This window comes from Legionella sp. W10-070, assembly GCF_900640175.1.
Taxonomy (GTDB): domain Bacteria; phylum Pseudomonadota; class Gammaproteobacteria; order Legionellales; family Legionellaceae; genus Tatlockia.
In genome coordinates, this window is record NZ_CAAAJC010000013.1 from 1 (window position 1) to 57,671 (window position 57,671).

Here is a 57,671-nt window from a genome sequence, read left to right on the forward strand (position 1 = left end):
AGATGACACACATAACCCTTATAGTAGATAATGTATGCATTTGATCATAATTTTAAACAAATGTCGATCTGTTTAAATTTTAATCGATCGCTGCTCTAGCAGAAGTTATTATACAAATTGCCCGTATGGGTGGATATAAAGTACAAAAAAAATCCCTACCACCTGGCATCAAATCAATGTGGTTGGGATTTCAAGCTCTAGGAATTGCTGCAGAAATGTTCAAAAATGTTTTGTCAATAAAAACTTAGGGCCAATTGGAAGGATAAACCGCGGAACGTAGAAGTCAAGAATTTTTTCATGCGTAGGCCTTGCTTCTATTTGTTTATCTAATTGACAGATTCGCCCATTCACTGTAGTTTGATGAGTTTTTAACCTGAGAGGATGTGTTAATGAGTTTGCTATTTGCTGATAAAGTAGCCCTGATTACCGGAGGAGCGCGTGGAATAGGTAAAGCCACAGCACTGAAATTAGCAGAAGCCGGTGCTGATATCGCCATCGTGTATTATAACAGTTCAGATGAAGCGCAAGCGTTGGTAGAAGAAATCCAGCAAAAAGGGCGCAAGGCGATAGCAATTCAGGCAAACGTTGCCGATCAGCAATCGGTTAAAGAAATGTTCGCGCAATTTCGCCAACATTTCACCCAATTGAATTTTCTCATCAGCAATGCTGCAAGTGGTGTCTTAAAGTCCGCACTGAAAATGTCAACCAAACATTGGCGCTGGTGCATGGAAACAAATGCCCTGGCCTTGAACCATTTGGTATGCGAAGGACGGGATCTGATGCCGGTAAATAGCCGGGTAGTGGCCTTATCGAGCCTGGGTGCCCATCGAGCTATCCCTAATTATGCGTTTATTGGTGCCTCCAAGGCCGCTTTAGAAGCACTGGTGCGCTCTTTAAGCCTTGAATTGGCCGAATATGGCATTACCGTAAATACGGTGTCAGCCGGAGTAGTGGATACCGATGCCCTCAAGCATTTCCCCAACCGCCAGCAACTGCTGGATGAATACCATGCCCATGCCTTATCCGCAGAACCATTGAACCCCGAACATGTTGCTGATGCCATCTATCTGCTTTGTCTGCCGGAAGCAAAAATGATCAATGCGCATACTTTATTTGTGGATGCCGGTTATAGCCGGGTGGGATAAATTCACGCGAGATGTCCTGCGTGAATTTATCGATAATTAGGCTATATTTTTTGTTTTGCAATTGTAACTTGTTCAGAGGGTATTACCTGTCCGCATAATATTTCCATACGCGTTGTCATCTTCGTTCTGGGCATTTGTGCAGGCATAAAAATCTTTAATAGCTTGCATATTGTCAATAACCCCCGTTGCTTTTAACCCATGAAAATCAGAAGCGGTTTTACGACCAAGAAACCTGGATTTCCCTTTCTCATTCCAGGCTTCCTCAATCCCTAAAAGACGCTGAATGGCAAGCAGGCGGCTGGTGCCGATATAGCTGCCGCCTGCAGTAATTGCATGGCGGTTTGATGAACTCTCGCGGGCGTTATTATGAGCATTGCTAATAATATCTGTTAAGCTATCAGTTGTTTGCTCAAGATTTACTTTCTTAAGGTCTTCTATCAACGCGTCACAATAAGCAATTTTGGCATCCTTACGGGATCTATGGAAAAATTTAAGGGCATAGCCAACCCCTTTTTGCTCCTGCAAAAGCGAATCGCGGTAGCGCTCTACCAATGAAATGGCTGTTTGTAAACGTGTTGTTTTAATCTCATTCAAATTATCTTCGCCAACAGGGCTAGCCTCAGTGTTTTGTTCCTTCGGGCTTTCTATCGTTTCTGCTGCAGCCGGTGGCATCGCATGTTCTTTAACTGCGTCCAGGAGGTTTTCTGCTTGAGTACTCATTGAACCGATTGTTTCAGCCTCCTTAAGCATATCCTGTGAACCTTCAATATCAAGTGTGCTTAATTTATCAATGGTTTCTTGTTGCGCTTTAATCTGCGAAATTTGCATCTCCATTGCCCGGATGTCATCGGCAACCTCATCATATCTTTTGCCCAGTGCTGCCTTGTGGATATCAACGACAAGGTTAAAGGCGGCAGTTGCTTGTTTTTTGGCATCATTTAATGATTCTGCTGCCTGATGGAGTTGCTCTGCCTTGGTATACAGTGCTTTAATTTCTTCAATGAGGAGATTGAGTGTTTTTATAATTGCAGAAAATTGTTTTGCAACGGTACTGTCCTTGTAAGTTTGCAGGTACTGTGCTGTTTGTTGGGATAATGTTGCAACTTGTTTTTGCTGTTCTTTTAGAGAAGAGATCAACATCGCTATTTTTTCTATGTTTTGTTTTGCCGCTTCAGGATCCTGGGGAATCGCCTGCTTAAAAAGCGTCTCCACCTGATTGAAGGTGCTTCGGGCTTCTTTAGCTTTTTTAATTGCTTCTGCTTTGAGTGCTTCGGCTTTATGTGCCAACTGCTGGTCACGCAGCTTGATCAGCTCATTGCGGAATGCATTAATGCGTGTACGGATGTTCTCATAGAGGGTGGCATCTTTTGATATCGCTGGCAGTGTACTGTAACCCTTTACTTCCTTGCGAGCATAGTCTTGATGCAGTGCATGAGCCTTGCGGATTTCAACTGTCTGTAATGATTCGCTATCAGAGGGAAAGCTTGCAAGTAACTTGTCTAAAAGACGAAGGTAGTCCTCATTAAAGCGGTTGCCGTCAAAATCACTCAATTCTTTGATGTCGTTTGCATTCTCATCGACACAGGATTTAAATGCTTTACTAAAGCCAATGGCTGCAAAATTTTGTATCTGCTCCAAAAGTGGTTCTTTGGTGGTGATTGCTTCTGGCTTGTCACTATAGAGAAAATGAAATTGAGGTGTACCCACAGCCTTTCCTATTAAATAAAAGTCAAAGTGTTCTTATTATATCCTTAATGTATTAAGGAAGTCTTAATAAAAATTTCAATCGGCAATTAAAAATTAAATCCAAAAATTATTTATTTAAATCAACAAGATTTATAAGCTATCAACAGTAGCATAATGAGTTCAGATTGTACTGATTTCTATGATTGACTTGATGCAGGTGCTTGCATATTATTGCTCTGGCCTTGGAATGGCTAAAGGAATAATGGAGTTTTACAATGAATATAGCAAGTTTGGTCGCGATGGAAATCAGCTCAATTTTTTCAGTTGAGGATGTCTCGTTTTAAGTTAGCAATAATTGATTAGAGTATTCTCAATGAAAAATGGATCTTTATTTTTAGCAGGATTTATCCTATTCCTGTTTTATTCATCTATCCTCTGTTCTTCACCGGCGGCTAATGCTGAAGTTGGGGCGATGCTTAACCCTACTGTTCCCTTTATGCGGTTTATAGAAGCTCCTATAGGAAGGAAAGTGGTTAAAGGAGAGCGGTTGCAACTGACATTGGCAATGACAATCAATTCGCATGATACCAAGATATACAGTTACGACTGGCAAATGCCCCCGGGAGTTACCTTAAGTTACCTCAGCGGAACCTGTCCTTATTTAACCGGCGCCCTGGGAATCGCCTTACTGCCTGGCACTTGTTATCTTGCCGTTAACTTTAGTGGTACCACAGTCAACCAGATGCTTTATGGTAACGTGATATTTAATAGCCACTACCTGTATGGTGACCACGGCGCCCATTTTCAAGCCGCATCCCCGCTGTTCGCGGTACAGGTCGTGCCTCATCCCCTCTCCATGGCTGCCATGCCGCAGCAGAAGGCAACTGCCAATCTGCCGTTTAATTTAAACCTTGCTAACTATATTAATTATTTTAATGAAAATCTGCAGGCAGGTCCGGTGACGGTGACAGTCGTACCTGAGGAGCAAAATGGTTTGCGTTTTAATAAAGCGGCGAATGCGATTGCCGGAAAGCCAGCAAAGCCAGGAACCTACCTGTTCCGAATAGGGGCGAGCAATGGTTTTGGTTCTGCCTCACCGGTAACGTTAACCATTAATGTGGCGACCAACCTCAGGGATAAACCTGTTTTTAAGGAGCATCCTGTCATTGCATCGGCGATAACAGAGAAAACCTATCGTATTAATTTACTGGATTTGATTGAATCCTCAACAGGTTTGACAGTAGATAATCAAATCACTTTTCGTATTGATAAAAACGAAGCGCATCCTGATTGGTTAAGACTTACAAAGGATGCGAACTACCTGCAGGGTATCCCTCCGGTCTATGAAGCAGGACAGGAAAAGACAATCAGTCTAATAGCGTCTACAAATAGTGGCGGTGATTCAGCGCCTCATACTATCAACGTTAAGGTGGTAACTGATCCAGAGAAGAAACCGGAAATCAGATTTTTTGAACTCAATGGTGTGGCTGGAGTGGAATTAAAAGAAGAAGATCTGAGCAATTATATTATCGACCCTGCCCATGATGCCAATTTGCAACTTATTATTGTTAAGGTCGAGCCTGAGGCCCCCTGGCTGCGAGTATCTTACTTTAATCCACTGGCCTTGGATGGGATGGTTCCTGAGGATTCAGTAGGGCAAATATACAAGGTCAGCCTGAGAGTAAATAGCGCAGTTGGTGGTTATTCTGATGTTGTAGTAATTCCTTTAAAAATAGCCCCTGATGAAAGGCTTAACCCTCATTTTAAAGATCCCGCTCTACAGTTACCAGTGATTTATCCCGGACAACAGTTTTTTTATGATTTTGTTGCGAATAGGGATGTTTATCCAGAATATGAAGAAATCCCCTATACCGTTGAATTTGCCGAGGGTCATCAATATCCATCCTGGCTCCGTCTGGAGAATAATCAGTTAATTGCGGAGATGGTACCAGAGAAGATTGGCGAAGAGGTTATTTATCTACGCCTCAAGAATCGGCCTGGCGGCGAGTCGCCAGTATATTGCATTCAGTTAGCTGTGATGCAGGTTGGTTGAAAAAGGAAGAAGGAAGAGGATGACACAGATAATTACTGGCGGGGGTTTGGGCGTTCATGGTTCTTCACTGGGGCAATTAGGCGGCTATGGCCTTCAAGGGATTGCTGCATTAGGCCAGGGTGGGGAGTCTGTTTACGTCAATGTGGCGAACGGAAACCTGGTTTTGCGCCAGTCAGATGGTTTTTTAGCGACCGCCGGGTCAGGAATTAACCTTGTCCAAACCTATAATTCGCTTGGCGATAGTGCAAGTCAGTGGTGTTTTAATGTGCAGACCAGGCTTATTTTCTCAGGGACGGCGAATCAGGCGGGATCTTCTGTTATTCGTGTGGATGAGGACGGTCACCAAAGCGAGTTTCGTTTTGACGCAAACCGGCAATGCTATTTACCGAGCGATGGTTCAACCGCAAGTTTGCGTTATGATGCACGGGGTTGGCATTACCGTGAGGGAAGCAGCGAGCGCTGTTATGAATATAATGCTGAGGGGCAGTTAACTGCGCTGACGGATAGTGACGGCCATGCGGTGGTTTTTGAATACCGGGACGGGAAATTAGCCAGCCTGCGTGATAACAGCGGGAAGCAAACGGTTTGCTGGACATTTGAAGACGGATTATTACGTGATATTAAAGCGGTCAGTGAAGGACAGCTCATTCACCACCTACATTATGAATACGATGCGCATCAACGACTGCAGAAAGTAAGTCGGGACTTAGGCGATAATCAATCCTATTGGATTGCTTATGATTATTTGGACGACTCTGGCCTGGTGACAGGGATTCGCCAATCTGACGGTACCAGCTTACGTATCGAGTACGATAGTGAGGGCCGGGTTAAACTGCTTTGCGATGGTGAAGGACGGGTTAGCCGCTATGATTATCTGGGGGATGGCACACGGGTGACCAATGGTTCAGGGGAATCCTGGCTTTACCGTTACGATGAGCAGTCTCGCTTGATTGGCATTGACGGGCCGCAGGGGGTGCGCAGTCGTTACTATTATGAAGGCCAGCATCTTGTGGGAGTCGACCAGGGTAATTTGCATTGGCGGTTTCGCTATAATGAAACGGGGGATTGTATCGAGACGGAGGAGCCATCAGGGCAGCTTGTTCGTCGCACCTTTGACTCGGAGCATCGCCTCTTGACAGAAACCCGCTATCAGGTGTTTGATGGAATGCATCATCCCGCCAAGCCCCAGACACGTTATTGGCTTTATGATGAACGCGGGCATCTGCGCTTCCAGATCGCCGCAGATGGCAGCGTCAGCGAATACCGTTACAATCAGGAAGGCCAAAAGATAAGTTGCCGTTATTATTTGCGTGCTGGTTTCGAGCACAATGCGCTGGATACCCAACGCATCACGCTGCAGGATTTAACAAGCTGGGTTAGCCGGCAAAACGCGCAGGCTATTAGTCTGGTGGCTTATCATTATGATTGGCGGGGCCAATTGACAGAAGAAATCCATTACACTCATATTAATGCTGCGGGGGAAGGAGTATCTGAGGGTGCCGTTGTGAGCCGAAGCTGCTATGATGCAGCCGGCCGATTGATAGTCAGGGAGGTACCGGTTGATGGTCGGATAAGCCGTACCTGTTATGCTTACGATGGATTGGGACGGTTAATCCAAACGACTGACAATCAGGAGCATAAACAGTCGATTGCCTATGATGCGGCACATCAACGCATCATCCAGACGGATGCCAATGGATTAATCACCGTTCACACCTATGACCATAGCGGCCTGTTACTGGCTACCCAATATGCTGACAGCACCCATGTCTACGGCCAAACCCTCTACCGTTATGATAAGGCCGGACGCCTGCAATCAGAAACCAGTCCCACGGGGCAGCAGAGCTATTTCTTCTATGATCAGGCAGGCCGACTGCAGGCAAAGGTTGCACCAGGAGGGTTGGTAAGTGAATACCGCTATGATGAAGAAGGGCGTTTGCTGCAAACGATTGACTATGCTCAAGTGCTTGATACCCGTCAGTGGCAAAGTGGCGTACCAGAGTTTGCAACTATCAGGCCGAAAAGCAGCGATAAGGATCGTATCAGTCAGACTATTTACAATGCATTTAACCAGGTTGCTTACCGCATTGATGCCCAAGGGGCGGTGGTAGCCTATGATTACGATGCTGACGGGCGGGTGATTAAAAAGACAGCCTTTGCGAATCGGCTGAGCGGCTATTGGCCGCATGAGCCTCTTGCATTTGATGCCATTTTGCCACAAACATCGAGTAATGACCGTACCCAATCCTATATTTACGATAGCCAGGGACGCCTGCAGGCGGAAGTAGACGGGGAAGGGGCAGTGACTGCCTACCGTTATGACAGACAAGGGCATTTGCTGGAGAGTTGCCGCTATTTTAACCGGGTCAATTGCCCGATTACCGGCGATTGGGAGGAACCTTCCCCCACTGGCAACGACATCCATACATACCATTTGTACAATGCGGCAGGCCTTGAAGTGGCGACAATTGATGCGGAGGGTTATGTCACTGAATTTTGTTATGATGAACGTGGCCTGTTAGTTGAAAAACGTCAGTTCGCAAGGGCGCTTCGCAATCCGGTCATTGGTCCTGACAGCACCCTCGACGATATCAGACCGCAACAGTCGGTTAGCGATCAGGTAACCTGTTACTGTTACAATGACTTGAACCAACTGATTGAAGAACAATCGCCTACGGGGCTGCTGACCAGCTATCGCTATGATGCAGCCGGTTTAATGATTGAAAAAACTGCCATGGATCTCAAAACCCACGAGGCGCGGCAGCAATGCTATCGTTATGATGCCATGGGACGCTTGGTTCAAAGTCTGGATGCTGCAGGAGCGGCCTTGATTCAGGCTAAAGCGGGCTTGAATGAAGCGGAGATCGACGCCATTTGGCAGCAGCATGGTTTGCACTATACTTATGATCCAGCCGGGCGGTTGATTGCCAAAACCAATGCTTTGAAGCAAACAACCCGCTATGTGTATGATGAGGCGGGCTACCTGGTTTATACGATTAGTGCCGAAGGTGAAGTCACGGAAAACCAGTACAATGCTTTTCACCAGGTCACGACAACGGTTCGTTATAGCCAGCGACTGCAACCCTCTTACGATACATTTACCTGTGAGGCACTTGCGGCTTCCCTTGCGTCATTAGCGGATACGCACCACGACGAAGTCAGTCAGTTTGAATATGATACCCTGGGCCGGATGATAAAAAAGACCATTGGCCATCAGGGGGAAACCACACTGATTTATAATGCCTTTGGTGAGCTTGATGAGCAGCGCCAACGGCTTGATGCTTCGCATGAGAGCATCAACCGCTATCATTATGACCACCGCGGGTTGCTCTACCATACTCTCGAAGATGCAACGGGCATCGCCCGCACTGTGGAGGCCCGCTATGATGTATTTGGCCGTCTTGAACAAGTGATTGGCGGCCCGCAGAGCCAGCATTACCGCTTTAATAAGCGGGGGGAGGTACTGGCTATTTTTAGTGGCGATAATGAGCGGCAGGGACTGCGTATAGAATACGATGCCTTTGGCCGGATGGTGAGTGAATCGGGCACAGACAGGGTTCTGGGCAGGCACTACCAGTATGATACAAAGAATAACAGCATCACCATTATGACCAGCGGACGAGGGCAGGTCATCAATAGACTGAATGCCTTTGGCGATATCCTGACTACCCTGGATGGCAATAAGCAGGAAACCCGTTATACCTATGATGCTGATGGGCAGCTGGTGAAGGTGGAAGGGCCGGAAGGCAAGGTGCTTGATTATCGATATGATGCCGCAGGCCATTTAACCTGGCAGCAGGAGGCTGGAGGAGAAACGCTTGCGTTTACTTACGATGCTCAAGGTCGCCTGTTGACCAAAACCATTGACCCTGAAGGGTTAAATCTGACAACGACTTATCGATATGATGGTATTGGGCGGCAGCTGGAAGTGATTGAGGCCAATGGGCTTTGCAAGCAATTTTCCTATGATGCGGCAGGCCGTCTGGTGCAGACTTGCATCGATCCTGATGGCCTTCAGCTTGTCACCAGCTTTAGCTATGATGAACGCGGGCTGCTGCTCAATCAAACGGAACATAATCCGGGTGGCAAGGATAAAGTTACTGCCTATGAATGGGATGCCTTGGGACGGCGTACGGCCACTATTCTTGATCCGGAAGGACTTAAGTTGACCAGCCGTTATGATTATGATGAATACGATAATTTAATTGCTACAACCGATGCGAATAATCAAAGTAGCCATTTTGTGTATGATGCCAATCATCGCTGCCGTTATCAGATCGATCCCCGCGGTGTGGTGACTGAGCATCGCTATGATGCACTTGGTAATGAATATCGTACTATCCGCTACGCCAACCGTATTGACTCCCTAAGTGACTACAGTGAAGGGGCCTTGGCTTCTGTGCTCCAACCGGATGGAGCCGATCAGTATGAGTTTCGTGATTTTGACGGTGCAGGGCGGCTGCGCTTCCATTATGATGCCTTAGGGTTTGCCACAGGATATGTTTATGATGGAAATGATAATGTCATTCGAATCTCGCACTATGCGCATGCAATCTCACTGGATTTGTTAAAAGCAGGTCGCTTTCCCTTTCCTGAATCAGAAGGATCTAGAGAGGAGTATTTAGCGTATGATGGCTTGAATCGGCTGTGTTACCAGATGGATTCGGTAGGCTCTGTGACTGCTTTTCATTACGATGAGGCAGGCCATCTGACCGCTTCGACCCGTTATGCCAAAACAATTAGCCCTGCATATTGCGATCGGGAGAGTATCGAAGCCCATTTAATTGCCGATGAACAGGATCAGACAACCCATTATGCCTATGACAAGGCTGGCCGCTTAATCGCCAGTTTAAGCCCCGGCGGCATTGCTACAGGGTTTTGCTATGATAAGCTGGGCCATCAGCAAGCGACCATCCGCTACGCGGTTTTGTTCCGTGGTGCCGAGGTGAATGAGGAATGGCAAACCCGGTTGACTGCTTCAAATGAAGATAGGATAACCCGCTTTATTTATGATTCTGCCGGGCGGGAAATTTACCGTATCAGCCCCGAAGGACGGGTGATGAAGCGCCGTTATGATGCGGTGGGGAATGTGGTTGCTGAAGTGGCGCATCAACAGCGAATCCAGCTGGGTTATAATGACTGGCAGGGTGTGGCAGATAATCCCCTGGATCGCGTTAGCCGTTACACCTATGATGCCTTGGGTCGCTTGTTGGCCAAAATCGAGGCGGGAACAAAGACCACTAGCTATGCTTATGATGGCAATGATAATCTTATCAGCAAGACTGAGGCGAATCAGGCCGTGTGGCGTTATGAATATGAACAGGCAAACCAACTGGTTGCGGTTCATTCCCCGGTAACAACTATTACCAGCCATCAGGGAGCTGGCTGGCAATCGGCAAGCCGCTCGGTTACTCGTCGTAATGTGTATGATAGTTTTGGCAACCTGATTACTTGCATTGAGGATGCGGAGGGGCTGAAACAAACTACGCACTATAGCTATGATGCCAACAACCGCAAGATTAAAACCAGTTATCCTGGGGTAATGGTCAGCCAGGCAGGAAACCAGGCCTCCAGCTCACGCCAGGAGCTGGCGCAAATGTTAACGGAAGAAATCCGTTATAATGCCTTTGGTGAGATGATTGCCTGTTCCGATCGCGCCGGTAACTGGCGCCACTGGGTATATGACTTTAAAGGCCAGGTTCTATTCAGTATCAACGCGGAGGGCGAATTAACCGGATTTAAGTACGATAACCTGGGGAATTTGAGTTGCGAAACCCACTATGCCAATCGCCTTCTCCTGGCAAATCAGGCGGGGTATACCGAGGAGTATATTGCCAAAGTGATGCAGCCATGCAGCCGGGACCGTGAGGAAAGCTGCTATTATGACAAAGACAACCGCCTGATTGAACGCAGCCGCAAGGCGGTGCTCAGTTACGATGCCAAAACCAACCGCTATGAAACGTTAACTCCTCTGACACGTTTGCATTACAACGCCTTTGGCGAGGTCATCCGTACCTCGGTGCGGCGTCATGAAGCGGACTGGATGGAAACCTATTGCTACTATGACCGCGATGGACAAAAAACCGCCGTTGTCGATGCCGAGGGGTACTTGACAGCCTATGGCTACGATTCATTCGGCGAGCTAGCGTCTGAAACCCAGTTTGCCAATCGCTTAAGCCAGTGGAATAAGGCGAATTATCAGGCGGCGTCTACCAGCTCAGGCGATCGCACCGTATGCTTTGAATACGATGCCTTGGGGCAGCTGACGAGCAAGACGTTAAAGCAGGTCAGTTATCAACGGTTAACCAGCGCTGGCAATCGCTATGAAACGCTGACCCGCGATTTAACCACGCGCTTTACCTATAATGCCATGGGGCAGTTGACTTCCACCACCGATGCTCAAGGCAATACGGCCTATTGTTACTATAACTCGCTGGGTCAATTGACAGCCAAGGTGGGGCCGGCTGTTACTGCTGGCCGGTCAGCAATTACTTATGGCTATGATGCATTAGGACGGTTGGTGGAAACCAAGCGTTGGGCGAATGGTGCGAGCCTGGCTACTCCGGCGCAATTTAAGCTCAAGGGTGCCTCCAATGCCGATATTACCACGCATACCCTCTATGACAGTCAGGGTCAGGTAATTAGTGAGATAGATGGCTTAAACCATGCGGTGAATTACAGTTATGATGCCAACGGCAAAGTCGCCCGAAGCTGGCAGGTTTCCCATCAAATAGATGGCGGTACGGTGATTGAAGACAAGCGTTACCGCTATGACCGGGAAGGGCGTCTGTTAAGTACGGCTACCTTCCAATCGAACGGTCGGTCATTGGCTGAGGAAGCGGTTTATAATGCCTTTGGCGAGGTGACAGCCAAGGGAATTAATGGCCAGCTCACCACCCATGTTGATTATGATACCGCAGGCCGTGTCTGGCGCTCCAACGCCCAGGGGCATTATGAAATCTATGTCTATGATTTGCTGGGGCAGCTAACCCAGCTACTGACATCAACCAATGCTTTTCGCCCAGACTATGAGGAAAATGGCATTGAACTGTCAGCTGAACGCTTTGAGCGGGCTATTCGTTACGATGCAGACACCCTATATTATGATTTGACCCGTCAGAACTATGTCTACGACAAGTTAGGACATTTACTGTCACAAACCCAATACTTTACCGAGAACTCATCGACCCGAAGCAATGTGGTCAGCTTAAAAGAAGTCACTCAGTCGCAAACAGTCGACCGCTGGGGCAATCTGCTGAGCCATCGTTCGGCACGGGGTTATGAAACGCGCTATGAATACAATGCCTTCAATCAAGTCGTCAAGCAGATTTTGCCGCAAGTGAATGCTTATGATGAACAGGGGGTTGCTCATGTAATCAATCCGGTACAGTACTTTGCCTATGATGCCTTAGGCCAGGCTATTGCAATGCAAGATGCCAATGGGCATACGGTAGCCAAGGTTCTGGATGCCGAGGGACATGTGATCAGTGAAATTGACGCCCGGGGCATTCATCGGGATAAAGATTATGATTTGCTGGGACGCCTGATCAGCGTCCGTAATGAAAGCAGCGATCCCAATTCCAGGAGAGCGACGAATTATGTCTACGATAGTGCAAATCGCTTGGTGGAAATTATCAACACGCTGGATCCCGCGAAACAAAAACAGCGTTTTAAGTATGACGAGGCGGGTCATTTAATCCAACAGACCAAGGCGGATGAGTCGGTGCTTTATTGGTATGACAGTTTAGGCCGACAGGTCAAGCGGCGTGATGCCAACGGCAAGGTGACGTCGATGACCTATGATGAGGCTGGCCATAAAATCCTGGAAGAAGATGCTTTGGGCAACCAACAAACCTGGATGTACGATACAAACGGCCGGCTTAAGCAGCATACCGATTTAGGAGGGCATACGAGCCAGTATAGCTATAACCAGAATGGCTTGTTGCTCAGCGAACGCTCCAGTGCGGGTAAATCGATGAGCTTTCATTACAATGGCAATGGCGAGCTGCTGCAGTTTGTTGATAATGCCCAGGGCGAGGTGGTCGATTTTGCTTATGATGAAGAAGGGCATGTCGTTCACAAATCCTCATCCAGTCTCATCAAAGGGGATGATGGCTGGTTGCGTGAAAATGATGTCTATACTTACGATGCCTTGGGTCGTTTGACTACGGTAGAGCGACATCGTCCAGAGGATAGCGACAACCGTTTTCCGCCTAAGGATAACACCTTACTCACGGTAGCTTATCAATACGATGCGATAGGGAATATCCGCCATACCCAAATGACTGCCAATTACAGTGGTTATCAGCCGCTCGTCAATGACGAGTATTACCGTTATGATGAAAATGATCGTCTGTTGGTTAATAAAGGGCAGCTTATCCAGGGTAAGATTCAGATAACTGCCAGCCAGGGAAGCCAGTTAGAATATGATGATTTGGGCAATATCGTTACCGCCACTGCTTATGAAAATGGCTATCAGCAAACCTATACTTATCACTACAACCGTAGTAACCAGTTAATCTGGCTTGATAAAAACGGTAAGAAGCTAAGAACCATCGACTATGATAATGCGGGTCGGGTAACGATAGAACAGTTATTTAATACGGCTGGGAAAGCACAATCCATCAACCGAATGACCTATGAGAAAGGGGTTTTAACCTTTCAACAGCAAACAATTATGTCGAAATATACTGAGGTGATGGCCGGTACCAGTGCCTATCTCTATGATGAGGTGGGGAATTTAAAGCAGCTTACCCAGGTCAACTACCTCAATGGCCCTTCCACCCAGGTTCATTACTACTGTTATGATCGATGGGATTCTTATCAGCAATCCACAGATACGGTGTTATATTCAGATCCTAACGGCAGCAGCAGCGGCCTGAGTGCCCGCCGCTATGATGTCAATGGCCATTTAAAGGAGGTGGTTGATACGCAGGTCAATCAGCAAGGCCAATCCAACAGCAGTTATTACTGGACCAGTGCGCTGGATGGGATTCGTGCCAAGCGGGATAAACGAGGCCAAACCAGTTACCTGACGGTTGCGGGCAAAACGATTGCAGATTTGCAATTAGAAAATAATGGCAAGCAGCAGCTGACTATTTATGGCGGATTTACCCCTGAAGGCTCGCAGCAGAAGAATTTTAGTGAATCGCCGTTGATGACCCTTGCCGGCTTTTTGCAGCGCGCAAAAGATCCTGCTGACGGGACATTGCCGAATGCACCGCAGGAGTTTGCCGGGGATTACATCCTGCAGGCAGGCGATACGCTGCGAGACATTGCACTGACCGTCTATGGCGACTCCAGTTTATGGTATCTGATTGCCGATGCCAACGGCATTACCGATGCCCAGGCCAGTGTGAGCGGGGGGCAGTTGCATGCCGGGCAGCGCTTGATGATACCGCCTGCGGTGTCTGCGCATCAAACCAGTAACACCCATGCAGTGTTGCATGGCAGCGATCTCTTCAGCGATAGCAGTGCGACAGCGCCAATCCCGCCAGCGCCTCCACCGCCGCCCAGCACTCAGAAGAAAAAGCAGGATCTGTTGGCGAAAGTGGTGGTGGCAGTAGTGGCTACGGTCGCCACCGTGCTGACGGCGGGTGCCATTGCTTCGGTACTGGGAGCAGGCCTCGGAGGGTTGGGAGGCGGTTTGAGCAGCATCCTGGACTTGGGTCTGGGTACCTTGGCCGGTGGAACCAATGCGGCCGCTGGCCTGACGTCGTCTGGCCTGCTTGCTGCGGCCTTTGGCGGCGGTTTTGTCGGCAGTCTTGCAGGGCAGGGGGCGGCTAATGCCACCGGTTTGCAATCCGGCATTGACTGGAAAGGGGCATTAATTTCGGGGCTGACGACGGCAGCTTCTGCAGGATTGCTCCGCGGAGTTGCTTCCAGCGTCAGTGCTCAAAACCTGCAACAGGGTTTGCAAGCCTGGTCAACCGATACCTTTTCTGTCAGCAGTGCCGCGCAGATGATGGCACAGGATGCCCTGAGTCAGGGAATTGGCCTTAGCCTGCGCAAGCACCAGCATTTTGATTGGCTGGAACTGGGAACCCGCGGCCTGGTAGGCGGGTTGATGGGCAGCCAACAGGTAGGCAACATAAGCCGCGAGGCAGGGCAACCCCTGGCAAGTTTTATCCGCTCGCAAGCCAGCAGCTTACTCTCAGGCAGCGTGCAGGCCGCCGCCAGCGGCAGCCACTTTGATGCAGGGCAAGTGCTGGCCGATAACCTGGGCGATGCGCTGGGAGATACGCTTGTACAAACTGCGGTAGCCGCTGAGACGGAATCGCCGACCGGGGGAGAAAATCAACAGCTGCAGACACAAGCGATTGAGGAGGATTCCGCCCCGATCGAGGCCGGTAGTTATTGTCCAATTCCGACCGAGGGCGATATGGTAGTTGACCCGGAACCTGCCTTGAATGCAGTGTACAATAACTATTTAGCCAAGCAGCTTGAGGAAGAAAGTTATCAGTCGTTGCAATCCTCCGTGCCATCATTGACAGAAGATATCGATACACTGATGAACTCAAAACACTTGCTGGAAGGATGGCAAGCGTATTTAGCCAATAGCCGACGGCAAGAATATATACAAGCGAACCAGCAAGAAAAGGAGGGCTGGAATATTGGCTCTCGCTTAATGGGAGGCTTAAGAGTGGTAGAGGGCTTGGTTGAAATGACCGGGGCTGCTCTCATGGAGGAGGTATCGGTTGGTACCGCCACGGTGCCTGCCTTGGCGATTGGGTTGCACGGTAGCGATAATGTCCTCGCCGGTGCAAGGCAGATCTGGTCTGGCTATTATACTAAGGACTTCACCGCGTCAACCCTGACCTGGCTGGGGCTATCAGAACACAAAGCGGCAATTATCGATGAAGGATTGTCCCTTTTCTCTGGTGCAAGTATAGCCCATGCTGCTCGTTATGCAACGGCTACTACAAAGAGCTCAATCCTCAATAGTCTTAGCTACACCAGCTCATTCTTGTCAGGAAAATGGGCTATCGGGAAACATTCATTAAATACCGTACTAGGAGGAACTTCAGCTTATTTGAGTGCCAAATCAACAGCGGATGAGCATCCTTGGCGGAGTGCAATTATAGGGGCTTTTGTCGGATTCGTCGCAGGGGTAAAGTCTTCTTTAACATTTAAAGGGAATATAAGAAGGAGTTTTGTGGCGGGTAGTGGCAGTAATTTTCTATATCAGGCTACAGACAGGTTAGGTGAAGAGAAAAAACCCATCAGTTTAGTTAAGGTAGGCATAGCAGGTTTCTCAACTGCAATAGCTGGTGCACCTGGCGGTCTTGAGGGCATGAACGTTGTCGCTGGCAGTATTATAGGGTTTGGTCCTGGAACAGTAATTAATAAGTTAGGGGATGAAATATATGAGCATTGGCACAGAAGAAAATAATCAAAATTATGAAGACATCTCACTTGGAGGGTACGGGCTTTGGCTTTGGCTTGCACCGGCCGGTGCTTTACTTTTTTGTTTTGGTGGATGTCTTTATTTTCTGTTGCTGCTGACTAATCCGCCTTCGCTCACCGAGGATTATCTGGCGATGTGGATTGGCTTTTTTGTCATGTTGCTATTTGTCCTATGGTTTTTGTCTGGTATCTACTATGGGTTGCAGACCGTTCAGTTTTTTTCATTTACTGAAAAGAAGGGGATTATTCGTTTGTATTTTTTTCGGAAAATGGAAATTAAATTAAGCGATTTATTAAAAGTAGAGGATTTTAAGATAACCAAACTGATGTCTCTAACGGATGCTTATCCTGCCGGGAAGACGGGTTTTTTCATCTACCTGAGAAATGGTAAGCGATATCGGGTGAGCCCCAATATGGAAGGTTTTGCTGAGTTAAGGGAGAGGCTGAGCCGTATTGCAGAAGGACGGGGCGATATTGCTGTCAAGTTAAGGAGTTCGGCTCCTCGTGGTATCCGCAAAGGTGCTTGAAGCATGGATGCCGTGGTCAAGCTACGGTAATTCGGGGCAGTGAAAGTCCCTGGCTAAAGGCAATGAGCCTCGCTAACTTGGGGATTTGGTATGGTGATTAATAAAATAAGGAGAAGAGTGGTATGTCTGTTGGAGTAAAGCATCAGCAACGTTATAAAGACCTGTTGCATGGGCCTCTTGGGGTCGGGACTGGTATTGTGGCCGGGTTGAGTTATCTTTTGATAGCATGTTATTTCCTTCAGCCGCTGTGGGCTGCCTCCTCTCCATTCAGCGAAGAGCATCAGAGGGAGTGGTTTTTTGTTGTTGCTGCCTGCCTGTGTATCTTATTCATTGCTGTCAGGATTTATTATTCCTTGCAAACTGCCCGCTTTTTTTCGTTTAGTGGAAACACGATATATATCCAGTTGTATTTTTTGCGCAAGCGCAAGACTTCATCGAGTGAACTGTTAAAGATAGAAGATATTAAATTTACTAACAAGATAGCTGAACTGATGATGCGGTTGATAATCAGCTCCAATGGAAAAAAGGGGTTTTACGTTTACCTGAGAAATGGAGAACGCTACCGGGTGAGCCCCCTTATGGAAGGGCATGATGAATTAAGGGAAAAACTGAGCCATATGGTGAAGGACATGGTATGATCCGCTGATAACAACCCCTGGCTCAGAGGTTTTGTAATGTCTTCCATTTGTGTTTATCTTGGTGCCAATCAGGGCAATGACCCCATTTTTACCGCGGCGGTGAAATTAACCGGCCAGGAAATTGCAAAGCGTGGGCTTCCCTTGGTATATGGGGGTTCCAGTTTAGGATTAATGGGGACATTGGCCAATACGGTAAAGGAGCATGGCGGGAGAGTCATCGGCATTATTACCAGCCAGTTAATTGATAAGGAAAAGCCTCTGACGACGCTGGATGAATTGCATATCGTTGCTTCGATGCAAGAAAGGAAACAACTGATGCAGCAGAAATCGGCGATGTTTCTGGTGATGCCTGGCGGACTGGGAACCATGGAAGAGGCCTTTGATACCTGGAATGCAATAAGAATTGGCTTATTCACCAAACCGATAGGGTTTTTAAACATAGCCGGTTATTTTGATGGCTTGTTTTCATTTATGAGAACTTGTGAAGACAGGGGGTTTATCTCTACAACCCAACGTGCAATTCCTATAGTCAATGCTAATGCCAGCCAATTGCTGGCAGCGATGCAAGGCGAAACCCGCAATGAGATGCTGAGCGTTTAACCCCCCTACAAAAACCCTTTGCCTGCACTTAATGAGGGCAGGATCTCGGCAAAGGGCCTTTCAGGAACGGTCAATAAAATTGTATTGTTATTGCCAACAATGGTTAACAGGTTAATCAGGCTGTTGAGTCCATGACAGACGGCGTCGGTACGTACTGTTTTATTGGCGAAGAAAGAAATAAAGCCGCCGATGGCCTGGGATGGGTTTTTAACGTCATAACTATTAGCCTGTGAATAGCTGTTTTGTATCAGCCAGCGGGAAGATAACAATATTGGCTTATAATATTGCTGGCAATTGCCCAGACGGCTGTTTTGGCAAAACTCATAAAGGTCACTCATGACTTCATTGAGCCAGCCGTTTCCGCTGGCTTTGCGGGTGTCCCGATAGCGGCCGTAAGTGTAGACATCGGATTCATTGGTTATCTGCAAGGATAATATTTTTGCCGCAACCTGGCGGATAAGGTCAAGATAACGCTTTTCTTTGTTGATTTTGGCGTAATCTATCAGGGAGCGGAGAACCCAACTCGTTGAGATGGTGTTTTTAGGGCGGTAATCATCGCCGACCAGCAATCCCTGCTTGCTGATTTCCTCTTCAAAGCGCTTGGCAATAAGGGTAGCGCCATGATGGTAGCGTTGATCCTGGGTAAGCGCATAAAGGCGTGACAATGCTGAAAGAACCTGCCCTGAATAAAGGAAAGACTGCTTCTGATCATATTCCCAAACGTCATCGCGGCATGTGGCTATGGCGGTAACCTCACCATTTGGTTTTATCATCCCAAGCAGCCAGTCACCTGCTTTTTTGGCTGCATTTAAATAGGTTTCACTATGATAAAAACGATAGAGTTCAAGGAGAGTAAAAATGGTTTTTGAACTGGTACCGACTACAAGTTGACAGGTTTTTTGCTCGCTATTGGGATCATAGGCATAATAAAAGGCACCGGCATTGGCTCCGGTCTTTACTTGCATTGATAAGAGAAAGTCAGCAATAGGCTTAAGCTGTTTTTTAACATCCGGATCATGGTTCAGTTGATAAAGTTTCAGCAAGGTATATAAACTGGATGCGCTATAGATGGTGCGCAATTTCCCTTCCCGCTTGTCTTTCCCTGCATCATAAGATTTGGAAAAGCCATGAATGGAAGGGTGCATGGCGCTTAAGAGATAGTGCTGGCTGTCGCTAATTTGCTGTTGAAGCAAGGGAACATCCAGGCGGCGGATGGCGACCCGGTTCCCTGATAATTCAAGCCCCTTGCCACGGTATTCAATAAAGGCATAATATTGGTTGGGGTAATAATCAAAAGTTACTTTAAAACGAAATTGTTCCAATTCATGGGCACTGATACCGGGTAAAGCGGTCTGGTTCAAAGCAGCTTCGGTGGCCAATGCGATGCTTTTGCTCAGACGAGTATTATGAGCACTGCCCTGTGCCAATTTATTGCCCTGATAATAAATGGCTATCTGGACACTCCAGTCTGCATGGGCATAACGGTTCCAACGCGAGTCGAGTCGGGATTCAGGCAGCGAAGAATGCATGATCACATGATTGGCTATCGTACGGACATAATCAACGACCATGTCACGAAACAGCTGATTTTCATTGACTGGCAGGGCCGGACTGGTATTTGGCAAGGTGGCGGCTTGCAGTTGAAAAGATAAGTAGCAAAAAAGCAGGAAAGTTATTTTTACAATTTTATACATCATTTCCTTAATACTCAGGGTGTAAAATTCTGAGGATTTAATCTCTGACAACGTGAGGGTAGTTTATCCTGTTAATCCCTGTGAAGATAGTTTCTGTTAAGTCTGATTTAAATTGCATGAAAAGGTTGTTTTGCTCCTCTCCTGGTTTCTGTAGCTGTATGTCGAAAATTTGTGATATACTCCCCGATTTTGAGAAACCCGGTGAGCTCTAAGGAAAAAACATGAATATAGATAGCGTATACCCTAAGGTCAGGGAGATTATCGCTGATGTCTTGGTTATTGATGAAGAAGAAATTGCTTTAAACAGTCGTTTAATCGCTGACTTGGGTGCTGAGTCAATTGATTTTCTTGATTTGGTTTTCCAGCTTGAGAAAGAATTCAGCATTAAAATTCCTCGCGGCCAATTAGAAAAAAATGCCCGCGGCGACCTGGCGGAAGATGAGTTTGAAAAAGGCGGGGTAATCACGGCCAAGGGGATGCAGGCGCTTAAAAATTATTTAAGCGAAGTGCCGGCAGAAAATTTCAAGGCTAATATGAAAGTCAATGAAATCCCTATGCTGTTCACCGTCGAAACGTTCTGTAAGCTGATCATTGCGGCAGTTAACGAACAGAAAGCTTGTGAAACGCTGGCCTGATGCGGTTTTTATTTGTTGATAGAATTTTGCAGTCTTCTCCCGGGGAGTATATCCGGGGGATAAAGCATATTACTCTGGATGATTATTACCTTTGTCCTGATGAGGAAGGTAAGTTGTGTTTTATCCCTTCCCTGATAGGTGAAACGCTGGGGCAGCTGGCAGCCTGGAATGTAATGGCATTTAACCAGTTCCGTTCGCGCCCTGTGGCCGGGGTGGTTGCCAGTGCCAGGCTCCATCGCCCTGCTTATGCAGGGGAGACATTGGAGCTTGAATCATTCATTGACCAGCTTGATGAGGCTGCTGTGCAATACCATAGTGTGGCTCGAGTCGGTGCAGAAGTTATATTTACTGTCGAGGGTGCATTGGGTCCATTATTGCCTATGGCTGATTTCATTGATCAGCAAACGGTGGAAAGGCAGTATGCTGAAGTCAATCGGCCTGGAGAGTGGCCTTGCCAATATGGGGTTAATTCAGCGGTTAGCTTAATTTCACAGCCGGAGCCGCTTACTGGCAGATGCCCGCTTCTTTCCTTTGATCGAATCCTGACCAGTGAACCGGGAATTGGCTTGACTGCCGAGAAACGGATTTCACGCGCAGCCCCTTATTTTCCCGACCATTTCCCTAGAAAGCCCGTTTTGCCGATGACGGTGCTGCTTGAGTGCAAGCTTAATTTAGCCCGTGAATTTATAGCACGCGCCTCTTTTGATACCGAGTATCAACTGAGTGAGTTACGCAAGATTAAAATGAATGAATTTATCTATCCTGGTGATACAGTAATATCCAAGGTCAAACTAAAAGAGCAAAATACACAGCAGCTGGTATTAAGTTATCGCAGTGAAGTGGATGGTAAGCGGGTCTGTGTATTAGACGTGGTAATGACTGCGAAAGGTGGTTAATATGAAAAATAGACGGGTGGCGATTACGGGGTTGGGCGTGGTATCGCCATTGGGTAATGATGCCCAATCAACCTGGCATAACCTGATAGCCGGACAATCGGGAATCGCTGAAATAAGCCATTTTGATGCCAGCGGTTTCCCTACCCATATCGCTGCCGAAGTACACAATTTTACCCTGAATCCTGCGGTTAAAGGGAAGCATAACCGCTTCCTGATGCCATTTACAGCGTATGCCCTGGATGCGGCCTATCAGGCCTTTGAGGATGCGGGGATTAAGCCTGGCAAGCAGACAGCAAACCGTTGGGGCGTTGTGACTGGCAGTGGCATGATGACCGCTGAATTTGATTATCTCCAGCGCTTTCAACAAACCTGTGCCACAGATGGTTGCATTGATTGGGAAAAGTTACAGCAAAACGCACAGGATTTTTATCGTTTGGTTGATTTTGGCAAGACGACTTCCAATTCTGGCTTGTCATTGCTGATTCAGCAATTTGGCATTGAAGGCTATGCTTCTTCTGTCCATACGGCCTGCGCCTCCGGAGGGCAGGCTTTGGGTTTGGCAATGCAGGTTATTCGCCGCGGCGAGGCGGACTTTATGCTGGCGGGCGGTTTTGATTCAATGATTAGCCCTCTGGGATTATCCAGTTTTTGCTTGCTGGGTGCCTTATCAACCTATAATGAAACACCAGCAACGGCAAGCAGACCCTTCGATGGTACCCGCAATGGTTTTGTATTGGGGGAAGGGGCGGCATTTTTAATTCTTGAGGAGTGGGACAAGGCAAAGGCGCGGGGGGCAAAAATTTATGCCGAGCTTGCCGGTGAAGGTAACTCCTTAAGTTCCTACCGTATTACCGATTCGCATCCTAATGGAGATGGTGCGATTCAGGCCATTGAACGCGCATTAAAGGATGCTGGCGTAAGTGCTGCCGAAGTAGATTACGTTAATGCCCATGGCACATCGACTAAAATGAATGACTTGAGTGAGACCAATGCGATTAAGGCGGTATTTAAAGAGCAAGTCGGGCAATTGCCTGTAAGCTCTACTAAAAGCCAGACTGGCCACTTGATTGCTGCTGCTGGCGCCCTGGAAGCAGTGTTATCCGTTCTTGCAATTCAACAGGCACAAATCCCCAAAACCGCTAATTTGACAACACCAGATCCCGATTGTGATTTGGATTATGTGGTGGATGGTCCACGAGAGAAAGCATTAGGCGTGGTGCTGTCAAATTCGTTTGGTTTTGGCGGATCGAATAGTTGTTTGCTGTTCAAACATCCTGAGTTTGAAGGAGTTGTCAAATGAGCAACCGTGTTTTTATCACAGGTCTAAGCGCCCTGAGTGCCTGTGGCAATAGTGCTGACAGTACCTGGGAAGCTGTCATGTCGGGACGTAGCGGCATTGAAGCCATCAAACAATGGGATTTATCCTCCTGGAGCCATCGGTTGGGGGGGGAGCTTAAGAATTTTCAGCCGGCTAAAATGCTGCCTGATCGAAAATTAATGAAAGTGATTTCCCGGCAGGATGCAATGGGGATTAATGCGGCCATGCAGGCTGTCAATCACAGCCAACTCCTCAACTACAGGGACACACTCGATTCAGCGGATCCCTTTAATGACGAAACGGCTGTTTATGTAGGTTCGCCGGGTAATAAATATTTTCAACAGGATGATTTCCTGCCGTTGCTCGCCAAGACCGCCGATATGCAGCAGTTTGCCAGCCAGTTGTTTACTGAGGTCCACCCGATGTGGCTGCTTCGCATCCTGCCTAATAATGTTTTGGCTTATACCGGAATTACTTACGGGTTTAAAGGGCCAAATCACAATATTACCAATCATGCTGTCAGTGGAACACAAGCCATAATAGAAGCGTATCAGGCAATCAAACAGGGGCAGGTGCAGCGTGCTGTTGTCGTGGCTTATGATGTGATTGAGCCCCAGGCTCTTTTTTACTATGAGAAATTAGGTGTTTTAAGTTCACAGCACCTTAAGCCATTCGATAAGGCCCATGACGGTACTCTCCTCGCCGAGGGAGCGGCTGCTTTGATTTTAGAATCTGAAGCCAGTGCCAAGGAACGTTCGGCAACCTGCTATGGTGAAATTGCTGGCGGCCTTTGCGCTACGGAAGCAGCCGGATTGTTTTCAATAGAAGCTGAAGGAGAACACTTGGCTGCATTGATTCAGCGCACATTAGAGGCTCAGCAAATTAATCCTTCGGAGATTGATTTGCTGGTGGCTCATGGCAATGGGAACAGTAAATCCGATGATAGTGAAGCACAGGCAATCAGTCAGGTTTTCGGTTCAAAAAGCGTTCCTGTGACAGCTTTTAAATGGGCCATGGGGCATACACTTTGCGCCTCGGGCATTTTAGATGCGGTGTTGACTGCTTATGCGTTGAAAGAGAAGTGCGCTCCTGCCATCACTAATTTTGATAGTGCAGCGCCAGCCTGTGAGCCATTAAATCTCAGTGCCCAGCACCGTCATTTAGAACAGGCAACTACGGCACTAATGATTAACCGCGGATTTGCCAGCATGAATGCCTGTTTGGTGATTAAAGCCAGTGAATAAGCTACATACCCAGATAGACAATTTGCGCATTTCTCTTGCTGGACGGTTCCTTTATCGTTTTGTTCCTTACCGCCGTCGCGTCATTAAAGCCAATATCAGCCAGGTTTTCGGCGAGCAATTAAATTCAGGGCAACAGAAACGCCTTGCCCAGGCTTTTTATTCTCATTTGGCCACCTCGATTAAAGAAATTATCCAATTGCGCTTTATGGCTGAGGGAAAGCTTCGCCAGCGAGTGGAAATCCGCGGGCATGAGCGCCTATTGGAAATTGCCGCCCAACAGCGAGGGGTATTGGTTTTAACTGGCCATTTTGGTAATTGGGAATTTGCTCCAATTGGCGGTATTCTAAACTTTAAAGAATTTCAGGGACAGTTTCATTTTATTCGCCGCACCTTAGGGAATAAAATCATTGAGCGTCTTTTATTTCGCCGTTATTATCAGGCCGGACTCAATGTTATCCCTAAGAAGAACTCCCTGGAGCAAGTATGTAATGCTCTCGATCAGAATCATGCGGTGGTTTTTGTATTAGACCAGCATGCTTCGTTGGTGAATCGCGATGGCGTTGCGGTTGAGTTTTTTGGTAAGAAAGCGGGAACATACCGCAGCCTTGCCAGTTTTTCGCGCCATACCGGCGTTCCGGTGGTGCCTGCGGCCGGATATCGTTTGCCTGACGGGCGGCATGTCCTTGAATTTCATGAGCCAATCTACTGGCAAGATTACGGTAATACCCAAGAGTCTATTTATCGCAATACCCTGGCATACAACCAGGCTCTGGAAAAAATCATCCTGGCTCATCCGGAGCAATGGCATTGGCTGCACAAGCGGTGGAAATTGAATGTTCACAGAGCCTAGTACAACGTTTCATTGAATCTGTCTTACACTGTCATTCCTGCGCAGGCGGGAGTCCATTTTTAAGGCGCTCCGTGCTATATCCTGCATGGATCCCCGCCTTCGCGGGGATGACAAGAAACAGAACAATTTGCACAAGACAACCTGTCAAAACTAAATGAAAACGGTACTAGTTTTTACCCTGCTGTTGGCGGGTGAAAAATGCAAAATGGTAATTATACAGGCCAACATAAGTGCCATCCGATTGAAATTGAAGCAAGACATGATTAACTTGATCCATTAGTGCCTTATTTCCCGGCAAGCTTACAATACCCAGTCCGTCCCCCACCTCAAAATGCTCTTTCAGCAGCTTCACCTGCTCAGGATATTCATGTTCTACGTATAAGGCAGAGAAGTAGTTAATGAAAGCGGCATCTATTTTGCCATCATGGAGGTCAGCCACTAAATCTGCCTGTATGGGGTAAGGAACGACGGTGAACTGCCCGATAAAATTCTGCGAAAGATAATCAATATATCCTCTGCCAATTAAGGCACCGACTCGTTTTCCTTGCAGGTCAATGACTTTAGCGGCAGGATTTTTTTTCGGCAAAATAAACGAGCCCTGACAAACAAGATAAGGCAGGCTAAAGAGAAAGGCTTGCTGTTTATCCGGAATGACGATGCCGCCAATGGCAAAATCAATTTTCTTTTCCTCAAGAGCAGAGAACAGGCTGGTATATTTCATGGGGAGGTATTCACACTGCCATTGTAAACGGATGCAAATCGCATTCATTAAATCAATGTCAAATCCCTCTGCCATATAGGTTTTATCAGCCGATACAAATGGTGGGGCGAATAAAGGGACACCAATTCTGATTTTTGTATTGGCAAAAGTGTAAAAACAGCAAAAGGTTAATAGGATAAGGCATATTTTTTTCATTTTTTAGCTTATCTTGCTGATTTTATCTAATTATAGAACGTTTTTTGCGGATAAATGCAAGCAGGATGAGTGGTTGAAATTTGGTCGTAGATTGAGGATTATGGCTCAACATAAGTAACAATTTTTTACAATTAGGTAATATTTAATGATTTTAATCCTCACCTGGAGTCATTATAATGAAAAATTATTCATGGGTAAAAGCAGGGCAAGCCCATACCGTTTGAGTGGAGTAGAAACTGAGACGGGAATAGTTTGACTGTACTTTTGTCATTCCCCGGCAGGCGGGAATCTATTTTTTACAAAATGAGGGAAACCAACTTGAGAAATGGATTCCCGCCGGCGCGGGAATGACTATTACTTAAATGTTCAGAGGATAATTTTGCCTGGGGTAGAAAGAATATGTCATTTACTAAAGCTTCATTTGATGGGATAGGCTCAGGCGCTGGGGTTGCCTGGCCTTTTTTTGGCATTTTTTCTTCAACCTTGGGTCTTGCTGCCGGCAGTACTATTGCTTTAATCAGCGGAGGGATTGCAGGACTATTATTTTGTGCTGTCAGTGGGGCCATTGTTTACCTTTCTTATCAAAACGCATTAAAGGAAGAAAAGGCATTAAAACAAAAATTAGAACGCAAACAGGATACGGTAATCGCATTCCTTCACAGTTATCTGGAAATCCTCTATAGCGATTGTTTGTTGGAACGAGGAAAATCGACCGATACGTTTACTCCCGATGAGATAGTTCAAAAAATGATGGCTAAAGTTGCAAAAGATCGGGTAGATAATCTGCTGGTTAAAGAGATCCTCAGTCAAGAAATTATCAAGCAATTTATACAGACTAAAACTAGTTCAGAGGAAGAAAACCAATGGTTTTCAGAAGTTAACAAGCTTGTAGCCAGGTTAACTTCTGAAAAAGCAAAGCAGGTGCCTAAAGGCGAGCAGATAAAGGCTGCATTTCTGGGGGCTGTGGGTACATTTGGCGCCATTGCCGGTTGCACGGCAGGTTTCTTTGGTTTGTTGTCAGGGGTTGGCTTGTTAGCGGGATTCAGTGCTGTGCCTGTGGTAGGCTGGCTGACATTGGCTGTAGCGTTTAGTTTTGCCGTCTTTGTAGCAATCAATACTGCTCAGCAAGTGGCGGATAAGCACAAGCTGAAGCAAATGTCTCAAAATGCCAAGCAGATGTCGAAAGAGGTAAAGGTATTGTACGATACCAAGGATAATCAACGATTGGTTAACGAGGTTGTTACTGAAAGATTGGCGGAAATTAATTCCACCACTAAACCGACTATAGCGCTTTCTTCTGACAAATCAGAATCCCCATGGAATTATTGCGGTGTTGATTTTGGTCAAAAACCAGGTAATTAGTGAAAAATAATAGTGCACCTGTTATATAGACTTGTCTTTCTGGTTATAATTGCATTTAATTGTTTTTTAACCGGCAATAGCCAAGGGTTGTCATGTTTTATAGAAAAATGCTGAAGTCAAAAATTCACCGTGCCCAGGTTACCCATGCCGATTTAAGTTATGAGGGAAGTATTACCCTTTCACCAGAACTGCTTACCGCAGCCGATATTCTTGCCAATGAAGCAGTGAATGTATGGAATGTCACCGCAGGAACACGCTTTGAGACTTATGCGATAGCCGGCCGGAAGGGCTCATCAGATGTTTGTGTCAATGGCGCCGCTGCACATCTGGTTACCCCTGGAGATATTGTTATTATTGCCTCCTTTATTCAGTTGGCAGGCGACGTTTGCCATCATCATCAGCCTAAAGTAGTCTTTGTCGATGAGCATAATCAGATAAAAGAGATGAGGCCTGAAAAATTGGCGGTCAGTTTGTCAGGTTAAGTCCCTGGTTCACGCCGGGGTGGATGGAGCGCCAGCGAAATCCGGGATCGGAGCTTGATAATGCCCCTGGATTTCGCTGGCGCTCCATCCAGGCTACCATTTTCAAGGAAAAACCGCACTCTCACGTCCGTTTATTTTTGCAATTAATCCCGCTTGAATTTGCGGGATTAATTGCAAGTTTGAAGTAATTAGCTTAGTCCGGTTTCAGTTTCCTAAGCTTGTCTGCAGGGTCTGTGGAAAATGGCGATGGGCTTTTAGCTTCCTCTTCTTCCTTTTTCTCTCCCACTAAAGAGGGTGAACTCTCTTGCTTTATATCACGTAGGCCTTGACGATATTTATCGGTGGCTGCAAGTGGCATGCGCTTTTGAATTAATGTAAGGCCATTTTGCAGCTTGGCATTTTGAGGATCTTTCTCCAGCGCACTTTTAACCTGATCATGGATTTGTTGCAAACTGCCATTAAAAAGCTTGCCACTGCCGCAGGAGAACATATGCGAATCAATGGGCTTACCATCGGCGCCGATTACCGTACCAAAAAACTCAAGGCCTTTTTTCGCCTGTTTGTCAAAGAAATCTTCGGCTGCCTGCATGCTTTCAAATTTTAACAGCCCGTTTGCTTCCGGTTTCTTGCCAAATTCCAGTTCATAGGCATCAGAGATCCGTTCCCAATTAGAGCCAGGCTGTGCTGGTTTGAAGGTGATTTCTTCCTCTTCTTTTTTGAGAGAAGGCTTTTCACCAAGACTTGCAGACAGGGCATTTTGAGCCTTTTTCTGTTCAAGAAGTTCAAAGTCTTCTTTTTCTTTGGCAAGTCTTGCCTCTTCTTCTGCTCTCTTTTTAGACTCCTCTTTCTCTTTCGTCATGTTAACTCTCCAGCTGAGGTATTAGTAAAACCCTCTAATCTTTAATAGTTAAATTATTGTATACATTTTTAACAAAGACAAAAAGTTGGTAAAAGGTAAATTTAGTGTAAAAATTCCTTTAAGCTAACATTTTGTTTTTCAATTATTAATTGACCTGTAAGTAAGATCACTTTTGCCTATACTTATTAGTAGAGGAATTGTTTAGGGGAAGATCATGGAACTTACAATTTTTTTAGCAAAAGTCATTGGCTGGTATTTTGTGATAGTCAGCCTTTTTATGCTTACCCGCCAGGAGGCCACAAAATCCTTGATTGCTGATGTGTTGGCACAAAGGGCATTACTGTTTTTCATGGGTATCGTAACGCTCATTATTGGTTTGTTACTCGTGTTAAGCCATAATGTCTGGGTTATGGGATGGCCAGTGATCATCACTTTAATTGGATGGCTTGTACTGATTTCAGGTATTTTACGATTAACGTCTTCCAAACTAACTACAAAAATAGGCAACTGGTGGTTAAAAAATCCTGCCTACCTTGTTGTAGCCGCGGTAATTTACCTGTTAATTGGCCTTTATTTGCTGTACATGGCTTATTTTTAAGTCCTGCTCTTCCGGCTTGTCAAAGAGGTTAAATCGATGATAAGCCGGAAGAAACCAAGCCAAATAGTGGATTATTCCTGTCTGAAGGCACATCCAGGGTTGCTCTTTACTTGGCAAATAATCTTCCTGATATTTAACTTTCCCTTAACTATTTATTGGTAAGCTGGATAAAAAATAGTTTATGGGATAACGATGAATAAATTTTGCCCGAAAGAGTATTATATTCGCCAAAATGAGGAAATCCTGGGAAAAACAATAGGTGAGCGAGTGGAGCTCAAGCCTCAGGGGATGCTACTGGTTGAGAGCTATTACGCGGATAAGTACCAGGCGGCAATCAGCCCGGCTTATCTAGCAGAATGTGAAAGGATCACCTCCAGGCTATCTAAGATAAGAGAAAATGCAAAGAATTATAGCAATTATCGAGATGCTTTAATTGTCGATCAAGGGTTTGGCTATCATTCTTTTCCTTACATTTACCTTAAAGAAGATAACCAGGAAATTGTATTAATTGTTGATTCGCAAGGCGGTAAAGCTTTACATAGAAAAGTTGCTGAAGCGATGTTTAAGCAAACCGGAATAACCACCTACGCTGTTGAAGATAGTTACCAGAGTGATAATTATTCTTGCCATACAGGGGCTCTTGCTATTGCCAAAGACTGTGTCGCCAAGGAAACCTCTGGCAAGTACCGTCTGAAAAATCTCCTGCCAACGATAAAAGAAAGGGCAAAAGTAGCCCTTGATAGTCCAGGATTTTACTGGGCAAAGTTACCCAATGAGCTGTTAAAAGTTCCTCATCTCTCTCAATTTGTCGAGGAGCATGAGCAAGCCTCTGAAAGGCCAATAAACAAAAAGGGAGCGTCGTTGAGGATGTTTCGTGACCGCTTCAAGCTTAACTGTGGAGGTATAACCATCAATGATTACTTACGCCAAAAAGGACTTCACTTTGCCAATATTATTGAAATTCAGTTTTATGCCGAGCAATTAAAAGAAAAGTTAAAAGGGAAGCTAAAAGAGAAATGGCTGGAAGAATTCATTAGCGACGCCAAGACTATTTTAAGGAACAACACGAGTCCTGATTCACACGAGCTCCTGTTTAAGTATGTCTCCGAATGGGCGCAAAAGAATGGTTTGCCACAAGAAATTGATATAGAGAGTGAGCAGATGAAAGCGCAGGCGACCAGCAAAAACCTCACTCTAGCCCCCGATCCTATCAATTGGCCTGATTATTCTAATGTTAGCTTGCCTGAGGATACTTTACTGACTAAACAGCGATACAATGCTATCCATCAAGTCGCAAGCCAACTGCAATCAGAAGTTGATTCCAGCTGGCCTTATCCGAATAAAAGCAGGAAAAAAGAGAAGGTCAAGGCATTAGCCTCTTTTGCCGAGCTTCTTGCTGGTGCACCTTGCTCGGGTAAGACTTTGGTTCAATGTATTGATGAAATTAAGCAAACGTATCCTGACCTGACCAAGGGCGCGAGAAGCCGCGTTGGCAATTTGCTGGAAGGCTTTATTGAAGAAGCTAATTTAAACATAGGCTGCAGCTTTAGATAGGATGGTTTGATTCTATTTGCCGGGCATCAGGTTGCTTATAACAGGGTTGAAGGAGTGGTGTTTTTGGGCGCAGAATCATTAATCCTGCTTCCAGGTATTTGAAAAAAAGATGCCAGGTATGAAAATTTACCGCTTATCTCTTCTAAGAAGGGAAATCTTGCTTGTTGAGAGCCAAGCGATTGATTATCGTTTTCAATCAGCGCAGGAAGGCTGGATTCATTGAGCAAGGAAGCCAGTTCATGAAAACTTCCCGGTCCCTGGGTTGCGCGGCTTAACAATGATGCCAGTTTATCTTTTTGATTAAATTGACAATAAAGAGCAATTAACTGTTTACGATTGGTTATCAATGGTTCCAGGTTAGCAACCAGCCAGTTATCAAGGTTACGATCATGGCGGGCTCGATTCAATAGCTTTTCAAATAATAGATCGACTGCCTCTCTTGTTTGTAATTCGCTGCTGTCATGTCGCTGCCACTCATAAATAACCAATGCTTCAACCAGATTGCTTAAGGAGCGCAAATCTGCTTCTGCGTTGATACGCGAGAGAAGGACTGGCAGGTTTTCTCTTCTTGGTAAAACGGGTTTCAGTTCTTGTGAATCGGGCAAACTGTCTTCTTCTGACGTTGCTTTAACTGCCTCGGTTATCTCGACAAAAAGTGGCTTTCGAGGTTGAAACCAGGTTTCCCAGCCGTAAAAAATACTGCGCTTAAGCCAGATACGAAACCTGGCTAAAAAACCGCTGATTTTGGCAATTGATGTTTCAAATTGTGCTTCTTTCAGAGCCTGTTTTGCCATGTTGCGTTCTTCAGATTCTTTGGGCAACAAGGGCAATCCGAGAGAGCATAGGGTTATTAAGTTTTGATAATCAGCACCTTGGCCAAAGTATTCGATTGCCTTGCTGCAATTAAAACTTAACAGCTTGGCACAGATTTCCTGATCAAATAATAGGGGGTGATTGAGGAAACATTCAAAGAGGGCTTTGCGGGTGTCAGCAGCTATTTCCGATCTTCCCATAATCCAGGCGCTGGTATGCAGTTGCTTGCGTCCTGAAATCGTGCTGCTGTTACCTTCAAAAGCCTTCAGATAACTGTTCATACAACGTTTTAACGGCTCAGTCTGGCCATGATAATGAATTAGAAAATAATCAATCGCAGTTATCTTGCTGGCATGTTTACCGAGTGTCTGTATTAAAGGATTAACAGGAAATTCTGTTACTGGGCTTTCTTTAATTGGCTGTTGTTTCCCCCATCCTTTGGTTAACCGGTGTAAGAAATTTCTCCTATTTTCGTTGTCGGTTGTATTCTGCAAAAGAGGGATAAATTTTTGCATGCGGTTAATGTTAATTCGTCCATCATCATAGAAAACAGAGCAGTCAGCAAATACAGCACTGCTTCGTAGATAATCACTGGTCGACCGGGCCATTTTTTCCTGTAATAAACAAAACGTTTCTCTTTCGCTTAATCGAATGAGTAATTGAATATTTTCTGAGGTAAACAGAGGGTCATCTGCAAAAATATTTTCCAGTAACTGATTAATAAAGGTGACAGCATAACCCTGTTCTTGTCCTCCGTAGAGATAAAGTCGGCAGAGTTCGCCAAGATGTGATTCATCACATAAGCCAATTAAATTTTTGCGGCTTGAGGCTGATAATTGGTCGAGGTTTTTGATCAGGGTCGCGACAATCGTCTGACGTTTTTTTTCTGTTATCCGGGTTAACTGGTTTGTCATTTTACGGGTAGAAATATTCATCAGGGTCGCTAATACCTTGTCGCTGCCAGGCATACCAGCATAGTAATGTAGCCAATAACCCAGGATTAAATCCTGCTCAGCTATTGTTTTTAAAATCAATCTTAGCGATGGTTCGTTCAACTGGCGAAAATGTTTTATTGAACACAGCAGGCAGAATGCGGCTTCGGGAGAGAATTGGGCAATCGCTTCCAGGGGGAGGCTGTCAAGATTAAGTTGGGCTGTTAATGGTTGTAATCGCTGAGGCAAGCGTTGACTGGCGCCGACAAGGTGGTTAAAGGGGGAAGTTCCAGGCAGCTTCTCCAGATAATCCTTACGGCTTAACAGATAAGCTGCGATTAATGATTGAATGTTGCTATCCGGGGTTGAATTCAGGAGGTGAATTAACTCATTAAGGGAAAATGGACATTGCTTTAACACGCTAAGAAAATCGAGCCTGCTTGTTGAGGTTTCAAGGATAACGTCTACATGAGGCTTATGCTTCAAAATAGACTGTAATAATTGCAGACGATTAAAAGAAGATGCTTTTACCTGGGTTTGTAGCCATGGCCAGGAAAATCCCTGGACAATATTTTCAACCAATGCGGAATCAATGGGGCTGACTTGAATGATACGCTCGAAAAGCCAGCTTGTTTTGGCTTTGGTTAATGTTGTTATGGTTGGTATCCTCTGGCATAGGTCAGGAAGCAGGTTGTGGTTGAGCATATGGAACAAGAGTTTCTCAAGGAACGGCTGATTGGCTATTTCTGTCTCATCAGTTTCTTTAAGCCAGGCGAGGAAATGGGGAGTTAAGCGCCTCTTATCCTTGGTTAGAAAGGAAGATAGGCAAAGCCAATGATAATAAACTGCAGGTTGCTGGCTATTGATTTCTTTCTCGAATTTTTCCATTGATTGGTAATAAACGACTCCTTTGGATTGACAGAGTAAAAAATCAAAGCAGCAGGCTAAATTTTTTGTTGCTTTAATTATCGTTTTATCTTCAGGCGAGTACTGTATTAGTTCTTGCTGTAAGCGAAGTAGATTGGCATAAATGCTGGCGTCCCCACAAAAGCAGGCCCAGGTTTCTTTATCATCCAAAGCACACCAGCCTGACAATTCTGGTTGAGGTTCAATAAAAAAAAGCAATCGTTGCACAAGCAACATTTTTTCACAATCTGCTGGTTTCAGGCTGGCAAGCCTGGGAATGGAAAGGTGCTGTAGGAATAGGTCAATGTGTTCCTTATCCTCTTCTCCTGTGAAATGTTGCAGATAGTCACTAATCAGATTGCGGTATTTTCCACCTAATCCGGCATAAATGATTTGTTGAAGTAGCTGTTGATACTGTTTTGGTGTTTGCAGGGCAAAGTTAACAACCCGGGTTAACAGCGAGTGACTTAAATTAGCAAGTAGTTCCTGAGTCTTTTCTGGTTCGCTAAAGAGGTGTTCCAGGGTATATAACAATTGATGACAAAGGGTTTCATTTGCCGGAGAAGAAAAGGCAGGCAGGTAGGAATTTAAAAGGACTGCCAGATCATAAGGCTGCTTGTTTTTGATAGAAGAATAGCTGAGATTTCCAAGCCGTTCAAAATCCTGTGCATCCCGGTTATAGCCAAGACCTAAACTGCTAAGCTGCTTCCAGCGGGCGGTTAACCGCTGGCCAATTTCATCAAGGGTGGCCAGTTCCATTCGAATCCAGTCAATTTCCAAACCCCGGGTATAACTCTCAGGTAGAAAAAGGGTTGCTAATTGTGGCCAGGACAGGCGGTTTTCCTTAGCCTGTATAACCAGTCTTAAGAGATTTGTCAGATGGGGCTTTTGGGCAAACTTGGAAGCTTGGTATTGCAATCTTAAATGAGTTAAAGGTTGTAACATCAACTGTCCAACGAACGTCTGGATTGATGATGCTGTTGCCTGTTTTAATCCATGGTATGCACGAGTAAAGGTTATTAATTGTTGGTGAACGGATTCCAGCTGGGCTATCAGATCCTGGTTTGGGTAGTAAGCAAGTAGCCGCTGTAATAGTTGGCTGTCCATATTTTCTGTAATGGGAGAAAAGAACTGCAATAGCAGCCATTCCCTGAACTGTGGGACTGCTAACAAGCCTGGAATGTTTAAGGCAGAGGTCAAGAGGGTTTCCAGTCTGGCAGTAATTGAATAGCAGCAGGATTCTAACCAATGTTGATGCTGTGCCGCAGCAGTGGTAAGCAGGTCAATTTCTATTTTATCCAGTGGTTGAATTTTATTATTCCTGATCCGGCTAAAATAGGAATCAGTTCTGAAGAGCTGGATTAATTTGGCTGGGGAGAAATGCTCGATTGTCTTTAGCTGCCGTTGAAAGTGGTTAACGATGGCGGAAACCCTTTGATAGTGCGAAAAATTAACTTCTTTTATTACCTGCAGGTACTCAATCAGTAAATTGAATAAGCAATTTAGCTGGATTTCAGCAATCGATTCATTATGTTTACTATAAATAGGCAAAATTATCTGCTGATAAAGTGGCGTTTGGCTGATACAGGCTTTAATCTGTTCATCAGCGTTCTGGTATTGGTTCATTATTTCCATCACCGCTGTTAGTAACGGCAGACGCTGGATCCAGCGTGATGAGGTAAGTGCCTGGGATGCGACTTCATCACAGGAAGAAAAGGGTTCATAAAATGCACTTAGTTGATTAATTTGGGTCAATAATTGTATCTGAGCTTGTAGCATCTGGCTGAACATGCCTTTGTTTAATCGTTGTAATAAACCAGGATGACAGGATAAGCCCCTCCAGGGGTCAATAGCAGTTTGTTCAAGGACAGAGTATAAAAAACCTGCTGGTTCGGGGGGGATGTCGAGTGAAGGGTTTTGCAGATAGTCGCTGAGGCAGCGGCGATAATATTGGTTTTCTCCAACCAGTTGTTGGAGTTGTAGCTTATTCTCTTCGCTAACGGCATAATTGCTGAATGCGGCAAACGTTTGCCAATCTACATTCATCGATTTAAGCCAGGTTGCTAAGGGAATAGACTCTGTTTTCAGGTAATCAAAAATAGCCTCTGTGAATGCTGTTTTAGTGCTGATTGGGCTAAAGCTGTCGAGGATACGTAATATTTGTTTGCCGGAAGTGATTTCTGCCAGCAGCATATTGCGTTCTGATTGTCCAAGTGCGGCGATGCTTGCCGGGTGTCTGGCTAATAAATCGACAAAGATAAAACGTGTTTTGCTTTGTTGATAAATCTTAAATAAGGTATCAACGGGTAATGCACGTGCCAAAGTCATTAGCGAGGACCATTGGAGATCGCCTAATATTGGCTGCTGCAGCAAATCTAAGCCCAACTCCTTGCGGTTTTTTTCGTTTAAGGTATCAAAAAATATTGCGAACTGATCTTCGTTCATTATCGCCGGTGGGGCACTTAAAAGCTGCTTGATAAATTCCTGGTAATGTGGATGACGGGTCAGGTCAGGATGTAGGCGGGTACAGTTGCTTGCAAGTAACAGGGTGGTTAGTGGATGAGTTGCTGTTGATTTGCGGTCAATGTTCTCAAGCCAGGTTAAAGCAGATTGAGCAAAGGCTTTACTCCCAAGGATGAGGTTTGACCAACGACGATCATAACTTTCCAGGAAAGCGATGGTATTAAGTACTATCTGTTGTACTTCACGAGAAAAATGAGCAAATTGGCTTGAATCTATTGTCTTGTTCTGGATTAAGCTGGCCAGTAATTTAAGATGGCCAAGAACCAGCTTGATGTCATCGTATTGGTTTGCGTTCAGATCAGGGATCTGCAGTAAAATCAAGTTGATTACCAGTAAGATTGAAGGTGCTATATTTTGAGAGGAAATGGACTGCTGTACTTCAGTAAGGAACTGCCGTTTTATTTTAACCGGCTGGTTATTTAATTGTTGGCAAATGGCAATACAATGAGCGGTACAGTTATTATTGGCTGCCAGACGAATAAATAGCCGGGTCAGGTAAGGGAGTAATGCTTTTTTCTCATAAAGCGAATCCAGGAAAGCACGGTCTTGTGGCAGCAGGGAAAATAAGCTGCCATAATCCAGCTTGTCAAACCTGCCTTCAACCAGCAGCTTATCCAGCCAATGGGGAAACTTTATAATAAGATCAGCGGGGTTACTCTCCCTGATTAGCCATTGTAGATGCCTGTCGCTTAATAGTGGCAGCAGAGATTCAAAATCTTGCATACTGCTAATAAAAGCAAGGCTTTTTTCAATCAAAGGATGGTTGCTGCAGTGTTCAACCTGGGCGATTAATGTCGTGATTAGTTGTAGCTTTTGCTCCCTGGATTTATTTTGGAAAAAATTGGCTGCTTTTTGCCAGTTGGCCAAGGTTAATTCCTGCATCGATTTAGTCAAAATAGCAGCGATGCAGGGGATTTCTACAGCGTTGAGACTTGATGATGCAATTTGTGCCAGGTATTGTGCACCCAGGGATGCATCTCCGTTTTGACAGATATCGGCTGCAAGCCGAGCCAGGATGGGATCAAAGCGATCAGGACTGTTGAGTTGTGTTGTTAACAAGGTATTGCAAGGCGCTTCCTCATAATCGATATCTGGTTTTAGCAAGCGCCAACAGGCCTGCTTCAAATAAAGATAGTTCTTTTTTCCCTGTTCATTCAGTGTCTGTTGCACTGCTCCAAGGTTGATGAATAAATGTTGTAATTTCTGCGGTGTCAGGCGAAAATGAGTAAGCAATTCAAGGGCGATAGTTCGACATTCTTCATGTTCAAGCGTTACCCTATTTAAAATACGGCTGGCTCTCAGCCTGAGATCCGTTTGGACACTATTGACCAGATAACCATGCAACAAACTGGGGGTGATTTCTTGAAGTGGAGATGAGCGGGAGGCCAGGGAAATGAGGCAACCTGGCGTTTTAAGCAGGTATTTGGCCAAATCCTTTGCTTGTGGATCAGCAATCCATTGATGGATAGGAGCTTTCTCTTCATAAGAGGATTGCAAACGGCGGCAAAAGTGATGTAAAAGTTGTTCCAGGGTAGGACAGTAATCTTTATCAGTCTGTACCTTCTCAAGCAATTGAAAAATGACCGTTATCAAATTTTTATCGTCAATTGACGGGACTAATTTATTTAGGAGTCCTTCACTGATAATGGGGGTATTGAGGAGTAAAAAAAGCAAAAGCGGCTGTCGGTCATCGTTGGTTAATAATTCGACAAAGCCATGATGTGTGCGGTAACCATGACGGATCCCATATAAATAAAGATCTAAAAATTCAGTACTGGTATACCGTTTAAGTAAGGCTAATTGGCTTGAAGGTTTCAGAATAGTAAGCAGGGAATGGCAATAAGGTAATAAACGGTGCTTATTAAAATCTTCAGTGAATAGAACATGGAGCCATTGAAAACTAATTTTGCTGTTTTCATTGAAATTTAAAAAAATGGCTTTGATTGCCTCATTGGCCGCGCTTTCCGGAAGTAGTTTAATCGTTCTTGCTAAATCAACTAAATGCGAGGAAGGAGAAGATGAGCAGGCTATTTTCTCGCACAAAACCTGGTAATAAAGTGAGGACAACGTCGCAGTGTCATGCTGTAAGGCATGGCATAAGGCTGCGATATGGCCGCAAAGTTTAATAAGTTGGCTTTCATCTAATCTTTTCAGACAGACTTCAATTAAACCCTGATGGCGAATATTACTGCCAGTTATAAAATTAATGGTAAAGGTTTTATCTTCATCATCAATCGCATCCATGCAAGCCAGTAGCTGTTCTTGGTCATAGGTTTTTTCAATAAAGGTGTCCAGAAAGCGAATGAAATCTGCCAGATTGTTCTGTACATGGGAATAGTATTGTTTAAGGAAGGTTGGAAGTTCTTTCAACGGTAAATCTGCAAAAACGGCTAATAAAGCTTTATTGACCACCTCCTTAAATGAGGGATCCTGTAAATTATATTTTCCTAGCGTGTTGAGGAGTTCAGATACTAATTCTTTTTGTTGCCGGGCGCTGGTTTGCGACAGAAGCCTTTTTGTCATCAGGATATTTGCCAACTCACTATTGTTGTGAATTAGGGACTGGTAGTCTGAAGGGGAGGCAGTTGCCCGTACTGCCAAGGCAGAAGCAAGGGCTTCATATTTTTGTAAATAGGTTTTCCTGCATTCAGCAAAATGGTTGTTTGGCTGTTTTCTGTATCCTGATACATAGGTGGCTGCCTGCGCTCTTAACTGAAAGGTAATTGTTACTAATTGTTCAGTAGGAAGGACCAGGCTTAGGTAATTAAGATTAGTATGGCCGCATAGGGCGGGGGAGAGTAGCAGACTGGCTGCAAGCTTCCCTAAATGTTGATGCAATTCGCTATTTAAGGCATTCTTTGCATGATTAGACAGGACAAAATTGATTAATCCTTCCAGCCAGGGAGAATGGGCATTGGCAGTCTCTGATAAGCGTTCATAAAGGCGCTCGCGTTGTATTGCTGGTAAGCAGGTAAGCAAACAAGTTATCGCCTCTTTTTGAGGCGCGTTTTCAATCCATAAGAGAAGATTGGAAAGCAAATCTTGCCAGTGATCTTGCTTATCGAGGATAAAGAGCGCATTTAGTTGGGTGAGCACCTGCCTGATTTGCTTTTTATCCGAATGATTTAGAGCGTTTATTAATAATGAGGTGTTAATTTTATTTTTTAGCTGGAAATAGTTTTCTGCGCTACTCTCTTCGTTGAGTAACGTGAGCAGGAGAAGGAGGTTCTCAAAGGATTTTTTTTCTGCAAGCCTATCAATAAGATCATTTAGCAGAATAACTGAAGGGGACTCTTGTTTAAAGAGCTTACGAGCCAGGGTAATATCAATTTTAGATAGGAAGGCCGCAACAAAATTCTCGCCCATAGCCAACTCCTTGTCTGATTAAGGCTTAAACGAATTGAGGTAATAATTGCAATCCTTTGAATAGATCCAGAATAACGGTTTGAAAAATAAATTCAATATCTGTTTTATTTTTGCCAAAAATGAGGGGAAAAGAGAATAAGTAAAGAAAATATTTCCAATCTGCCCGCAAGCATGGAAAAGATTAATAACCATTTACTGCCTTGGCTAAGTTCAGCAAAATTGCCACTGATTTCTCCAAGCCCCGCGCCTGCATTGGCTAAGGAAGCAGTAATTGCTGAGAAGGAAGTAACAAAATCATTGCCAAGCGCCATAAATACAACCATCAGCAACAAAAAAAGAGCAATAAAAACGGAAATAAATCCCCACATGGATTCAAGGATCGGTTCTGCCAAGGTATGCTTTCCAAATTTAATGGGGATAAGTGCATGAGGATGAAGCAGCCTTATCATTTCCCGTTTGCTTTGCTTATAGATCAATAGTGCGCGAATGGTTTTTATTCCGCCGCAAGTTGAGCCGGAGCAACCGCCAATGATGGCTAATAACATGATCAGGATAGGGACATAGGAAGGCCAGGTACTAAAAGGAGCGGAGTTAAACCCTGTGGTTGTAGCCAAAGAAATCACATTAAACAGACTTTTTATAAAGGCATGGCCGATGCCAAAAAAGCTATGATGAATTAAACTTAGGGTGACAAGGAGGCTGGCACTAAGAAGCAGGCCAATATAGAAACGAAATTCTTCATCCTGCCAGTAGTGATTTAAGCTTCTTTTTTTAAAGGCGACAAAATGCAGGGCAAAGTTAGTGCCTCCAAGCAGCATGAAAAGACAGCCAATCAGCTCAATGGTTTCGCTTTTATAATAAGCAAAACTCTCATCATGCATCGAAAATCCGCCAGTTGATACCGTAGCAAAACTTTCACCCAGGGCATCAAACCAGTCCATCCCTGCGGCCCAATAGCATAGGGTGCATAATAAAGTTAGGAATAAATAAAGAAACCATAATGCCTTGGCTGTCTGGGCGATACGGGGTGTCAATTTACTGTCTTTCATTGGTCCTGGGGTTTCTGCCCTGAAAAGTTGCATGCCCCCTACACCAAGCATTGGCAGGATAGCGACCGCTAAAACGATAATCCCCATGCCGCCTAAAAATTGTAATTGCTGGCGATAAAATAATATGGCATGAGGCAAGCCTTCCAGGTGCCGAATAATACTGGCTCCGGTAGTAGTAAAGCCTGAAACTGACTCAAACAAGGCATCCGTCATACTATGGTTATGATGGTCGATGGCAAAAATAAAAGGCAATGATGCAAAAAAACAAAGAACAAACCAAAACAGGGCAACAATAAGGAAACCGTCACGAATCTTCAGTTCATTATGTTGCTTTCTGCAGCTGAACCAGAGTGTTGCGCCAGTTGCAAAGGTACAGCCAAAGGCTGCCAGGAAGGGCAACCAGAATTTTTCGCTGAAGATGAAGTTGATAAGCAGCGGAGTAAGCATACTCACACTAAACATCATTAAAAGCAGCCCCAGGATACGTAGGATGGTTTTAATTTGCATGACTTAGCTCATAAAGGTCAGACTAACTTGGAAGAGGGATTCCACCTGGCGCACATAGCGCCTTTTCAGCAGTAATAACAGGACATGATCTCCTGACTCTAAAAGGAGCTGTGGATCGGCCATCAGCAGCTTTTTATCCCTCATCACACCTGCAATAAAACTGCTGGGAGGTAATTCAATCTCCGCAAGACGACGGCCAACTACCTGAGAAGTATATCTGTCTCCATGGGTAATTAATTCTATCGCCTCCGCTTCCTCATTCTGCAGTCGATGAACCTTTACCATATTTCCCCGCCTTAATTTGGTGAGAATACTGCCAATGGTAATCAGTTGAGGGGAAATCGCATGGTCAATATTGCTATCCTGAATGAGTTCTACATAGGCATTGCGATTGACAAGGGCAATGACATATCGTGCTCCCAGGCGTTTTGCTTGCAGGCAGGACATAATATTGGTCTCATCATCATTGGTGACTGCACAAAAAACGTCGGTAAATTCGATATTTTCATTAAGCAGCAGATCGCGATCTGCAATATCTCCTTGCAGAACCGTACTCTTATGAAGTTGGGAAGCAAGGTTGCTGGCATGAGACAAATTACGGTCAATGACCTTAATGCGGTATTTATTTTCCAGGGTTTGTGCCAGCCTGGAGCCGATATGGCCGCCGCCGGCAATCATAATCCGGCGATTAGGATGAGTATAGCGGCCTAAAGCAATGAGTACCTGCTGGATGGCCTGAGGGGAAGCTATAAACAAAACATCATCACCCGGTTTAATTTCATAATCATTGTCTGGTTCAAAGGAAATGTTGTTGTGAAAGATGGCAACCACCCGCGTTTCAATGGGATTGATATGGTTATAAAGCTGTTGAATGGTTTTGCCAACCATCATGCCGCCAGGTTGTGGTTTAATCGTAACCAGCAGGGCTTCTCCCTCGGCAAATTCCAACACATGGGTGGTGCCAGGGTAATCAATCAGATTCTTAATATGTTCGGTGACCAATTTTTCAGGGCTGATGCAGACATCTACTGGCACATGGCTATTACAGAATAACTGCGGATAATCATAGTAGTACCTTGAACGAATGCGTGCTATTTTGGTAGGGGTACGGAAGAGGCTGTAGGCAATTTGACAGCCCATCATGTTAATTTCATCACTGTTGGTAACGGCAATCAACATATCGGCCTGTTCAATGCCTGCTTCAATTAAAATATTGGGATGGGCTGCTGAACCTGAAACAGTCTGGATATCCAGACGATGTTGTAATTCACGCAGGCGATCTTCATTTAGATCAACTAAGGTTATGTCATTGTCTTCACGGGCTAAATTTTGGGCCAGCGTACCGCCTACCTGACCTGCCCCCAGGATGACTATACGCATTAAAGGAGCACTCCTTCATAAACAAAGGTAGCAGGCCCTCGCAAATAAATAGCATCCTTCGTATCAGGCCAATCGACAATCAACTCACCTCCTGGTAAATGGACGTGGATGGATGGCTCCAACTCATAGAAAAGCCTTCCAATTGCAGCGGCAGCTACAGCACCACTGCCGCAAGCCTGAGTCTCCCCACAACCACGCTCATAAACACGCAGGGCAATATGATTTTTATCGATAACTTGCATAAAACCAGCATTGGCTTGCTCAGGAAAAAAAGGATGCTCACTAATCTGTTTGCCCAATTTCTTCACCGGAGCTGCCTCCAGGTTTTCTACCACGCTCACTGCATGGGGATTGCCAACACTAAGGGCATGCACTGGATAAGTGAGACCGCCATGGAGGACCAGGTTATATACCGGGGCGCGATGTGCAGCCTGCAGGGGGATATTCACTGGGTCAAGCTGGGGCCGTCCCATATTGACCGTTACTGTGTTGTCACTATTAATATGTAGCTGCATTCTCGTCGTCTGTGTAGCTACTGTGATAATTTTTTTATCCGTCAAGCCATAATGAGATGCAAAAAGGGCAAGACAACGAGCGCCATTACCGCATTGGCCTACTTCCTGTCCATTGGCATTAAAGATACGGTAAAAAAAATCAATGCCTTCCTCTCTGCTCTTTTCAATAAAAAGGCATTGGTCAAACCCTATTCCGGTATCTCGCCGGGCAAGCTCTGCAATGGTTTCAGGTGGCCAATCTATTGTTTGTCGCACAGCATCAATGATTACAAAATCATTACCCAAGCCATGCATTTTAGTAAATCGAACGGTCATTTATACACCTGATGGCTATTGGAAGTTGAAGGTTGAGGCCTGTCAGGCAGATAAAGAGGCCCTTTTTGCCCGCAAGCAGTTAAAGAGACTGCAATCAGAGTAACTGTTAATAACAAGCGCATGAGCTTTACCACCAGACACTTCGCATTGATACAGAAAGAGCCCTTTCTTAATGTCAATGCATTAAATAAGCAAGTATAAGGAATTCCAATCCAAACTGCCATGTCTGAAAAATAAAATGAACAGTATGGTAACAAAAGATCGTGAATAATGGACATCGACAAATTTTAAACGAAGTTATGAACTGATTTAAAAATAGCTTCCGATCTAGGTGAGGTTAAAACGGCGGTTTTTCCTTGAAGCCTGGATGAAGCGCTAGCGGAAATCGCATAATCAAATATGATTTTGCCTCGAGATCTTTAAACTAACCTTGCTATAGCGTAGCGCATTAGTGATAATTTAGGGCGATTAAAAATGCGGTTTTCCAGGGCGTGTATTCATTAACTCCCGATGCTCCGTGATTGGACTGCAGGAGCTGGCGGTTAGAGGATTCATGAACCGCAGGCGTTGGCCAGGAAAGTCGCACTTTTAATCGCATCTGACGATAATATAAGTTTTTTGGAGAGAAGGTGTTAAACGTTTATACTAAAGAACCAGAGCAGCAGGCACAGGTTTGTTTAATTTGGATGCATGGTTTAGGTGCTGATGCTTCTGATATGGCAGGGCTTTCTGAGCAATTGTTACTGGAAGGAACTGCGATTCGTCATGTTTTCCTGGATGCTCCGGTGCGGCCTGTGACAATTAACAACAAAATGCCAATGCCTGCCTGGTACGATATTCTTGATCTGAAGTTTATTGCCAATGAAGATCGAGAGGGCATCCTGGCAGCAGAAGCTCAGATTCATCAGGTGATTGATACTCAAATTGAACAGGGCATTCCTCCCGCGAGAATTTTTCTTGCCGGTTTTTCTCAGGGTGGGGCAATGGCTCTACGTACCGCCTTACACAGGGAAAAGGTTGCAGGGGTGATTTGCTTGTCAGGTTATCTGCCGCTGGCGGCTGAATGTCGACCAGCCCTTGTCAAGACGGCACCTATGTTTATTGCCTATGGGCGTCACGACCCGCTTGTTTTACCCGCCTGGAGTAAGTTGACTGTTGATTGGTTGGCAGCAGCGGGTTATTCCAATGTGCTCTGGAAAGGCTATCCAATGGAGCATGCGGTCTGCGCGGAAGAAATCAACGATCTCTCTCAGTGGCTTGGTACTCAAATAAAGGGAGAGGCTTGATGACTATTGTCAAAAAGACGCGCGTGGTTTCTTTTTCTTGCGAGCAAATGTATCAATTGGTAAACGATGTAGAGCATTATGCCGAATTCCTGCCTTATTGTTCCCAAAGTTTGGTACATCACCGTGATGAAGACGAAGTGCAGGCTACGCTGTTGATTGCTGCGGCTGGGGTCAGCAAATCATTTACCACCCGCAATCTATTGCAAGCGAATAAAATGATAGAAATTCGTTTGGTTGATGGTCCCTTTAAGCATTTAGAAGGATTTTGGCGTTTTGATGAAGTGCCTGAAGGTTGTCAAATTTCCTTTGATTTGGAATTTGAATTCGCAGGCTGGATGTTTTCAATGCTTTTGGGTTCTGTTTTTGAACAGGTTACGGAAAAGATGGTTGATGCCTTTTGTGAGCGCGCAGAGGCTCTTTATGGTAAAAGTTGAATTAGTCTACATTAAAGAGGACGGATCAACCGTTCATTTAAAGCTCTCATTAAAACCGGGTTCTACTGTTGCGGAGGCGCTAAAAGAGTCTGGCCTCTTAACAGCCCATCCGGAAGTTAAGACACTTCCGGTGGGGATTTTTGCAAAACAGGCTTCTTTGGATACGGTGTTAAAAGCTGGCGATCGGATTGAAATTTACCGCCCGCTTGCCTTCGACCCTAAGGAAAAAAGAAGGCAGCGAGCCAAAACGAATAAGGATTAAGGTTTATGCTCTATACGGGCAAGCCTGTTGTTGGAAAAATATAAACTTAAATTACGTACTTTAAGCGGGCCTGTGCCTTTTCGCCAAGTGTACGCATAATCCCAGCGGTCGTTGTTAAATGTCGGGCTTAATAAGCTGGTGCCCATCAGAATGGCCACATCATTTTTACTCATGCCTGTTTTTAAACGCTCAATTTTTGATTGGGGTAACAGATTGCCTTGTTGCACAATTCGCCTTGAGGAGTCATAGGAAATACAATGAGTCAAGGTTAATGTTAGCGCTATACTAATGAGAATGGTTCTAATTCGCATTTTTTTGCCTGCTATGAAAAATTTCGCCATAATACCATGTCATCGGGTGCGATTAAACTGCGGTTAGTAGTAATTAATGGTAGCCTGGATGGTGCGCCAGCGAAATTCGGGAGCGAGCTTGAGAATAAAGGCATGCCTCTGGATTTCGCTGGCGCGCCATTCGGGCTAACTTTCAGGGAAAACGTAGTTTTAATTGCCCCTGTCGTCCAGAGTAAAGTCACCTGGAACAATGAATTGTGAGGAGTGTTTGTGGAAGAAAGTCAACAGCTGAAAGATGCAGGGTTAAAAATTACCATGCCTCGCTTGAAAGTATTGCAGATCCTGGAACAATCCCGTGATCATCACTTAAGTGCCGAAGGTGTCTATAAAGCACTCCTGGAAATGGGAGAAGATGTTGGCTTGGCAACGGTTTACCGTGTTTTAACTCAGTTTGAAGCAGCCGGGCTGGTTGCGCGTCATAATTTTGAAGGCGGACATTCTGTATTTGAGCTTAGCCAGGGCGAGCATCATGATCATCTGGTTTGTGTGAAATGTGGTAAAGTCGAAGAATTTATTGATGAAATCATCGAGCAGCGCCAGCAAAAAATTGCTCAGCGCGCCAATTTCAAGATGACCGATCATGCATTGAATATCTATGGCATATGCCCGGATTGTCAGTTAGTGGGGATGAGATGATGGTAATAATCGCTATTTCCGTGCTTGCCATTGCAGGATTTAAGTTATAATTAATTATTATATTTAAACAGGGATGTATCATGTACGATGATTTATCTGCTCCTTACCAGGCTGGCGAACTGCCTGCTTTGCAATTAGGCGGAATTTTGCTAAATGACCATTTGTTGCCTGACGCCCCGGTCAATCTGGTGCTTAAATCCTTAAATCGACATGGCTTGATTGCCGGTGCGACAGGTAGCGGCAAAACAAAGACCATGCAGGTGCTTAGCGAACAGCTCTCCCTTCAAGGGGTACCCAGCCTTGTTATGGATATCAAAGGCGATATTTCCGGTTTAGCGATGCCGGGTGAAGCTAATGATGCCATTATTGCACGCAGCCAATCATTGGGTTTGAATTATACACCGCGGGCTTTCCCCGTGGAGATGTTAACCTTGAATGAAGCTTCTCATGAAGGTGTTCCCTTACGCTCAACGGTCAGTGATTTTGGTTCCCTTCTTTTTGCGCGGATGCTGGATGTCAATGAAACACAGGCAGGGGTAATCACTGTTTTGTTTGAGTATGCCAAAGAGAAAAAGTTGCCATTAATTGATCTGGCTGATGTGAAAGCGCTGTTACAGTTTGGACAAAGTGATCAGGGAAAAGCAGAAATAGAAGCACGTTTCGGTGGAATAGCGACTGCCTCAGTAGGGGCGATTGTCAGAAAGATTATTGAGCTTGAAGCCCAGGGGGGAGGCAGTTTTTTTGGCGAACCTTCTTTTAATGTGATGGATCTGCTAAGAACCAATGCCCAAGGTCTGGGTGTTATCTCTATTTTGCGTCTTGTGGACATGCAGGATAAGCCGAAGTTGTTTTCAACGTTTATGTTAAAGTTACTTTCTGATGTTTATCGGTTGCTGCCAGAATTAGGTGATCCTCCCAAACCCAAGTTAGTATTATTCATTGATGAAGCGCATTTGATTTTTAACAATGCCAGCAAGGCGTTACTGAACTTGTTGGAAACTATAGTTAAACTAATTCGCTCAAAAGGGGTCGGCCTGGTTTTCTGTACGCAAATCCCCAATGACATTCCTGATGCCGTGCTGAGTCAGTTAGGGCTAAAAGTGCAGCATGCTTTACGTGCTTTCACTGCGAAGGATAGGAAAGCAATGAAGCTGGTTGCACAAAATTTCCCCCCTTCAGAGTATTATCAAACTGAAAACTTGCTTACTTCACTAAGTATTGGCGAGGCGTTAGTTAGCGCGCTTGACGCGAAAGGCCAGCCAACACCCCTTGTACAATGCATGATCCGAGCACCTGAATCCCGTATGGGGGTACTTAATTCCCAGGAAATGAACAACGTTGTGGCAACATCAACCTTGCTACCAAAGTATGGGCAGCGCCTGGAAGAGAGGTCAGCCAAAGAAATTCTGGCTGCGGCAGCCAAAGGTGATGAAAAAGAGCTGCCATCAGCAACAAAAAAACAGTCAAACCCGAAAGAGCCGTCAATGATTGAAGAAATCAGCAAAAACACCCTGTTTCGCCAGGTTATCAGGCAAATTATGCGAGATCTTACCAAAGCCATGTTGTCCGCTTTGGGTATAAAACGGAAGCGCTAGGTTCTGTGCCCTTATCTACTATCTAGGCCCAAAAGCCTTGATTTTCTGCGCTCCGATGCTCACATACTTCTATGTATGCTCCGCTTCGGTGCTCGCCAATCAAGGCTTTTTGACTCAAGCTAGCGATAAGTGCACAGAACCTAATACGCTAATCTGGAATAACAATTAAAGTGATTAAGGTTGTCTCAGTTACAGATGGGCTTATAAATGGCAAATAAATATTCAACATTGCAAAATAATGAGCTATAATGGCGCTAAATTAATGCCTTTTTTTATTTATGCCATCTCAGATAGACCCATTTTTTACCTGTTTCCCCTGCGAGCAATACTGGAAGTTCATTATTGATAAAAACAGGTGGGCATTAAACAACCCACTGATTTTTGATCAGGAAGATTCGCCTGGTTATCTGCAATGGATGAGTCTGGCTTTGTGGACTATGTTGATGACCGTAGAAGAGCCATTGACGACAGATTATATTCAGGGAATACATGATCTTGCCTATCATGATAGAGCAAGTAATACTCGTTTGGTTTATGCTCCTCAAGGTATTTCAGGATTGGTCAAAGGGAGTTTTAACGAAGCGGGTTTTAGCGAGTTAGTCGATAAAATACGTAATCAGGGTATAAGATTATCGATAATTTTTAAAAAAGATCCGGCAGGGAAGAAAACTGAAGAATTTAAGCTCGATCCTTCCAAAACGGATCAACAGCTTTATTCGGAACTTCTTAAAAAGATTGATTCAGTTGAGGCTGGCCTGCAAAGAAACACCAGTATCAGTGATATCCTGGAAGTATCTCAACGTTATATTGACAGGTATAATCAGGAAATCCAGGATGCAGCTCAGGACAACAACAAAAAATTAATTGCAATTGTCCGCTTCATACAAGACATGCACCAGTATCACCCCTTTGTTGACGGCAATGGCAGAACGTTTGTTTTTTTGCTTCTGAATAAATTGCTGCTGCAGAATAATTTATCGCCAGCAATGGTGGCAAGTCCTGGGCGATTTACCGGCTGGTCGCTGGACAGCCTGGTCAATGAGGTGAAAGAGGGACAAAAAACTTTCCAAGCGTTGTGTACAAGCAGTCCTAACCAACAGTCATTGACCGATTATCTCAGCCAAACATTTCATTTAACAGAAGATAATAAGGAAAAAGCCCTTGCGACGGTTAATGTTCAGGCGTTTCTTGATAGAAATCCCTCCAGATTAGTCACTTCTTATTTTTATAGCGAGGAGAAAGACGTCCAGCTTAGTAGGATTCGAGATGAAAATGTAATTAACAGGATAATTAAAGACAATTCCGATATCGAAAAATTATCAAGCGAATGCCAGATGAAAAGCAGGGATCTTTTGCCGCTTTGTGCTCATTTAGCTAATTTCCCAATGGTTAAAAGAATTATCAAAGTGGACAAAGATCAATCAAGGCTCGGGGTGTATAAATCTGCATTTGTAATGGCATACATGATTAGCGGATTAAGGTTTGGTGATTTCAAGCAATCTATTGAAAAATTGAATCTGTCTTCTGATGACATCTATGAATTACTTATCGAGGAAGATAATACAATTTATGAGCTGATCAAGGGAAAAAAAATATCAAATGAAAAAAAACCTTTTTTTAACTACTTGCTCTTTTTCAGAGAAAAGGAGGTTCTTGAGTATTTGATTAAAAAGTTGAGCGTATCCCAACTGAAAGACCTTTTATCCTATGAAACAGAAGCCAGTGTTGTTAATGGTGAGCAATTGTTTAATTGGTATCATCCTGATTTGCTGGAAGATTGCCTTCGTCAAATTGCCAAAGATGATTTAGAGCCGGATAGTAGCTTATCAGGACAGGAACAAGTAACGATTGTAGAGGAAGAGAGTACCCAGTCAGCCTTGGGAAAACCAGACATTCAACAATCCACCAATAAAGGCTTAAAGCGATACGGTATGTATGCCGATAATAAACATTCTTCATCAATGCAGGGGAAAGATTATTCACCTCCCCAAAGAGGGTATTAATAACAGGAACGGGTTTTTAAAATTATTTCCGGGCTAATGCAGGGCATGTCCTCAATTAAAGCCTATTTTTTAGGCATTTACTGCGTATATAAAGCTCATTAAGTTATCTAATTTTTCAGTTTGCATGTCATTCCCGCGCAGGCGGGAATCTATGCCCTTGCGTAACCCCTTACGTTGCTACGGAGGTGGCCCCCCGCCTGCGCGGGGATGACAAAGAGTGCTCATAATTGTATCTTAAATTGAGGACACGCCCTAGCCAGAAATTACTTTGTTGGATACGGTTCTCAAGGGCTTAAGTCCTCCTGCAATAGCGATTTGAGTGTCATGACTAAGCTCTCGGATAAGTACTTGAGTGAGTTATCATCGCTTACCAGGGCTTGGTTATTTTCTATCTCCAGTCCCAGGTAATCATGCTCAGAAAACTGTCTGCGCAGCGCACTGGTAAAACCGTCACTAATGCCACGATAAGGGTAGTTCATTCGTACCCGCAAGGTGCAATGATGATTGAGTTTTGATTGCCATTCTTTGGCTAAAATTCTTTCCGTACTTCTTGCCGGATCATAGAGTAAACCGATATCGGCGTTGCGCATTAGATTATCAATAACGGGGGTAAAGCTGTGGATTGACAGATGCAAAACCTGATAACCCTGGCTGATATGGTTTGCTATCGATTTTTCCACCGCTTTGCGGAAGGGCAAATAATATTGCTGAATGATCTCCTCTTTTACTGCTTTTGGTAATGGCGCGCTAATTTCTGAAAAGCATCGTGGATGAGAGAGGCTGCGGTTACAGTCAATCAACAAACGGGTGGCTTTGGCCTGTATCAACTCGCAGTTAAGAGCTTGGCTTAAATAGCTGGCGATGGCCAATGAGCCAAAGTCTATGCCCCGATGGCTATGCAGCAGTGCTTCCTGATCAACAAAATAGTCCTGATAGACCGGTGGCACGGTGTTTACCCCATGTTCACAGCTTAAGATGAGTCTGGCGGGTTTCATCTTGGATCAAATAACTGATTAGTGTTTAAACAGTAACCTAACTGGCGGTAGAGGCGTAAAAGAGAGGTTGCATCAGGTTCAGCACCACAGGCATTTAAGAGGCGCTCACTTAGGTTGCCCTGGCTTAATATAAATTCCAGTGCCTTCTGGCTGCTATAATCAAGTTCGCTGGCTACTTTTTCAAGCAAACAAGACCAAATATCACGGGCGCTCATGGCACGTTTTGGCAATTGCCACTGGGCAGACAATTCCGCATCATCTATCCAGACATTAAAACCCTCTTTAATTGTTTGATCATAGATAGCCCGCAAACGTTTTGTTTCACAAGGTCTGTCCAAATAATAGGATGAATGACGTTGCCAGTTTTTTAAAATAGCATGGATGGCAAGTGCAATTGCAATGTCAGCCTGCACACATTCCTGGGAATCAAGAATGCGGATTTCAATGGCTTTGCAGTCAAATTTGGGGATAGCCGCCCTTGAATTCAGCCATTCATGCTGGAGGATGCCTTGTGGGTCAAAGGGACTGATGGCCTGATACATGGGAGTGAGGATTTCTTGTTGATACTGGGCTTGCGAGCAGATGAAATCAGGGATGATATCACCGCTGATAAGGGGAATCGATTGCTGATTTTTGCTATAAAAATAAAGGCGAGAATCCTTAAATCCGGTTTTTCGGCCATCCAGGAAAGGGGTGCTCGCTGCCAAGGCAGGCAACAGAGGCAGGAGCAAACGAATCATGCTGTGTAATTGGCAAAATTCTTCGTCATTGGCAAAGGGTAAGTTGACATGCATGCTTTGTAAGTTTGCCCAACCATGACCCTGGCAGTTAAAAATAGCATCATATTGACGATAAATTTCATGGCTGCCATGAGGCCAGCGCTTTGTTTCTGCAAGGGGGTTCATCCAGGGGTGGGCACCTGTTGGCAGCAGTTGCAAATCCTGTTCGGTCAGCCGTGGCTGTAATTGTTCAATCGCTTGCTGGAATTGCTTTGCGATGGGGGCATCAGGGGGTTTGGGACCATTATTTTTTAATTCCAGCACATGCATCACCAGTTCATTGCTGATGGCAATATCGCCTAATTCGACTTCATTGAGCTGTTGGCCTGCCAAGTGTTGCAGGATGAGATCACTCTTGGGTTGTACGTTCAAGTGATGCTTGTCTACAAGCATGTATTCAATTTCAATACCGATCACTGAGAAAAGCGAATAACTAGACATAACCATGTTTCCTGCGAATACGCTGTAAAAACACGCTCATTATCTGTTGGTACAGGGAGTCGCCCAGGATTTTATCCTCGATGCCATAATCAACATTGGGATTATCATTCACTTCAATAATATAGTGTTTATCACCCTGGCTTTTAATGTCGACACCATATAACCCATCACCGATCAAGCGTGTGCATTTCAATGCGGTTTTAATAATACCTTCTGGAACCTCATGGAGCGGGACTGTTTCCGTATCGCCTTCTCTTTTTCCCTTGATGGCCTCCCAGTTATAGATTTGCCAATGGTTTTTTGCCATGAAATAGCGGCAGGCAAAGATGGGTTTATTGTCAAGTACACCAATCCGCCAATCGTATTCTGTGGGGATAAAGGGTTGTATTAATATCAAATCGGAAACTTTAAAGAACTGGTTTAATGATTTCTGCAGATCTTTTTTATTATCGAGTTTGATAACACCATGGGAAAAGGCGCTATCAGGTCTTTTCAAAACACAGGGGAAGTCAACATCCGGCATTTTCTTGTCAAATTTATTAACGAAAATGGTATCCGGCGTAAGGATCTGATGGCTGCGCATCAGTTCTGCCAAATAGACCTTATTGCTGCATTTAATAATCGATTGCGGATCATCAATGACAACCAGGTTTTCTTGCGCAGCCCGTCTTGCCATGCGGTAAGTATAATGATTTACTGCTGTGGTGGCACGAACAAAGAGGGCATCATATTCAGCTAAGGACTTGGCATCACTTTTTTCTATAAAATCAACGTTTAACCCCATAGATTCCCCTGTACTTACAAAGTTATCCAGGGCTTTTTTATTCGATGGGGCGTTCGGTTCTGCAGGATCAATCAATATCGCCAGATCATGAAAACGTTGTTTTTTACGCCATTGATGGAAGCGCTTTTTCGATAAATAGTTTTCTGCCGCTTGGCGCATGAATTCATGGTGGTGGGAAGGAACGTCAGCAAGCGACAGGATCTGTAATTGCTTAATTTGCCATTGCTTTTTTTTCTTCAGGGTAAAGCGTATTAAAGGAAGCGGGAATAAGCCATGGAGTTTTCTTGCCAGATTGGCATGGCATTTGGCCATATTTTGTCCGAAATAAAGACTGAAAATGAACACATCTGTTTTTATATCATGAAGGCTATGCTGAATCTCTTCTTCCACATCCTGGGAAATAAATTTGGAAAGCGCTGTATTGAGTGCATCCTGAATGCTGTGCACCGAGGGGATTGCCTTATGATCACGTGCATGGGCTAGTAATGATACATAGTAGCCTATCGACTGGTGCTCATAAGACTGGCACAGGTTGATCACGCGAATGGATTTACTCTGATAATAATGCTCACTCAACAAATAATCGGATGCCTGGACAATAGTTGCCAGAGGACTTAAAAATTCCAAGCCAGAAGGGTCATCCGTTACAATTAGTGTTTCCATTAGCCCTCTTTAGGTTGAATTATTATAAGGTTCGCATCATAGGTTAAAACTCCAACCATGATGGCATTGATTAAGCGGTTAGAGCTTACTTTGTAATAATTATCGCATGAAATGGGATTTTCTCGATGCGGATCGGCAACGACAATAAGCCTTTTTTTATCATCATAACCGCATAAAACGACAAAATGTCCGCAAGGGGTTCCACGAATGTCATCATAAATTGCTTCCCCATGAATGTAACGTTCGCGGGAACTGCGGTAAAGGTAAGTAGCGCTTAAGCCGGTTAGAATAGGAATATTTTGGGAGAAATACTCCTTAAGTAATTGTACGCTTAAAGTACGAAAACGGACGTCTCCACCCAAAGAAAGGTACTCAATATAGGCTTGGCTTGCTTGAGTAATTGCTTTGGTTTTTTTATATTTCATTTGTGCCGCAAGCTTTACTTTAAGTAAGTTCTGGCAGGCCGTTTTCTGTTCAAGATCAAACCAGGTTGGATCGAACAGGTTAAGGTTATTAATATAAATTGTAACTTTAAAGCCATGAAGTAAGGCATGCTTTCCCAGCATAGGAGCTAATGTGCCTCCCGATAAAGAACGCTCCACACTTTTGACAACCTCAGCCAGATCAAGCTCTAATCCATAGTAGCGATAAATAGCATGCAGACTGGTCGGACCGCAGGTCTCATCATCAGGTTGTGTATGTATTTTCAGATTGATCATATTCGCCTACATACGCTCGAGCAATAAAAGCCTTGTGCAGCTGCTTTATCTTTATTTGTAGGTTATGTGACTCTGGCTTCGGCCACTTATATTTACTTATGCGTTAACGTTAGACTCGGAATGGAGGTTTGTCAATTTCTTCTGTTTTTGCTGGGTGCTATTAAAATGGCGGTTGGTGTTAATAGCAATTTCGCTGGTGCTCCATCTGGGCTTTCAAGGCAAAAATGCAGTTTTAATCTTCCCCGTTTTTACTCGATTGCTGATTAGTGTTTAAGGTCTGTTATACGGCACTTAAGGCCAAAGTACTAGGTTCTGTGTACTTATCTACTATCTTGGCCAAAAAGCCTTGATTTTCTGCGCTCCGATGCTCACATACTTCTATGTATGCTCCGCTTCGGTGCTCGCCAATCAAGGCTTTTTGATTCAAGCTAGCGATAAGCACACAGAACCTAGCAAACGGTTAAGAAAACTAAGAAAAGGTATTAGCAGACCAAATGAAAAAATGATGATGACTGCTGACAGGTAATCAGCGGTCAAGTGATTCTCATTCTTCCCTTTAAGAACCTGCGTCTTATCACTTATAAGGTAGGCAAGAATCAGCAGCCCATAAAAATAAAAGGAATTAAAGAGAATTCGGTCTATTACCGCTCCCATTTTTTCAGCAGCAATATAAACAAGGGGGAAATTGAGGAAAAATAAACTGAGCAACCACAAGAACTTGTTTTGGTTGTTCCCTTTTTTTGTGAAAATGACACTCCAGGTTAATGTGAGGGGAAATATCAGTAAAGAAAAATAATACAACCAGCCAAAAGGACTCATAAGCAGCATCATCACCAAAGTAAAGCATAAGGGTTGATGATTAATGTGGTTAACCTCTTTATTTATTCTTTTCAAATACCACAAGAAAGAAAGTAAAAATAAAATACAATAAATGGCCTGGATAAAAAGCAACACCTGTGATTGATGGCGTCCGTCAATCAGGCGGAATAAGAAACCGTAAATGGAACCATTCCAGCTATCCCCATACCAGATAACTTTGGACATGATGGAAAAATATTGTAAATAAATGGAGGTACCGTATACCCAAAAAGGAATCAGCCACAATAATAAAGCGGTCGCTGACATGATAAAAAATACAGCATAACGCTTTTGAATCAATGCATAGATTAACAGCAAACCTGGAAACAGTTTGGCTGCAATTAGACTCCCCCATATTATCCCGGATAAACCGTTATAATGTTTAAGGTAAAAATGGTAGCCGGTTATGAGTAAGAACAATAATACCGCCCCTAATTGAGCTATTGCAGTATTCATTATCGTGGCAAAGAATGCTAAATAAGCAAGGTATAAATTTAACCTGTTTTGGGCTAGAAAATGAGGTGAAAAACTATACCTGAAACTAATTTCTGCTCCGATTAAGCCTAAAAGAAAAGAAAGTGCCGACCAGCTGATGAGAGCCACATTATAATTGAATTGAAGCAAAGGACTGAACAGCATCAATACAATAGGAGGATTTAAATTAGGGGCAATTTTTTTTGCTGTCGGCAGAAAAGTGGCGATCGAAGCCTGATAAGGGTTTTCTCCATTTATCAGCATTTTGGCAGCAGAATAGAACGAAACAAAATCTATTCCTTGCAGGGAGGTTAAAATCAGGTAGAACAGTAAGCCATAGGTTAGGCCAATAATTAACAGGATAATCAGTTGCCAGCTACGTCGATTCATTATTTGATTATTATTAAGAAAACATCCTCATTTTAGGGATAAATCAAATTGCAAATCAATGGTGAAGCGTAATAATTGGACATGCTATTAGAAATGAAGACAGAGCCTAGATAACTTTTACTGATAATTCAAGGCTAAAGTTGGCGATTTCTTCCGGATTCTCAGGATAATTGATGAGCGCCCTGATTGCTATAGGGCTATTGACACGTTGTCCGGTTTGCTTTGATTCTTCTATCATCGCCCGGACTTGTTCTCCTTGTTCACAAATAAAATAAACATCGGTTTCAGGACGGCGTATAAACTGGGCCTGGAAGGATTTAAATGCAACTGAAACGTTTAGTTTGGCTCGTTCAGCATGATAGAAACTATGTAAGCCGCCTGCCAAATCAGCACCAATAGCCAGGGCACCAAAATACATGGAATTCAAATGATTTTTACTGCGTCTTCGCAAGGGAATTTTTGCCACAATTTCCCTTTCATTGAGTTTGATTAACTTGGGCTTTAAGTGACCAATTAACGGCACCTTAAAATGGCCAAAATAGCAAAGGAAAAACTTAAAACGTGTTAGAGGGCTCATTAAGCCTCCTTGCTGTTAACTTTCAAATTGGAAATAATTTTTTTAACGCCCCGAATAGAACTGACCCGTTTTATGATCGCACTGATAGATTTTTCCTGTTTGAGATTCCCTGACAAGGTAACGGTGCCATTATTGGTGGTAGCATTAATTCCAACCAGAGGAATAGACTCATCATCGAGCACCTTTGCTTTGAGTACAGCCGTTTCCACTTTCGCGGTAATATAAGCGTCGGTGAAGGCGGTATTTACCTGCTTGATTACCAATTCTTCCGTGTCAACTTCCTTTACACCATTAGTCATGCTTGCCAGACGCAGCGCTTCAATAAACGCCTGCTTGTTTTTTACGTGGCCTTTGAGGGTAACAATTCCATTATGCGTGGATACGTATAATTTTAACGGATTAATATTGGGGTTTTTCGTGAATTTGGCGGTTATTTTGGTGGTAATCACCGAGTCGCCTAATTCTTGCTCAATCTCCTTAAGATTACCGTCTGCATGAGCATAGCTGACAATAAAAATAAGCAGGAAACCGACTAACAAACTGAATGATGCCCGCATATTATCTATCTACTGAGAAAACATGAAAAACAGTATAGCATTTTTAGTTTTTATACCAAATGGATTTAAATTATTTTACAGAAAATTGATAATTAAGGTTATCGCTTGTTTTAGGCTAAATAAGGGATGTTATTTAAGCCAAATCAGTTTAATTTTTCACTATATTAATGCTTTGAATAAGATAGGGCGGATTGTTGGCTTTAATAACAATTACGGAAAAACCAAGTGTCATGTTAAGTTCGTGCAAAGCAAAAGATTGATTGATACGCCAGTATTTTATTCCAGAAAAAACGCCTTCATCGCTAATAGTGGCCGGTGTCAGTGGATAGGGGTTCAATGTTAATTTTCTATTTCTTATCTCTTGAATTTCACTGCTAAAGAATCCGCTTAGTGCCTCCCAAGCATTGTTGGTGTAATTTCTGCGAATTGATAATAAATCATTGGCCGTTCGGTCGTATTTAGCGGACAGGGTGGCAAGAAGCACTTGCTGTGTCCAGGCAGTGACTTCGGTATTGTCAGCATGGCTAACATGGGGGGTAACCAGGATGGTTATTAAAATTATCCGCAAGAGTTGAGTTAATTTCATGGTACTGTCCTTATAAGTTGACCCTCAATCCTTGAAGTGCTGATTTATGACCGGAAAACTGGTTCGTCTTTATCAGCAGTACATGTCTATAAAAATGGTATGGGTACTATAGTGATGGAGCGTGTTCTCCAGCTAATAATCATTTGTTTAAAAAGTATAGCAGAGTTATAATCTGGTTTTTTTTGAGTCAAATGGCTATGCAGTATATTAGTATTCGCGGAGCAAAAACGCATAACCTGAAGAATGTTGATATTGAGATTCCTCGTAATCGATTAACAGTGATTACCGGACTTTCCGGTTCAGGAAAATCCTCGTTGGCATTTGATACACTGTATGCAGAGGGTCAGCGTCGTTATGTTGAATCGCTTTCTGCCTATGCCCGCCAATTCCTGTCGATGATGGAGAAACCAGAAGTTGATTCAATTGAAGGTTTATCGCCTGCCATTTCAATTGAGCAAAAAGCAACGTCCCATAATCCGCGCTCAACGGTGGGCACCATTACCGAGATTTATG

General features: G+C 44.5%; 40 protein-coding genes (1 of these 40 running past the window's edge). 22 read left to right on the plus strand and 18 right to left on the minus strand.

The features are described 5' to 3' along the window. The first annotated feature begins 389 nt into the window (after window positions 1-389). Entirely contained in the window at window positions 390-1,145 is a 756-nt protein-coding gene (fabL, locus tag E1O65_RS07165; protein ID WP_133132918.1) for an enoyl-[acyl-carrier-protein] reductase FabL, read from the plus strand. Between the two features lie 72 nt (window positions 1,146-1,217). On the opposite strand, the gene E1O65_RS07170 is transcribed toward fabL, so the two are convergent. Further along, complete coding sequence (locus tag E1O65_RS07170) at window positions 1,218-2,852, minus strand: hypothetical protein (protein WP_133132919.1); 1,635 nt, start codon at window positions 2,850-2,852, stop codon at window positions 1,218-1,220. 352 nt (window positions 2,853-3,204) lie between these two features. Between E1O65_RS07170 and E1O65_RS07175 the strand changes: the two genes are divergently transcribed. From E1O65_RS07175 to E1O65_RS07195, 5 genes are all read left to right on the plus strand, one after another. Then, complete coding sequence (locus E1O65_RS07175) at window positions 3,205-4,884, plus strand: putative Ig domain-containing protein (RefSeq protein ID WP_133132920.1); 1,680 nt, start codon at window positions 3,205-3,207, stop codon at window positions 4,882-4,884. 19 nt (window positions 4,885-4,903) lie between these two features. Beyond that, window positions 4,904-16,276, plus strand: a complete 11,373-nt coding sequence (locus E1O65_RS07180) for a hypothetical protein (protein ID WP_133132921.1) — start codon at window positions 4,904-4,906, stop codon at window positions 16,274-16,276. Further along, window positions 16,251-16,817: a hypothetical protein gene (locus tag E1O65_RS07185; RefSeq protein WP_133132922.1), complete on the plus strand. Its 567-nt coding sequence runs from the start codon at window positions 16,251-16,253 to the stop codon at window positions 16,815-16,817. Before E1O65_RS07180 ends, E1O65_RS07185 begins: the two co-directional genes overlap by 26 nt. Window positions 16,818-16,939: 122 nt before the next feature. Next, the gene (locus tag E1O65_RS07190) at window positions 16,940-17,455 is read left to right on the plus strand and encodes a hypothetical protein (protein WP_133132923.1); all 516 of its coding nucleotides are present in this window, start codon (window positions 16,940-16,942) and stop codon (window positions 17,453-17,455) included. A 36-nt stretch (window positions 17,456-17,491) separates the two neighbouring features. Further along, on the plus strand, window positions 17,492-18,055 hold the full coding sequence (locus E1O65_RS07195; RefSeq protein WP_133132924.1) for a TIGR00730 family Rossman fold protein: 564 nt from the start codon (window positions 17,492-17,494) through the stop codon (window positions 18,053-18,055). 5 nt (window positions 18,056-18,060) lie between these two features. Here E1O65_RS07195 and E1O65_RS12665 read toward each other — a convergent pair whose 3' ends face one another. Beyond that, complete coding sequence (locus tag E1O65_RS12665) at window positions 18,061-19,752, minus strand: glycoside hydrolase family 76 protein (protein WP_242601557.1); 1,692 nt, start codon at window positions 19,750-19,752, stop codon at window positions 18,061-18,063. A gap of 218 nt (window positions 19,753-19,970) precedes the next feature. On the opposite strand from E1O65_RS12665, the gene E1O65_RS07205 reads away from it, so the two are divergent. Genes E1O65_RS07205 through E1O65_RS07225 form a run of 5 tightly spaced genes read left to right on the plus strand, consistent with a single transcriptional unit; the run spans window position 19,971 to window position 24,692 of the window. Next, a complete protein-coding gene (locus E1O65_RS07205; RefSeq protein ID WP_133132925.1) occupies window positions 19,971-20,384 on the plus strand; it encodes an acyl carrier protein in 414 nt (137 codons plus the stop codon). Further along, window positions 20,384-21,280: a hydroxymyristoyl-ACP dehydratase gene (locus E1O65_RS07210; RefSeq protein ID WP_133132926.1), complete on the plus strand. Its 897-nt coding sequence runs from the start codon at window positions 20,384-20,386 to the stop codon at window positions 21,278-21,280. The genes E1O65_RS07205 and E1O65_RS07210 overlap by 1 nt, the downstream gene beginning before the upstream one ends. Before the next feature lies 1 nt (window position 21,281). Then, window positions 21,282-22,580 (plus strand): beta-ketoacyl-[acyl-carrier-protein] synthase family protein, encoded by a 1,299-nt coding sequence (locus E1O65_RS07215; protein ID WP_133132927.1) that lies wholly within the window; start codon window positions 21,282-21,284, stop codon window positions 22,578-22,580. Continuing rightward, complete coding sequence (locus E1O65_RS07220; RefSeq protein WP_133132928.1) at window positions 22,577-23,842, plus strand: beta-ketoacyl synthase N-terminal-like domain-containing protein; 1,266 nt, start codon at window positions 22,577-22,579, stop codon at window positions 23,840-23,842. Before E1O65_RS07215 ends, E1O65_RS07220 begins: the two co-directional genes overlap by 4 nt. Further along, window positions 23,835-24,692 carry a lysophospholipid acyltransferase family protein gene (locus tag E1O65_RS07225; RefSeq protein WP_133132929.1) on the plus strand — a complete coding sequence of 286 codons (858 nt, stop codon included), beginning with the start codon at window positions 23,835-23,837 and terminating at the stop codon, window positions 24,690-24,692. Before E1O65_RS07220 ends, E1O65_RS07225 begins: the two co-directional genes overlap by 8 nt. Before the next feature lie 166 nt (window positions 24,693-24,858). Here E1O65_RS07225 and E1O65_RS07230 read toward each other — a convergent pair whose 3' ends face one another. Further along, on the minus strand, window positions 24,859-25,608 hold the full coding sequence (locus tag E1O65_RS07230) for a transporter substrate-binding domain-containing protein (RefSeq protein ID WP_133132930.1): 750 nt from the start codon (window positions 25,606-25,608) through the stop codon (window positions 24,859-24,861). A 399-nt stretch (window positions 25,609-26,007) separates the two neighbouring features. Here E1O65_RS07230 and E1O65_RS07235 point away from each other — a divergent pair, with 399 nt between their 5' ends. Further along, window positions 26,008-26,970 carry a hypothetical protein gene (locus tag E1O65_RS07235; protein ID WP_133132931.1) on the plus strand — a complete coding sequence of 321 codons (963 nt, stop codon included), beginning with the start codon at window positions 26,008-26,010 and terminating at the stop codon, window positions 26,968-26,970. A 92-nt stretch (window positions 26,971-27,062) separates the two neighbouring features. Beyond that, entirely contained in the window at window positions 27,063-27,452 is a 390-nt protein-coding gene (gene panD / locus E1O65_RS07240; RefSeq protein WP_133132932.1) for an aspartate 1-decarboxylase, read from the plus strand. A gap of 193 nt (window positions 27,453-27,645) precedes the next feature. On the opposite strand, the gene E1O65_RS07245 is transcribed toward panD, so the two are convergent. Further along, window positions 27,646-28,311: a hypothetical protein gene (locus E1O65_RS07245; RefSeq protein WP_133132933.1), complete on the minus strand. Its 666-nt coding sequence runs from the start codon at window positions 28,309-28,311 to the stop codon at window positions 27,646-27,648. Between the two features lie 214 nt (window positions 28,312-28,525). On the opposite strand from E1O65_RS07245, the gene E1O65_RS07250 reads away from it, so the two are divergent. Beyond that, complete coding sequence (locus E1O65_RS07250; protein ID WP_133132934.1) at window positions 28,526-28,909, plus strand: hypothetical protein; 384 nt, start codon at window positions 28,526-28,528, stop codon at window positions 28,907-28,909. Between the two features lie 192 nt (window positions 28,910-29,101). Beyond that, window positions 29,102-30,463: a hypothetical protein gene (locus E1O65_RS07255; RefSeq protein WP_133132935.1), complete on the plus strand. Its 1,362-nt coding sequence runs from the start codon at window positions 29,102-29,104 to the stop codon at window positions 30,461-30,463. A gap of 35 nt (window positions 30,464-30,498) precedes the next feature. On the opposite strand, the gene E1O65_RS07260 is transcribed toward E1O65_RS07255, so the two are convergent. The 5 genes from E1O65_RS07260 to E1O65_RS12700 form a co-directional block, all read right to left on the minus strand. Further along, window positions 30,499-39,003 carry a hypothetical protein gene (locus tag E1O65_RS07260; RefSeq protein WP_133132936.1) on the minus strand — a complete coding sequence of 2,835 codons (8,505 nt, stop codon included), beginning with the start codon at window positions 39,001-39,003 and terminating at the stop codon, window positions 30,499-30,501. A gap of 104 nt (window positions 39,004-39,107) precedes the next feature. Then, entirely contained in the window at window positions 39,108-40,559 is a 1,452-nt protein-coding gene (locus E1O65_RS07265; RefSeq protein WP_133132937.1) for a TrkH family potassium uptake protein, read from the minus strand. A 3-nt stretch (window positions 40,560-40,562) separates the two neighbouring features. After that, on the minus strand, window positions 40,563-41,939 hold the full coding sequence (gene trkA, locus E1O65_RS07270) for a Trk system potassium transporter TrkA (RefSeq protein ID WP_133132938.1): 1,377 nt from the start codon (window positions 41,937-41,939) through the stop codon (window positions 40,563-40,565). Then, window positions 41,939-42,769: a diaminopimelate epimerase gene (gene dapF / locus E1O65_RS07275; RefSeq protein WP_133132939.1), complete on the minus strand. Its 831-nt coding sequence runs from the start codon at window positions 42,767-42,769 to the stop codon at window positions 41,939-41,941. Before dapF ends, trkA begins: the two co-directional genes overlap by 1 nt. After that, the gene (locus E1O65_RS12700) at window positions 42,766-43,047 is read right to left on the minus strand and encodes a lipoprotein (protein WP_347400068.1); all 282 of its coding nucleotides are present in this window, start codon (window positions 43,045-43,047) and stop codon (window positions 42,766-42,768) included. The genes dapF and E1O65_RS12700 overlap by 4 nt, the downstream gene beginning before the upstream one ends. Window positions 43,048-43,398: 351 nt before the next feature. Between E1O65_RS12700 and E1O65_RS07285 the strand changes: the two genes are divergently transcribed. From E1O65_RS07285 to E1O65_RS07295, 3 genes are read left to right on the plus strand one after another with little or no spacing between them, the layout of a single operon-like run. Continuing rightward, complete coding sequence (locus E1O65_RS07285; RefSeq protein ID WP_278043644.1) at window positions 43,399-44,055, plus strand: carboxylesterase; 657 nt, start codon at window positions 43,399-43,401, stop codon at window positions 44,053-44,055. Further along, window positions 44,055-44,489, plus strand: a complete 435-nt coding sequence (locus E1O65_RS07290) for a type II toxin-antitoxin system RatA family toxin (RefSeq protein ID WP_133132941.1) — start codon at window positions 44,055-44,057, stop codon at window positions 44,487-44,489. The genes E1O65_RS07285 and E1O65_RS07290 overlap by 1 nt, the downstream gene beginning before the upstream one ends. Beyond that, complete coding sequence (locus E1O65_RS07295; protein WP_133132942.1) at window positions 44,476-44,751, plus strand: RnfH family protein; 276 nt, start codon at window positions 44,476-44,478, stop codon at window positions 44,749-44,751. Before E1O65_RS07290 ends, E1O65_RS07295 begins: the two co-directional genes overlap by 14 nt. On the opposite strand, the gene E1O65_RS07300 is transcribed toward E1O65_RS07295, so the two are convergent. Next, window positions 44,748-45,092 carry an outer membrane protein assembly factor BamE gene (locus E1O65_RS07300; protein WP_133132943.1) on the minus strand — a complete coding sequence of 115 codons (345 nt, stop codon included), beginning with the start codon at window positions 45,090-45,092 and terminating at the stop codon, window positions 44,748-44,750. The genes E1O65_RS07295 and E1O65_RS07300 overlap by 4 nt on opposite strands. Window positions 45,093-45,311: 219 nt before the next feature. Between E1O65_RS07300 and fur the strand changes: the two genes are divergently transcribed. The 3 genes from fur (at window position 45,312) to E1O65_RS07315 (ending at window position 49,335) form a co-directional block, all read left to right on the plus strand. Then, window positions 45,312-45,737: a ferric iron uptake transcriptional regulator gene (fur, locus tag E1O65_RS07305; RefSeq protein ID WP_133132944.1), complete on the plus strand. Its 426-nt coding sequence runs from the start codon at window positions 45,312-45,314 to the stop codon at window positions 45,735-45,737. Between the two features lie 80 nt (window positions 45,738-45,817). Then, the gene (locus E1O65_RS07310) at window positions 45,818-47,332 is read left to right on the plus strand and encodes a helicase HerA-like domain-containing protein (RefSeq protein ID WP_133132945.1); all 1,515 of its coding nucleotides are present in this window, start codon (window positions 45,818-45,820) and stop codon (window positions 47,330-47,332) included. A gap of 278 nt (window positions 47,333-47,610) precedes the next feature. Beyond that, window positions 47,611-49,335: a Fic family protein gene (locus E1O65_RS07315; RefSeq protein ID WP_133132946.1), complete on the plus strand. Its 1,725-nt coding sequence runs from the start codon at window positions 47,611-47,613 to the stop codon at window positions 49,333-49,335. A 284-nt stretch (window positions 49,336-49,619) separates the two neighbouring features. Here E1O65_RS07315 and E1O65_RS07320 read toward each other — a convergent pair whose 3' ends face one another. The 8 genes from E1O65_RS07320 to E1O65_RS07355 all read right to left on the minus strand — a co-directional run bounded on the left by E1O65_RS07320 (window position 49,620) and on the right by E1O65_RS07355 (window position 57,158). Next, entirely contained in the window at window positions 49,620-50,330 is a 711-nt protein-coding gene (locus E1O65_RS07320) for an N-formylglutamate amidohydrolase (protein WP_133132947.1), read from the minus strand. Continuing rightward, a complete protein-coding gene (locus E1O65_RS07325) occupies window positions 50,327-51,550 on the minus strand; it encodes a glutamate-cysteine ligase family protein (RefSeq protein ID WP_165474928.1) in 1,224 nt (407 codons plus the stop codon). Before E1O65_RS07325 ends, E1O65_RS07320 begins: the two co-directional genes overlap by 4 nt. Then, complete coding sequence (locus tag E1O65_RS07330; protein ID WP_133132949.1) at window positions 51,543-52,997, minus strand: RimK family protein; 1,455 nt, start codon at window positions 52,995-52,997, stop codon at window positions 51,543-51,545. Before E1O65_RS07330 ends, E1O65_RS07325 begins: the two co-directional genes overlap by 8 nt. Then, the gene (locus tag E1O65_RS07335) at window positions 52,997-53,716 is read right to left on the minus strand and encodes a C39 family peptidase (protein WP_133132950.1); all 720 of its coding nucleotides are present in this window, start codon (window positions 53,714-53,716) and stop codon (window positions 52,997-52,999) included. Before E1O65_RS07335 ends, E1O65_RS07330 begins: the two co-directional genes overlap by 1 nt. Before the next feature lie 423 nt (window positions 53,717-54,139). Beyond that, window positions 54,140-55,438, minus strand: coding sequence for a glycosyltransferase family 87 protein (locus tag E1O65_RS07340; protein ID WP_133132951.1), 1,299 nt, complete (start codon window positions 55,436-55,438; stop codon window positions 54,140-54,142). A gap of 106 nt (window positions 55,439-55,544) precedes the next feature. Continuing rightward, entirely contained in the window at window positions 55,545-56,015 is a 471-nt protein-coding gene (locus E1O65_RS07345) for a DUF4442 domain-containing protein (protein WP_133132952.1), read from the minus strand. Further along, window positions 56,015-56,572, minus strand: a complete 558-nt coding sequence (locus E1O65_RS07350; protein ID WP_133132953.1) for a BON domain-containing protein — start codon at window positions 56,570-56,572, stop codon at window positions 56,015-56,017. Before E1O65_RS07350 ends, E1O65_RS07345 begins: the two co-directional genes overlap by 1 nt. 148 nt (window positions 56,573-56,720) lie before the next feature. Beyond that, complete coding sequence (locus E1O65_RS07355) at window positions 56,721-57,158, minus strand: DotI/IcmL/TraM family protein (protein WP_133132954.1); 438 nt, start codon at window positions 57,156-57,158, stop codon at window positions 56,721-56,723. 197 nt (window positions 57,159-57,355) lie between these two features. Between E1O65_RS07355 and uvrA the strand changes: the two genes are divergently transcribed. Beyond that, a protein-coding gene (gene uvrA / locus E1O65_RS07360; RefSeq protein WP_133132981.1) for an excinuclease ABC subunit UvrA crosses the window boundary here: on the plus strand, window positions 57,356-57,671 show its start. Its footprint extends 2,510 nt past the window's final position; the window shows 316 of its 2,826 coding nt (coding positions 1-316); it begins with the start codon at window positions 57,356-57,358; the stop codon falls past the right edge of the window.

What these genes read in the sequence shown, in the direction of transcription:
- fabL (WP_133132918.1), top strand. Translation starts at nt 390, where the DNA reads ATGAGTTTGCTATTTGCTGATAAAGTAGCCCTGATTACCGGAGGAGCG.
- E1O65_RS07175 (WP_133132920.1), top strand. Translation starts at nt 3,205, where the DNA reads ATGAAAAATGGATCTTTATTTTTAGCAGGATTTATCCTATTCCTGTTT.
- E1O65_RS07180 (WP_133132921.1), top strand. Translation starts at nt 4,904, where the DNA reads ATGACACAGATAATTACTGGCGGGGGTTTGGGCGTTCATGGTTCTTCA.
- E1O65_RS07185 (WP_133132922.1), top strand. Translation starts at nt 16,251, where the DNA reads ATGAGCATTGGCACAGAAGAAAATAATCAAAATTATGAAGACATCTCA.
- E1O65_RS07190 (WP_133132923.1), top strand. Translation starts at nt 16,940, where the DNA reads ATGTCTGTTGGAGTAAAGCATCAGCAACGTTATAAAGACCTGTTGCAT.
- E1O65_RS07195 (WP_133132924.1), top strand. Translation starts at nt 17,492, where the DNA reads ATGTCTTCCATTTGTGTTTATCTTGGTGCCAATCAGGGCAATGACCCC.
- E1O65_RS12665 (WP_242601557.1), bottom strand. Translation starts at nt 19,752, where the DNA reads ATGATGTATAAAATTGTAAAAATAACTTTCCTGCTTTTTTGCTACTTA.
- E1O65_RS07205 (WP_133132925.1), top strand. Translation starts at nt 19,971, where the DNA reads ATGAATATAGATAGCGTATACCCTAAGGTCAGGGAGATTATCGCTGAT.
- E1O65_RS07210 (WP_133132926.1), top strand. Translation starts at nt 20,384, where the DNA reads ATGCGGTTTTTATTTGTTGATAGAATTTTGCAGTCTTCTCCCGGGGAG.
- E1O65_RS07215 (WP_133132927.1), top strand. Translation starts at nt 21,282, where the DNA reads ATGAAAAATAGACGGGTGGCGATTACGGGGTTGGGCGTGGTATCGCCA.
- E1O65_RS07220 (WP_133132928.1), top strand. Translation starts at nt 22,577, where the DNA reads ATGAGCAACCGTGTTTTTATCACAGGTCTAAGCGCCCTGAGTGCCTGT.
- E1O65_RS07230 (WP_133132930.1), bottom strand. Translation starts at nt 25,608, where the DNA reads ATGAAAAAAATATGCCTTATCCTATTAACCTTTTGCTGTTTTTACACT.
- E1O65_RS07235 (WP_133132931.1), top strand. Translation starts at nt 26,008, where the DNA reads ATGTCATTTACTAAAGCTTCATTTGATGGGATAGGCTCAGGCGCTGGG.
- panD (WP_133132932.1), top strand. Translation starts at nt 27,063, where the DNA reads ATGTTTTATAGAAAAATGCTGAAGTCAAAAATTCACCGTGCCCAGGTT.
- E1O65_RS07245 (WP_133132933.1), bottom strand. Translation starts at nt 28,311, where the DNA reads ATGACGAAAGAGAAAGAGGAGTCTAAAAAGAGAGCAGAAGAAGAGGCA.
- E1O65_RS07250 (WP_133132934.1), top strand. Translation starts at nt 28,526, where the DNA reads ATGGAACTTACAATTTTTTTAGCAAAAGTCATTGGCTGGTATTTTGTG.
- E1O65_RS07255 (WP_133132935.1), top strand. Translation starts at nt 29,102, where the DNA reads ATGAATAAATTTTGCCCGAAAGAGTATTATATTCGCCAAAATGAGGAA.
- E1O65_RS07260 (WP_133132936.1), bottom strand. Translation starts at nt 39,003, where the DNA reads ATGGGCGAGAATTTTGTTGCGGCCTTCCTATCTAAAATTGATATTACC.
- E1O65_RS07265 (WP_133132937.1), bottom strand. Translation starts at nt 40,559, where the DNA reads ATGCAAATTAAAACCATCCTACGTATCCTGGGGCTGCTTTTAATGATG.
- trkA (WP_133132938.1), bottom strand. Translation starts at nt 41,939, where the DNA reads ATGCGTATAGTCATCCTGGGGGCAGGTCAGGTAGGCGGTACGCTGGCC.
- dapF (WP_133132939.1), bottom strand. Translation starts at nt 42,769, where the DNA reads ATGACCGTTCGATTTACTAAAATGCATGGCTTGGGTAATGATTTTGTA.
- E1O65_RS12700 (WP_347400068.1), bottom strand. Translation starts at nt 43,047, where the DNA reads ATGTCCATTATTCACGATCTTTTGTTACCATACTGTTCATTTTATTTT.
- E1O65_RS07290 (WP_133132941.1), top strand. Translation starts at nt 44,055, where the DNA reads ATGACTATTGTCAAAAAGACGCGCGTGGTTTCTTTTTCTTGCGAGCAA.
- E1O65_RS07295 (WP_133132942.1), top strand. Translation starts at nt 44,476, where the DNA reads ATGGTAAAAGTTGAATTAGTCTACATTAAAGAGGACGGATCAACCGTT.
- E1O65_RS07300 (WP_133132943.1), bottom strand. Translation starts at nt 45,092, where the DNA reads ATGGCGAAATTTTTCATAGCAGGCAAAAAAATGCGAATTAGAACCATT.
- E1O65_RS07310 (WP_133132945.1), top strand. Translation starts at nt 45,818, where the DNA reads ATGTACGATGATTTATCTGCTCCTTACCAGGCTGGCGAACTGCCTGCT.
- E1O65_RS07315 (WP_133132946.1), top strand. Translation starts at nt 47,611, where the DNA reads ATGCCATCTCAGATAGACCCATTTTTTACCTGTTTCCCCTGCGAGCAA.
- E1O65_RS07320 (WP_133132947.1), bottom strand. Translation starts at nt 50,330, where the DNA reads ATGAAACCCGCCAGACTCATCTTAAGCTGTGAACATGGGGTAAACACC.
- E1O65_RS07325 (WP_165474928.1), bottom strand. Translation starts at nt 51,550, where the DNA reads ATGTCTAGTTATTCGCTTTTCTCAGTGATCGGTATTGAAATTGAATAC.
- E1O65_RS07330 (WP_133132949.1), bottom strand. Translation starts at nt 52,997, where the DNA reads ATGGAAACACTAATTGTAACGGATGACCCTTCTGGCTTGGAATTTTTA.
- E1O65_RS07335 (WP_133132950.1), bottom strand. Translation starts at nt 53,716, where the DNA reads ATGATCAATCTGAAAATACATACACAACCTGATGATGAGACCTGCGGT.
- E1O65_RS07340 (WP_133132951.1), bottom strand. Translation starts at nt 55,438, where the DNA reads ATGAATCGACGTAGCTGGCAACTGATTATCCTGTTAATTATTGGCCTA.
- E1O65_RS07345 (WP_133132952.1), bottom strand. Translation starts at nt 56,015, where the DNA reads ATGAGCCCTCTAACACGTTTTAAGTTTTTCCTTTGCTATTTTGGCCAT.
- E1O65_RS07350 (WP_133132953.1), bottom strand. Translation starts at nt 56,572, where the DNA reads ATGCGGGCATCATTCAGTTTGTTAGTCGGTTTCCTGCTTATTTTTATT.
- E1O65_RS07355 (WP_133132954.1), bottom strand. Translation starts at nt 57,158, where the DNA reads ATGAAATTAACTCAACTCTTGCGGATAATTTTAATAACCATCCTGGTT.